General features: G+C 73.3%; 45 protein-coding genes (1 of these 45 only partly in view). 19 read left to right on the top strand and 26 right to left on the bottom strand.

Annotated features, from left to right (window positions below):
- Positions 1 to 605: 605 nt before the first annotated feature.
- Positions 606 to 794: an MbtH family protein gene (locus POF43_RS04530; protein WP_271318075.1), complete on the top strand. Its 189-nt coding sequence runs from the start codon at positions 606 to 608 to the stop codon at positions 792 to 794.
- Between the two features lie 116 nt (positions 795 to 910).
- Here POF43_RS04530 and POF43_RS04525 read toward each other — a convergent pair whose 3' ends face one another.
- Entirely contained in the window at positions 911 to 2,062 is a 1,152-nt protein-coding gene (locus tag POF43_RS04525; protein WP_271324188.1) for a DUF5954 family protein, read from the bottom strand.
- Between the two features lie 384 nt (positions 2,063 to 2,446).
- Here POF43_RS04525 and POF43_RS04520 point away from each other — a divergent pair, with 384 nt between their 5' ends.
- The 4 genes from POF43_RS04520 to POF43_RS04505 all read left to right on the top strand — a co-directional run bounded on the left by POF43_RS04520 (position 2,447) and on the right by POF43_RS04505 (position 9,499).
- Positions 2,447 to 3,946 (top strand): cryptochrome/photolyase family protein, encoded by a 1,500-nt coding sequence (locus POF43_RS04520; protein ID WP_303659151.1) that lies wholly within the window; start codon positions 2,447 to 2,449, stop codon positions 3,944 to 3,946.
- Positions 3,947 to 4,242: 296 nt separating this feature from the next.
- Positions 4,243 to 6,528 carry a YncE family protein gene (locus tag POF43_RS04515; RefSeq protein ID WP_271324186.1) on the top strand — a complete coding sequence of 762 codons (2,286 nt, stop codon included), beginning with the start codon at positions 4,243 to 4,245 and terminating at the stop codon, positions 6,526 to 6,528.
- A gap of 95 nt (positions 6,529 to 6,623) precedes the next feature.
- Positions 6,624 to 7,025 (top strand): hypothetical protein, encoded by a 402-nt coding sequence (locus POF43_RS04510; protein ID WP_271315833.1) that lies wholly within the window; start codon positions 6,624 to 6,626, stop codon positions 7,023 to 7,025.
- Complete coding sequence (locus tag POF43_RS04505; protein WP_271324185.1) at positions 7,025 to 9,499, top strand: DUF4132 domain-containing protein; 2,475 nt, start codon at positions 7,025 to 7,027, stop codon at positions 9,497 to 9,499. Before POF43_RS04510 ends, POF43_RS04505 begins: the two co-directional genes overlap by 1 nt.
- A 644-nt stretch (positions 9,500 to 10,143) precedes the next feature.
- On the opposite strand, the gene POF43_RS34765 is transcribed toward POF43_RS04505, so the two are convergent.
- A complete protein-coding gene (locus tag POF43_RS34765; RefSeq protein WP_282704413.1) occupies positions 10,144 to 10,566 on the bottom strand; it encodes a DUF6344 domain-containing protein in 423 nt (140 codons plus the stop codon).
- A gap of 262 nt (positions 10,567 to 10,828) precedes the next feature.
- Here POF43_RS34765 and POF43_RS04495 point away from each other — a divergent pair, with 262 nt between their 5' ends.
- On the top strand, positions 10,829 to 11,944 hold the full coding sequence (locus POF43_RS04495; RefSeq protein WP_282704412.1) for an XdhC family protein: 1,116 nt from the start codon (positions 10,829 to 10,831) through the stop codon (positions 11,942 to 11,944).
- Between the two features lie 94 nt (positions 11,945 to 12,038).
- Here POF43_RS04495 and POF43_RS04490 read toward each other — a convergent pair whose 3' ends face one another.
- From POF43_RS04490 to POF43_RS04480, 3 genes are all read right to left on the bottom strand, one after another.
- A complete protein-coding gene (locus POF43_RS04490) occupies positions 12,039 to 13,154 on the bottom strand; it encodes a lipid II:glycine glycyltransferase FemX (RefSeq protein ID WP_271324666.1) in 1,116 nt (371 codons plus the stop codon).
- A gap of 85 nt (positions 13,155 to 13,239) precedes the next feature.
- Positions 13,240 to 14,199: a D-2-hydroxyacid dehydrogenase family protein gene (locus POF43_RS04485; RefSeq protein WP_271324665.1), complete on the bottom strand. Its 960-nt coding sequence runs from the start codon at positions 14,197 to 14,199 to the stop codon at positions 13,240 to 13,242.
- Positions 14,200 to 14,212: 13 nt separating this feature from the next.
- Entirely contained in the window at positions 14,213 to 15,730 is a 1,518-nt protein-coding gene (locus tag POF43_RS04480) for an MFS transporter (protein ID WP_271324664.1), read from the bottom strand.
- Positions 15,731 to 15,898: 168 nt separating this feature from the next.
- On the opposite strand from POF43_RS04480, the gene POF43_RS04475 reads away from it, so the two are divergent.
- On the top strand, positions 15,899 to 16,369 hold the full coding sequence (locus tag POF43_RS04475) for a DUF7144 family membrane protein (protein WP_271316376.1): 471 nt from the start codon (positions 15,899 to 15,901) through the stop codon (positions 16,367 to 16,369).
- 90 nt (positions 16,370 to 16,459) lie between these two features.
- Positions 16,460 to 17,995 (top strand): ATP-dependent DNA ligase, encoded by a 1,536-nt coding sequence (locus POF43_RS04470; RefSeq protein WP_271316377.1) that lies wholly within the window; start codon positions 16,460 to 16,462, stop codon positions 17,993 to 17,995.
- Positions 17,996 to 18,272: 277 nt separating this feature from the next.
- On the opposite strand, the gene POF43_RS04465 is transcribed toward POF43_RS04470, so the two are convergent.
- On the bottom strand, positions 18,273 to 19,697 hold the full coding sequence (locus POF43_RS04465; RefSeq protein ID WP_271323382.1) for a hypothetical protein: 1,425 nt from the start codon (positions 19,695 to 19,697) through the stop codon (positions 18,273 to 18,275).
- A 237-nt stretch (positions 19,698 to 19,934) separates the two neighbouring features.
- Positions 19,935 to 20,213 carry a Sec-independent protein translocase subunit TatA gene (tatA, locus tag POF43_RS04460; protein WP_271314546.1) on the bottom strand — a complete coding sequence of 93 codons (279 nt, stop codon included), beginning with the start codon at positions 20,211 to 20,213 and terminating at the stop codon, positions 19,935 to 19,937.
- A gap of 289 nt (positions 20,214 to 20,502) precedes the next feature.
- Here tatA and POF43_RS04455 point away from each other — a divergent pair, with 289 nt between their 5' ends.
- The 3 genes from POF43_RS04455 to POF43_RS04445 all read left to right on the top strand — a co-directional run bounded on the left by POF43_RS04455 (position 20,503) and on the right by POF43_RS04445 (position 25,314).
- Positions 20,503 to 22,236 carry an ABC transporter ATP-binding protein gene (locus POF43_RS04455; protein ID WP_271323383.1) on the top strand — a complete coding sequence of 578 codons (1,734 nt, stop codon included), beginning with the start codon at positions 20,503 to 20,505 and terminating at the stop codon, positions 22,234 to 22,236.
- 142 nt (positions 22,237 to 22,378) lie between these two features.
- On the top strand, positions 22,379 to 24,298 hold the full coding sequence (locus tag POF43_RS04450; protein WP_308217720.1) for an ABC transporter ATP-binding protein: 1,920 nt from the start codon (positions 22,379 to 22,381) through the stop codon (positions 24,296 to 24,298).
- Positions 24,299 to 24,465: 167 nt separating this feature from the next.
- Positions 24,466 to 25,314, top strand: a complete 849-nt coding sequence (locus POF43_RS04445) for a putative RNA methyltransferase (protein ID WP_271323385.1) — start codon at positions 24,466 to 24,468, stop codon at positions 25,312 to 25,314.
- A gap of 9 nt (positions 25,315 to 25,323) precedes the next feature.
- On the opposite strand, the gene POF43_RS04440 is transcribed toward POF43_RS04445, so the two are convergent.
- Positions 25,324 to 26,157: a class I SAM-dependent methyltransferase gene (locus POF43_RS04440; RefSeq protein WP_271323386.1), complete on the bottom strand. Its 834-nt coding sequence runs from the start codon at positions 26,155 to 26,157 to the stop codon at positions 25,324 to 25,326.
- A 265-nt stretch (positions 26,158 to 26,422) separates the two neighbouring features.
- Between POF43_RS04440 and POF43_RS04435 the strand changes: the two genes are divergently transcribed.
- On the top strand, positions 26,423 to 27,187 hold the full coding sequence (locus POF43_RS04435) for a TetR/AcrR family transcriptional regulator (protein ID WP_271323387.1): 765 nt from the start codon (positions 26,423 to 26,425) through the stop codon (positions 27,185 to 27,187).
- A gap of 1 nt (position 27,188) precedes the next feature.
- On the opposite strand, the gene POF43_RS04430 is transcribed toward POF43_RS04435, so the two are convergent.
- From POF43_RS04430 to POF43_RS04400, 7 genes are all read right to left on the bottom strand, one after another.
- A complete protein-coding gene (locus tag POF43_RS04430) occupies positions 27,189 to 27,926 on the bottom strand; it encodes a hypothetical protein (RefSeq protein WP_271323388.1) in 738 nt (245 codons plus the stop codon).
- A gap of 105 nt (positions 27,927 to 28,031) precedes the next feature.
- Positions 28,032 to 28,856: a MerR family transcriptional regulator gene (locus POF43_RS04425; protein ID WP_271323389.1), complete on the bottom strand. Its 825-nt coding sequence runs from the start codon at positions 28,854 to 28,856 to the stop codon at positions 28,032 to 28,034.
- A 95-nt stretch (positions 28,857 to 28,951) separates the two neighbouring features.
- On the bottom strand, positions 28,952 to 29,743 hold the full coding sequence (locus POF43_RS04420; RefSeq protein WP_271314553.1) for an ABC transporter permease subunit: 792 nt from the start codon (positions 29,741 to 29,743) through the stop codon (positions 28,952 to 28,954).
- Between the two features lie 12 nt (positions 29,744 to 29,755).
- Entirely contained in the window at positions 29,756 to 30,673 is a 918-nt protein-coding gene (locus POF43_RS04415) for an ABC transporter ATP-binding protein (RefSeq protein ID WP_271323390.1), read from the bottom strand.
- The gene (locus POF43_RS04410; RefSeq protein ID WP_271314555.1) at positions 30,670 to 31,575 is read right to left on the bottom strand and encodes an ABC transporter permease subunit; all 906 of its coding nucleotides are present in this window, start codon (positions 31,573 to 31,575) and stop codon (positions 30,670 to 30,672) included. Before POF43_RS04410 ends, POF43_RS04415 begins: the two co-directional genes overlap by 4 nt.
- 393 nt (positions 31,576 to 31,968) lie before the next feature.
- The gene (locus POF43_RS04405; protein ID WP_271325986.1) at positions 31,969 to 33,126 is read right to left on the bottom strand and encodes a DUF4185 domain-containing protein; all 1,158 of its coding nucleotides are present in this window, start codon (positions 33,124 to 33,126) and stop codon (positions 31,969 to 31,971) included.
- Positions 33,127 to 33,399: 273 nt separating this feature from the next.
- Complete coding sequence (locus POF43_RS04400; protein WP_271318277.1) at positions 33,400 to 34,347, bottom strand: ABC transporter ATP-binding protein; 948 nt, start codon at positions 34,345 to 34,347, stop codon at positions 33,400 to 33,402.
- Positions 34,348 to 34,902: 555 nt separating this feature from the next.
- Here POF43_RS04400 and POF43_RS04395 point away from each other — a divergent pair.
- From POF43_RS04395 to POF43_RS04385, 3 genes are all read left to right on the top strand, one after another.
- Positions 34,903 to 36,945 carry an SDR family oxidoreductase gene (locus POF43_RS04395; protein ID WP_271325023.1) on the top strand — a complete coding sequence of 681 codons (2,043 nt, stop codon included), beginning with the start codon at positions 34,903 to 34,905 and terminating at the stop codon, positions 36,943 to 36,945.
- A gap of 529 nt (positions 36,946 to 37,474) precedes the next feature.
- On the top strand, positions 37,475 to 38,386 hold the full coding sequence (locus POF43_RS04390) for a metal-dependent hydrolase (RefSeq protein WP_271325022.1): 912 nt from the start codon (positions 37,475 to 37,477) through the stop codon (positions 38,384 to 38,386).
- Between the two features lie 33 nt (positions 38,387 to 38,419).
- A complete protein-coding gene (locus POF43_RS04385) occupies positions 38,420 to 39,520 on the top strand; it encodes a MerR family transcriptional regulator (RefSeq protein WP_271325021.1) in 1,101 nt (366 codons plus the stop codon).
- A 443-nt stretch (positions 39,521 to 39,963) separates the two neighbouring features.
- Here the strand turns inward: POF43_RS04385 and POF43_RS04380 are convergent, their stop codons facing one another.
- Entirely contained in the window at positions 39,964 to 40,872 is a 909-nt protein-coding gene (locus POF43_RS04380) for an LLM class flavin-dependent oxidoreductase (RefSeq protein ID WP_271318777.1), read from the bottom strand.
- 520 nt (positions 40,873 to 41,392) lie between these two features.
- On the opposite strand from POF43_RS04380, the gene POF43_RS04375 reads away from it, so the two are divergent.
- Entirely contained in the window at positions 41,393 to 42,937 is a 1,545-nt protein-coding gene (locus POF43_RS04375; RefSeq protein ID WP_271323899.1) for an SDR family oxidoreductase, read from the top strand.
- Complete coding sequence (locus tag POF43_RS04370) at positions 42,934 to 44,319, top strand: cryptochrome/photolyase family protein (protein WP_271323898.1); 1,386 nt, start codon at positions 42,934 to 42,936, stop codon at positions 44,317 to 44,319. The genes POF43_RS04375 and POF43_RS04370 overlap by 4 nt, the downstream gene beginning before the upstream one ends.
- Before the next feature lie 261 nt (positions 44,320 to 44,580).
- On the opposite strand, the gene POF43_RS04365 is transcribed toward POF43_RS04370, so the two are convergent.
- The 6 genes from POF43_RS04365 to POF43_RS04340 all read right to left on the bottom strand — a co-directional run bounded on the left by POF43_RS04365 (position 44,581) and on the right by POF43_RS04340 (position 50,857).
- Positions 44,581 to 45,321: an alpha/beta fold hydrolase gene (locus POF43_RS04365; RefSeq protein WP_271323897.1), complete on the bottom strand. Its 741-nt coding sequence runs from the start codon at positions 45,319 to 45,321 to the stop codon at positions 44,581 to 44,583.
- Positions 45,318 to 46,130, bottom strand: a complete 813-nt coding sequence (locus tag POF43_RS04360) for a DUF1295 domain-containing protein (protein WP_271316346.1) — start codon at positions 46,128 to 46,130, stop codon at positions 45,318 to 45,320. Before POF43_RS04360 ends, POF43_RS04365 begins: the two co-directional genes overlap by 4 nt.
- Positions 46,127 to 47,491 (bottom strand): class I SAM-dependent methyltransferase, encoded by a 1,365-nt coding sequence (locus POF43_RS04355; RefSeq protein ID WP_271323896.1) that lies wholly within the window; start codon positions 47,489 to 47,491, stop codon positions 46,127 to 46,129. The genes POF43_RS04360 and POF43_RS04355 overlap by 4 nt, the downstream gene beginning before the upstream one ends.
- Positions 47,488 to 48,801 carry a class I SAM-dependent methyltransferase gene (locus POF43_RS04350; RefSeq protein WP_372515821.1) on the bottom strand — a complete coding sequence of 438 codons (1,314 nt, stop codon included), beginning with the start codon at positions 48,799 to 48,801 and terminating at the stop codon, positions 47,488 to 47,490. Before POF43_RS04350 ends, POF43_RS04355 begins: the two co-directional genes overlap by 4 nt.
- The gene (locus tag POF43_RS04345; RefSeq protein ID WP_303659148.1) at positions 48,798 to 49,511 is read right to left on the bottom strand and encodes a DUF1365 domain-containing protein; all 714 of its coding nucleotides are present in this window, start codon (positions 49,509 to 49,511) and stop codon (positions 48,798 to 48,800) included. The genes POF43_RS04350 and POF43_RS04345 overlap by 4 nt, the downstream gene beginning before the upstream one ends.
- 62 nt (positions 49,512 to 49,573) lie before the next feature.
- Complete coding sequence (locus tag POF43_RS04340) at positions 49,574 to 50,857, bottom strand: NAD(P)/FAD-dependent oxidoreductase (protein WP_271318566.1); 1,284 nt, start codon at positions 50,855 to 50,857, stop codon at positions 49,574 to 49,576.
- Positions 50,858 to 51,028: 171 nt separating this feature from the next.
- Between POF43_RS04340 and POF43_RS04335 the strand changes: the two genes are divergently transcribed.
- On the top strand, positions 51,029 to 52,906 hold the full coding sequence (locus tag POF43_RS04335; RefSeq protein WP_443732096.1) for a molybdopterin-dependent oxidoreductase: 1,878 nt from the start codon (positions 51,029 to 51,031) through the stop codon (positions 52,904 to 52,906).
- A gap of 359 nt (positions 52,907 to 53,265) precedes the next feature.
- Here the strand turns inward: POF43_RS04335 and POF43_RS04330 are convergent, their stop codons facing one another.
- The 3 genes from POF43_RS04330 to POF43_RS04320 form a co-directional block, all read right to left on the bottom strand.
- Positions 53,266 to 54,009 carry an anti-sigma factor gene (locus POF43_RS04330; RefSeq protein WP_271316458.1) on the bottom strand — a complete coding sequence of 248 codons (744 nt, stop codon included), beginning with the start codon at positions 54,007 to 54,009 and terminating at the stop codon, positions 53,266 to 53,268.
- A complete protein-coding gene (locus POF43_RS04325; protein WP_271316457.1) occupies positions 54,006 to 54,593 on the bottom strand; it encodes a sigma-70 family RNA polymerase sigma factor in 588 nt (195 codons plus the stop codon). Before POF43_RS04325 ends, POF43_RS04330 begins: the two co-directional genes overlap by 4 nt.
- Positions 54,594 to 54,806: 213 nt before the next feature.
- Complete coding sequence (locus POF43_RS04320) at positions 54,807 to 55,469, bottom strand: fasciclin domain-containing protein (protein WP_271316456.1); 663 nt, start codon at positions 55,467 to 55,469, stop codon at positions 54,807 to 54,809.
- Positions 55,470 to 55,707: 238 nt separating this feature from the next.
- Between POF43_RS04320 and POF43_RS04315 the strand changes: the two genes are divergently transcribed.
- Positions 55,708 to 56,577, top strand: a complete 870-nt coding sequence (locus POF43_RS04315; RefSeq protein ID WP_303658166.1) for an HAD-IIB family hydrolase — start codon at positions 55,708 to 55,710, stop codon at positions 56,575 to 56,577.
- 546 nt (positions 56,578 to 57,123) lie between these two features.
- Here the strand turns inward: POF43_RS04315 and cydD are convergent.
- Positions 57,124 to 57,671: the end of a thiol reductant ABC exporter subunit CydD gene (cydD, locus tag POF43_RS04310; protein WP_282704411.1), read on the bottom strand. Its footprint extends 3,208 nt past the window's final position; 548 of the gene's 3,756 nt are visible here — the last part of the coding sequence; its start codon lies beyond the right edge, outside the window; its stop codon occupies positions 57,124 to 57,126.

Genomic DNA, 57,671 nt, shown 5'->3' with positions numbered 1-57,671 from the left:
TCGGTGCCGGTGCCGGTCGTGTCCGGTCGCCCCTGCGCCGGCCGCTGAGCCAGCGCCGGTGCAGGTCAGGTCCCGTTGCGCATCCTTCGGCCCCGAACACCGCGCCGGTGCGGTCAAGTCCCGTTGCGCACGCCTGGCCACGAACCCCGCACCGGTGCCGAGCAAGTCCCCTTTCCAGGCGGTCAGTTACCACCTCGCTCGCTCCGACTGCCGCTGAACCCAAGGAACTTCATCGGCCACGAGGAGCTGCCGGCCGCCGGACCGCAGGACCCCGTGGAACGACTTCCGCCGAACCACGAAAGCCCGTGGAACGTTTCCGTTCCGGCGTCAGCGGGCAGAGCGGAAGCGGTGACAGCTCCTGTGACGGCTCCAACACCCGTCTGGGGAGCGCCGGTTCGCGCACGATGACGCCGCGGGCACTGTTCGCGGGGTTCTCGGGCCCGGCCGGGTCGCCGACGACGACCTCTTCACCCTGGCGGGGACCCGCTGACCGCGTCGCGGCCGGCCGGGCGCGTGGACGGCGCCCGGACCGCGGCACGGACGCCGTCCCGTGCCACCCGACTCAGCGCGCCCGCCGCCGCGCTCGACCGAAGGAACCCGCCCTCATGACGAACCCGTTCGACGCCCCCGACGCGATCTTCATGGTCCTGGTCAACGACGAGGGCCGGCATTCGCTGTGGCCGTCGTTCACCGCGGTGCCGCCCGGCTGGGAGGTCGCGCTGCCGGTCGCCGACCGCGCGGGGTGCCTGGCGTACATCGAGGAACGCCGCACGGACCTGCGCACCCCGGCGTAGTCCGGACCCGCACCCCGGCGTAGCCCGGGCCTGCGAGCGGCCGGGGCGGCGGGGGCGCCTCGTCCGCGGCGGGCGCCGGGCCGCGGGGGCCGGGGGGCGCGGGACGTCCGGCGGGGTCAGTCCTGGCCGGGGGTGCCGCGGGTGGTTCTGCGGGCCTCCCGGGCGGCGGCGCGGCGTTCCTGCTCCTCCAGGAACAGCTTCTCGAAGCGCCGGGTCGCCTCGTCGATCTCGGTGTTGTCGCCCTCGGTGGCCCCGGCGTTCTCGTCCAGCAGGCCCTGCGCGCGCAGCTGTTCGTTCTGCACCATGACCGGCGGTGTGGGGTCGGCGTCGGACGGCCGGGAGGTCTCCGGGCCGTCCGGGCCGATGCGGATGAGGCGTTCGACGCGCACGATTCTGAAGTGCCGTCCGTCGACGGAGAGTTGGTTGCCCGGTTCGGCGTCGAGGCGGTCGGCGGCCTCGTTGTAGGCGACCCGGCCGGCGTCGTCGAGGCGCAGCCGCCACGGCGCCATGACGCGCAGGTGGGAGGCGAGGCCGTCGCGGGCGCTCTGCGGGGTGCAGGAGGTGCCGGAGTCGTTCGGCAGCCAGCGGCCGCCGACGCGTTCGACGGTCATGAACGACGCGGGCATCAGCACGCCGCCGGGGTGCGTGGCGGCGGCGTGCTTGGCGTCCCGGTGCACGTCCTCCGGCACGGTGCCGCGGGGGAAGACGGCGCCGAGCAGCTCCATCGTGAGGATGCCGTCGGACAGGCCGGTCACGGTGCCGGGGTCGATGACGAAGCCGCCGGCCGGATCGACCTCCCGGTAGGTCATGCCCACCTCACCGGTGTCGGGGTCGGTGGGGCGCGGCGGTTCGGGTCCGACGGGTCCGGTGCGCAGGAAGCGTTCGGCCCGCACGACCCGGTAGCGGGTGCCGGCCACCGTGATGTCGTCGACCGGCTCCCAGTCCATGGTCTCCGCGGCCCGCAGGCACTGCGCCCGGCCGGCCGCGTCGCCGGCCTGCTCGGCGTCCTGCGCCATCCGGCGGAAGTGCGCCCCCATCGCGTCGCGGGCGTCCTGCGGCGCCATCCCGGTGAAGTGCGGGTACAGCTCCCAGCCGCCGCTTTCGCGTTCCCTGGCCACCCCGAACACCGGCCCGCCCGCGAACCGGACGTCCGGATAGCGGTCCCGCGCCTGCCAGGCCGTCACGTCCGCGAGCGCCTGGACCGGCTCGATGGGTGGACTCATCCGGATCGTCCGGTACGCGGGGATGTTCTCAGGGTGCTGAGTCATGTACCCAGCGTTGCATCAACTCCGCGGCCGCCGAGGTGAATCCGGCAATCCGTCACCCTGGGCGGCGCTTCCCGGCCACCGGCGCCCGGCGCCCCCCGAACGCCTCCGCGACGCCTCCCACGAGCGCTTTCTCCCCCCGGTACGCGCCCGGCCCGTACGCGGCACCCCGGCAACGGTACGGATCGCGCCGGGGGCCGGTTGGCGTAATGGCGACCCGGACCGCGCACCTCACCCCGGAAGGGACCGGAGAGGGGACCGGAGGACCGGGAGACCCCGGAGAACCGGGAAACCCGACCGCCCGAGCCGCCGAACAAACCCCGTCAAGCGGTACAATACGCCCATCATCTCACCGTTCCGCCCTCGTCCCCGGAGGCTTGCGTGGCCCTGGATTCGCGTTGTCCGCACTGGCTGTTCGGGGATCAGCTGGGCCCGCACTTCCTGCCCGGGGACGGGGTGCCGCTGGTGATGGTGGAGGCGAAGTCGGTCTTCCGGCGCCGGCGGTTCCACCGGGCCAAGGCGCATCTGGTGCTCTCGGCGATGCGGCACCGGGCGGCGGAGCTGGGGGAGCGGGTGACGTACGTGCGGGCGGAGACTTACCGGGAGGGGATCGAGCGGTTCGCGCGGGGGCGGCGGCTGACGGTGCATCACCCCACCAGCCGGGCGGCGGCGGGGCTGGTGGAGCGGCTGGGAAACGTCGAGGTGCGGCCGGCCCGCGGATTCCTCGTGCCGCGGGTGGAGTTCGCGGCGTGGGCGGACCAGCACGGCGGCGCGAGGGGGACGTTGCGCCAGGAGGACTTCTACCACTGGGTGCGGCGCACCCAGGACCTGCTGATGGACGGGGACCAACCCCTGGGCGGCCGGTGGAACTTCGACCACGACAACCGCGAACCACCGCCGCGCCGGGCGGAGTCGCTCGACGTCCCGGCGCCCTACCGGCCGCGCGAGGACGCCGTCGACGAGGAGGTGCGGCGCGACCTCGACCGCTGGGAGCGCGACGGGGACGTGGCGTTCGTCGGACGGGACGGCCCGCGGGTCTTCCCGGCCACCCGCCGCGAGGCGCTGAACGCGCTGAAGCGGTTCACCACCGGCCGGCTGGCGACGTTCGGCCCGTACGAGGACGCGATGCTCGCCGGCGACCCGGTGATGAGCCACAGCCTGCTGTCGTCGTCGATGAACCTGGGCCTGCTCGACCCCGACGAGTGCGTGCGGCGGGCGGAGGCGGCCGGGCGGGCCGGCGACGCGCCGATGCGCAGCGTCGAGGGGTTCGTGCGGCAGGTCGCGGGCTGGCGCGAGTACGTATGGCAGCTGTACTGGTACTTCGGCGAGGACTACCGGCACCGCAACGCGCTGGGGGCCACGCAGCCGCTGCCGCGCTGGTTCCTGGACCTGGACGCGGACGCGGTGACCGCGCGCTGCCTGGCCACCGTGCTGCGGCAGGTGCGCGACAGCGGCTGGACGCACCACATCCCGCGGCTGATGGTGCTGGGCAGCTTCGCCCTGCAACGCGGCTGGGACCCGGCGGAGCTGACCGACTGGTTCCACCGCTGCTTCGTCGACGGCTACGACTGGGTGATGCTGGCGAACGTCGTCGGGATGTCGCAGTACGCGGACGGCGGCCGGATGACCAGCAAGCCGTACACCTCCGGCGGCGCCTACGTGAACCGGATGAGCGACCTGTGCGGCGGCTGCGCCTACCGGCCGACCGAGCGGACCGGCGAGCGGGCCTGCCCGTACACCGCCGGATACTGGGCGTTCCTCGACCGGCACCGCGACCGGCTGGAGGGCAACCCGCGGATGGCACGGGCGGTGAAGGGGCTCGACCGGCTCAAGGACCTGCGCCGGCTCCTGGACGAGCGGGCCGGCCTGGACGACGGACCGCCCTGACCGGGCCGCGGTGCCGGTGCCGGAACGCGGCGCCGGGACCGGGACCGGGAGGCGGCACCCTGATCGGAACACGGCACGCGGGCCGGAACGCGGCACCCTGACCCGAGCACGGCACCCGGACCGGGACCGGCCGTACCGCCGCGTGTGCCGCGCCGTCCGGACCGCGGCGCGGGGCCGGCGCCCGGCCGAGTACGGTAAGCGTGCTCCAACCTGCGGCGACGGACGCGGCGTCGCGGTGCGTCCAGCACGCGTCGGCCCCCTCGCCCCCCTCGTTCAGCGGAAACCGTGGGGGTTTCATGCGTTTCAGCAAGGCCCCGACCGCCGTGGCGACAGCCGTGGCGGCCGGGATGATCAGCGCCGTGCTGCCGGTATTACCGGCCTCGGCGGACGCCTCGGTATCGCTCGGCCTGCCGGGTTACGCGCACATGGTGGTGGACGCGGCGCACCACCACATCTTCTTCAGCGGCGGCTACCACGGCGACGCGATCGTGGTGACCGACCTGGACGGCGCCGGGGTCACCACGATCGCCGGCGAACCCGGCGCCGACGGAATGGCCCTGTCACCGGACGGCGGCACGCTCTACGTGGCGCTCGCGCGCGGCGGCGCGGTGGCGGCGATCGACACCGCCTCCTTGACGGAGAGCACGCGTTACCGCACCGGCGGGGGCAGTTCACCGCGGTACGTGGAACCGGCCGGCGGGCGGATCTGGTTCTCCTACGCCGGGAAGGCCAGGACGTACACCGGGAACGCGGGGACGGTCCCCGACGGCGGCCTCGGCTCGGTGGACGTCGGCCGCGGCACACCGTCGGTGACCCGGCAGGCCCCGGCCTGGCGGGACGCGCCGGTGCTGGCCGCCGACCCGGCGGACCCCGGCAAGGTGGTCGCCGCCGGAACCGGCGCCAACGCTGACGCCGGCTCCGACGCCGACGCCGCCGAGCCGACGCTGGAGGTCTACGACGTCTCCTCCGGCAGCGCGGTCGAGTCGGCGGTCACCCGGGCGGCGGTCGGCGACGGCGTCAGCGATATGACGGTCACACCGGACGGTGCCGACCTCCTGGTGGCCGCGGCGGCCGGGGACAGCGTGCTGCGGTACCGGATGCCGGACCTGGCGGCCGACGGCGCGTATCGCACCGGCTCCGGCGCCGGGTCGGTGGCGGTCGCCCCGGACGGCACCGTGGCGACCGGCGGCTCGGGCCGCGACGCGCGGGTGGCGGTCGTCGGCTCCGGCGCGTCCGCCGTACGCCGCGCCTACCGGGGGTGGAACGCGCCGGCCGGGCTGGCCTGGGACCCCGACGGGTCGAGGCTGTACGCGGTCGGCGGGGGCGGCGATCCGGCCCTGACGGTGTACGACAGCCCGGAACAGGGCGACAACACGCTGACGCTGCGGGCCCCTTCGCCGGGTGTGCCGGGGCGGCAGTACACCGTCGGCGGGCGGATGACCTCCGTGGAGCCGTTCGCCGCCGGGCAGACCGTACACGTCACGCGCACCGACGCCGCCGACCCGGACGGCACCGAACTGCCGGACGTGGCGGTGGCGTCCGACGGCACGTTCTCGTTCACCGACACGGCGACCGCCCCCGGCGACGTCTCCTACCAGGTCTCCTACGACGGCGACCCGCTGCACCTGCCCGCGCAGGCGACCGCGTCGATCGGCATGGTGCGGGCCGCCGCCACGGTGTCCGCGCACGCGCCCGGCACCGCGCCGGCCGGCCACCGGCTGACCGTGAGCGGCACGCTGTCGTCGCCGGTACCGTTCGCCGCCGGGCAGAGCGTCGAAGTCCGCGCGACCGACGCACGGCACACCGTCACCGTGGGGACCGCCGACGTCGACGCGGACGGCTCGTGGTCGCTCGCCACCACCCCGGCCACCGGCGGCCCGGTCACCTACACCGCCGTGTACCCGGGCGACGTCTCGCACGACGCGACCTCGCGCACCGCCACCGTCCACGTCACGCGCACCCCGGCCGCGGTGGCGGTGACCACCGACGCGTCCGCCTACGCCCCCGACGCGCTCGCCACGGTCACCGCGCACCTGGGCGCCCCGGACGACGGCCGGACGCTGTCCGTGTGGGCGCAACCGTCCGGCGGCACGAAGACGCTGGTCAAGACGGGTGACGTCGATGCGCACGGCGACCTCGTCGTGACGTATCACGTCACGACGGCCACGGCGTTCAGCGTCACGTACCCGGGGAACCGCCGGTACACGCCGGCGTCCGCCACGCGTATCGTGCGGACGTACGCGACGGTCTCCGACAGCCTGCGGGGCTACTACACGACGGTCCGGTCCGGCTCCACCACGTACGCCGTCTACCACCGCACCGCCGACCCGCTCCAGAGCGCGGTGGTCTCCCCCGCGAAGGACGGCGCGTGCGTGGCGTTCACCGTGCAGGAGTGGTACGACCACGCCTGGCGGACGATCGCGAGCGCCGGCTGCGTCCGGACCGGGACGGCCTCGACCGCGCTGGCCCGGCTGACCGGCCCGCACCCGATCGGCGCCCACCTGCGGTTCCGCGCCGCGTACGGGCGCACCGCCGGCCACGGCTCCCGCGGTTCCTGGGTCACGTTCGAGTTCCGCGCCTGACGACGGCCGGCGCCCGGCGCGCCGGACACGGGGGCGACGCCCCGCGGCCCATGGACCGCGGGGCGTTGTCAGTGCCCGGTTCTAGTGTTCGTCGCATGGCAACGGTCACGTTCGTCGACGAGACGACATCGGGATCGCGCGACGAGGCATGGGCCCTCGCCGTCGCGGAGGAACGGCTGAGCCTGCGGGAGCTGATCCGCCGCAGGATCTTCCAGGAGGTCGCCGAGTTCAACGCGGCCGCGCACACCGGCACCCGGATGTTCCGCGGCCTGGTGACGCCCACCCGCACGGAGACCGCGCTCAACGGCGCCCGGGCGCGCGAGCCGCGGCGGATCGACGCCGAGGAGCAGTTCGCGCGGGCGGTGACCGCCTTCGGCCGCAACGGCTTCGTGGTGCTGGTCGGCGACCGGCAGGTGGAGGACCTGGACGCGCGGATCGAGCTGGCCCTCGGCGCCGAGGTCACCTTCCTCAAGCTCGTGCCCCTGGTGGGTGGCTGATGTCCCCCGACCGGGGCGGCACCGGGCGGCGGATGGAGGCGGCGGCCGCCACGGGCGACTGGGAGGCGGCCGCCGCCGTGCTGCTGGACGCCGTCCTCGACCACGACGGGCGCCGGGGCGGCCCCGGCGACGGGGTGGGCGCCGTCCTCGACCGGATGCCCCAGGAGGCACGCGTGCGGTTCGCCGACCGGATCGTCACCGCCTACCACGCGAGCGGCACCCGCGACAGCGCCCGCCCGCCGCTGCTGACGCTGCTGAACGCGGTCGCGCCGGGGCTGGACGACCGGATGGCCGCCGCCCGCCGCGACCGGCTGGCGGAGCTGTCGGCGCGCCCCACGGTGTGGGAGAGCGAGACCGTCGTCGCGCTGGCCGAGGCCGAACTCGCCGCCACCGGTCGGCTGCCGCCGATGACGGTCGCGTTGATCCGGCGCATGGGCCTGGAGCCGTACCGCACCGGCGCGCTGCCGGCGCTGGCGAAGCGGCTGACCGAACCGGTGCTCAACCCCGGCGAGCAGTGGTCCGACCTCGCCATGGAGGCGCTGGCCGGGCTGGACGCCGGCTGGACGGCCCTGGTGGCGCACGCCGCGACGGCGAACTCCGCCCGCCCGAACGCCGCGTGGGACACCACCGCCCGCGAACTGCTGGCGGGGCTCGCGGAGTCCGAGGTGCGGGCCACCGTCACCGGCTGGCTGGCCCGGGCCGGCCGGCCCCGCTCCGCGCCCTGGCCGCCGCACGTGCCGGTCACCGGCGGCGACCTGGTCTGCGACGCGTTCAACGCCAACGCGCTGCGCGGCCTGGCCTGGACGCTGTCGCTGCTGCCCCCGCACCCGGAGGTCTCCCGCGCGCTCGGCGCCCTGCTGGAGACCTCGCTGCGCAAGGTGCCGGGTTTGGGACCGCGCAACCCGAAGGTCGCCAACGCGTGCGTGCTGGCACTGGCCCGGATCGACGACGCCTGTGCGCTGGCCGAGATCGCCCGGCTGTCGGCCCGGGTGACGTACAAGAGCACCCTGAAGCTGCTGGACGCCGCACTGGAGGCGAAGGCCGCGGCCCTGGGCATGCCCCGCGAGGAGGTCGAGGAACTCGCCGTCCCCGTCCACGGGTTGACCGGGGTCGGCCGGGCGCGGCTGACCTTCGGCGACAGCACCGCCGAGGTGCGGGTCGACGGCGGCCGGGCGGTGGTCGGCTGGCGGAACGCGGCGGGCAGGGCCGTGAAGTCGGTACCGGCCGCGGTGCGCCGCGACTTCGCCGAGGAGCTGAAGGAGCTGAAGGCGGCGGCGAAGGACATCGACAAGATGCTCGCCGCCCAGTCCGAGCGGCTGGACCGGCAGTTCCTGGCCCGGCGCGTGTGGCCGTACGCCGTCTGGCGCGAGCGGTACCTCGACCACCCGCTGACCGGCACCCTCGCCCGCCGCCTGCTGTGGACGGTCGGCGGCGTCACCTGCGGCTGGGCCGACGGCGCGCTGCGCACCCTGGACGACACCGAACCGCCGGCGCCCGCGCACGACGCGCCGGTCACCTTGTGGCATCCGGTCGGCGTGCCGCCGCAGGAGGCGCTGGCCTGGCGCGAGGCGCTGGAACGGCGCGGCGTCACGCAGCCGTTCAAGCAGGCCCACCGCGAGGTCTACCTGCTGACCGACGCCGAACGGACCACCGGCACGTACTCCAACCGGTTCGCCGGGCACGTGCTGCGCCAGCACCAGTTCCACTCGCTGGCCGCGGTGCGCGGCTGGACGGACCGGCTGCGGCTGTGCGTGGACGACTCGGTGCCGCCGCCGGTGCGCGAACTGCCGCACTGGGGGCTGCGCGCCGAGTTCTGGGTGGCCGGGGACGACAGCGGGGGACACGCCGAGCTGAGCGACTCCGGCGCGTACCTGTACCTGCGCACCGACCAGGTGCGGTTCTATCCGATCGACGCCCCCTCCAACCGGGCGCACTGCGGCACCGGCCGGTACGAGACGGCGGACCGCACCGGCGGGAGGCGGGTCGACCCGCTGCCGCTGGAGTCGGTGCCGGCGCCCGTGCTCAGCGAGGTGCTGCGCGACGTCGACCTGTTCGTCGGGGTCACCAGCGTCGGCAACGACCCGACCTGGCAGGACGGCGGCCCGGCCGGGCGGTACACCGGGTACTGGAACTCCTACGGCTTCGGCGAGCTGAACCAGACCGCGCAGACCCGCCGCGACCTGCTCACCCGTCTGCTGCCCCGGCTGGCGATCGGCGACCGCTGCGAGACGCACGGCCGCTTCCTGCACGTCCGCGGCACCCGCCACACGTACCGGATCCACCTCGGCTCCGGCAACATCCTCATCGCCCCGCACGACCGTTACCTCTGCGTCGTGCCGAAGGCGGCCGGCAGCGGCGACACCGGCTACCTGCCGTTCGAGGGCGACCGGACGCTGTCGGTGATCCTCAGCAAGGCGATGCTGCTCGCCGCGGACGACACGATCACCGACCCGACGATCCTGAGCCAGCTGTAGGGCTTCGAGGAGCGGAGTGGGGATGCGGGGGCGGGAGCACGGTCGCGGTCGCGGCGCAGGCAGCGGAGGGATCGGGGGCGCGGTCGCGGCGGGGGAGCGGGGACAGCACAGGGGCCGGTCGCGGTGAGGGAGCGCGGCATCGGCCCTGGTCCGGGGCCGGCGGCCGCGGGGCGGTGACACCCGCGGAGCGGCGGGCCCGGGGCCACGCCGCTGGGAAGTCGTGCTCGGTGGGTGACGCGTCCCCCGGCTGCGGACGGCGACGGCGTGCGCGGCGTGCCGGCCGGGAAGGGAACCGGGTCATCGGTGTGCCCACGGCGCAACGTCCCGTGAGCGCGGCCGGACCGGCGCAGCGGGGCTCCGCCCGGGCCGGGTCCGTTCCGTCGAGCGAGGCGGATCGGAGGCGTCCGGTGCGGTGCGCTGCTGTCGCGTGCGGTGCTGCTTGGTGCGGTGCTTTCCGGTGCGGCGCTGTTCGGCGCTGGCCGGTGCGGTGCCGTCCGGTGCGGTGTTTCCCGTGCGGTGTTGTCCGGTGCGGTGCATCCGGTGTACGCGGCGCCGGAGTGCCGGGTTTCGGCAGGGTGTCGCGGTGACGCCGTGCTGGGGTGCGCCGGGCGTCGGAGAGCCACCGTGGACCGGCGGGGCCGGCCCTAGCGGTCCGTCGCGTCCCGGGTCCTGCGGGGGGCGGAGACCGCGGCGGAGGCCATGCCGTCGGAGACCGCCGCGGCGATCTCGTCGCCGTCGTCGCCCTGGGCGACCCGGCGTACCGAGGGCGAGGAGCCGTGGGCCTCGGCGCGGATGCGCTGCTTGATGGTGGGCGGCAGCGACCGTTCGCGGGCCAGCGGCGAGCGCGGGGCGAACTGCCGCCCGACGGCGGAGGTCCGGGGCACGTCGGGCGCGTACGGACCGGCGGCGGCACGCCCCTGGGCGGGGATCAGACCGGCGGCGGTGCGGGGGGCGGCGGCCCGGGGGCGCGGGGCGGCGGCCGGGGTTGCGAGGCCGAAGTAGGCGAGAATCGCGCGGAAGGCGTGGAGGATGACGCTTCGGATCCTCGTGACGCTGGTGACGGCCACGGTCCCTCACTCTCGGGTCGGTATAGATCGGTTCGTCAGGTGTTCTCCCTCATCATGTGTACGCAATGTCAGATTTAATGGATCTACGCGACCTGAGCGCCGCTTTTCTGATGAACACCACCCGGACGGCCCCTCCCGGCGTGCGGACCCCCTCGGTCGCCGTGCACCGTCGGGAATTCCGCGCCGCCTGGCAGGCTTTCCCGGATGGGACGGCCGACAGGTCCGGCCGCGGTACCGCATGACCACAGGAGGGGCCAGGCCGATGCGTGAGATCCTGCCCGCGTTGCACGGGTGGCTCGAGGACGGCACCGCGTTCGCACTCGCCACCGTCGTCGGGGTGGAGGGAAGCGCGCCGCGCCATCCCGGCGCCGCGCTCGCGGTGGCCGCCGACGGCCGGGTGGTGGGCAGCGTCTCCGGCGGCTGCGTCGAGGGCGCGGTCTACGAGGCCGCCGCACAGGCGCTCCAGGACGGTGTCACCCGGTCGCACGACTACGGGGTCGATGACGACGAGGCGTACGAGGCCGGGCTGACCTGCGGGGGCACCCTGCACGTGCTGGTGGTCCCCTACGGTGCTCCGGGGCCGCGGGCCGTGCTGGCCGGCGCCGTCACCGCGATCGGCGCCGGGGAGCCGGTCGCGGTGCTGACCGTCACCGGCGGCGAGGCGGAACTGGGGGCGACGCTGACGCTGCGGGCCGGCCGGGTCGGGGGCACGCTGGGGGACGCCGGCCTGGACGCGGCCGCCACCGAGGACGCCCGGGGGCTGCTGGCCCAGGGGGCCAACGGGGTGCGCCGGTACGCGACGCGGGGCGGGCGGCGGTGCGAGGACCCGGTGACGGTGCTGGTGCAGACGTTCGCGCCGCCGCCGCGGATGCTGGTGTTCGGCGCGATCGACTACGCGTCGGCCACCGCGCGGATCGGCGCGTTCCTCGGCTACCGGGTGACGGTGTGCGACGCGCGTCCGGCGTTCGCGACCCCGGAGCGCTTCCCGGACGCCGACGAGGTGGTGCGCGCCTGGCCGCACACCTACCTGGCCGGCACCGCGGTGGACGAGCGGACGGTGATCTGCGTGCTGACCCACGACCCGAAGTTCGACATCCCGCTGCTGGTCGCCGCGTTGCGCACCCCGGCCGCGTACATCGGGGTGATGGGCAGCCGCCGCACACACGACGACCGGGTGGCGCGGCTGCGGGAGGAGGGTGTCGGGGACGCGGACCTGCGGCGGCTCGCGTCCCCGATCGGCCTGGACCTCGGCGCGCGCACCCCGGAGGAGACCGCCGTCTCCATCGCCGCCGAGATCGTCGCCGCCCGCTGGGGCGGCACCGGGCGCCCGCTGACCGGCCTGACCGGCGACATCCACCGCCCGGCCGAAGCGCGGTGACGGCCGGCGGCCCCGCCGACCGGGTTGCCGGCGGGGTCGCCGAGGCGGGAGCCCGCACCGGCGGCCGGCCGCGAGGTCCCCGGCGGGGTGCTGCTCAGCGGCGCGAGAGGTACAGGTCGAGCGCCTTGTGGAGCAGCTTGTTGAGCGGGTAGTCCCATTCGCCGACGTATTCGGCGGCGCCGCCACCGGTGCCGGACTTGAAGCGCAGCAGGCCGATGTGCGGGTCGGACTCCTCCAGGGTGTCGGTGATGCCGCGGAAGTCGTAGACCGAGGCGCCGCCCGCGTGCGCGTCCTGGATCATCCGCCACTGGAGGGCGTTGTTGGGCTGCACCTCGCGCTTGCGGCTGGTGGAGGCGCCGTAGGAGTACCAGACGTGCCGGCCGACGGTGAGCGTGGTGGCGGCGGCCAGCGTGTCGCCCTCGTGCTCGGCGAGGTAGAGCCGCATGCGGTCGGGGTCCTCGGCGGTCAGCGAGTCCCACATGCGCTGGAAGTACTCCAGCGGGCGCGGCAGGAACTTGTCCCGTTCGGCGGTCTCCGCGTACAGCTCGTAGAACGCGGGCAGTTCGCCGTAGCCGCCCAGTACGACCTTCACACCGGACTTGTCGGCCTTCTTGATGTTGCGCCGCCACTGCTGGTTGAAGCCCTGCTGGACCTCCTCCAGCGATCTGCCCTCCAGCGGCAGCTGGTAGACGTGGCGCGGCTGGCCGGCGCCGAAGCCGCCCTCCTCGTCGCCGGTGCGCCGCCAGCCGTTGCGGCGCAGCCGGTCGGTCAGCGCGGCGGCCCGCGGGTCCTCGCTGGTCGGCGGCAGGTCCCCGAGCCGGTGGACGGCCGGGTCGGCGATCGCCTCCTTGATGGCGGCGGCGTCCCAGCGGCGGCCGATCACCGGTGGTCCCATCTTCACCGAGAACGCGCCCTGCGACTTGAGGTAGGCCAGCATCGGGTAGAGCCAGCGGCCGATGTCGGGGTCGTGCCAGTCGATGACCGGGCCTTCCGGCAGGTAGGCGAGGTACCGCTTGAGCTTGGGCACCGGCCGGTAGAGCACCAGCGCGGTGCCGCGCAGCTCGCCGTCCTTGAGCCAGCCCAGGCTCTCCGAGCGCCAGTCCGGCTTGACCCCGCCCCAGGACGGCACCTGCGTGTGGCTGGCGGAGTCCAGCCCGCGGATGAAGGCCAGATGGTCGTCTCGGCTGATCGTCCGCAGTCGGAAGGTCATACGGGTCCTTTCGGGGTGTCGGAGGCGGCCGGCCCGCGGGGTCCGGCCGCCGCACCCACGGGGTCCCGCGGGGGGCGGCCGGCCGTTAGTCGGTGCCGAGGACCCGCACCGGAGCGCCCGCCAGGTAGGCGGTGACCGCGTCGACGGCGTCACCGTAGGCCAGCGTGAAGGTGTCGCCGGTGACGTAACCGATGTGCGGGGTCAGCACAGTGTTGCGAGTCTGCCGCAACACATGATCGGCGGGCAGCGGTTCGGTGTCGAACACGTCGAGTCCGGCCCCCGCGATCCAGCCCTCGCGCAACGCGGTGACCAGCGCGTCCTGTTCGACGAGCGGGCCGCGCGAGGTGTTGACGAGGTACGCCGTCGGGCGCATCGCGCGCAGCTGCTCGGCACCGATCATCGCGGTGGTGGACGCGGCGAGCTTCATGTGGACGCTTACCACGTCGGAGGTCTCGAACAGCTCCTGCTTGCCGACCGCCCGGATGCCGTCGCCGGCCGCCGTGGCGCGTTCCTGCGTCAGGTTCGGGCTCCACGCCTGCACGTCCATGCCGAACGCCGTGCCGATCCGGGCGACCCGCCGGCCGAGGCGGCCCAGGCCCACCACGCCCAGCGTCAGGCCGTCGAGCCCGGTGCCCACGCCGTCCTGCCACACGCCGGCCCGCAGCGCGCTGTCCTGCGCTCCGGCGCGGCGGGCCAGTTCCAGGATCAGCGCCCAGGCCATCTCGGCCGCCGGGAAGGACGGCATCCGGGTGCCGCAGACGGTGATGCCGAGCCGGGCGGCGGCCGGCAGGTCGATCGCGGCGTTCTTCAGACCGGTGGTCACCAGCAGCCGCAGTCCGGGCAGCGCGCCGAGCACCGCCTCGCCGAACGCGGTGCGTTCGCGCATGCACACGACCGCCTCGAAGCCCGACAGCCGCTCGACCAGGTCCTGCGGTGCGTCGAGGTGGTCGGCGAAGAACGTCACCTCGCAGCCCTGCGGCAGCCCCCGCCAGCACTCCAGCTCCGCCGCCACGCCGTTGTAGTCGTCGATCACCGCGATGCGCATCGCATGCTCCCCTTCACCGTTCCTCGTTGGTCCCCGACAGTCTCCCGCCGCGATCACGCGGTTCCAGGGGCGGGGCCTGCATGCCGCAGTTGACGGTGCACTGCGGCGCCGCGGCGGCCGGGCCGGGGTGCGGGGAACGCACCGTCAGCCACGCCACCCCGCCGCCGGCCGCCATCAGCGCGGCGCACAGGATCACCGCGGTGCCGAACGCGTGGTGCACGGCGGGACCGGAGGCGTACTCGTCGCCGGACAGGCCGACCGCCAGCGGCAGCGCGGCGACCGCGACCAGCCCGGCCGCGCGGGCGGCGGCGTTGTTGATGCCGGAGGCGATGCCCGCCCTGGCCACCGGCACGGCCGCCAGCACGGTCGACGTCAGCGGCGCGACGAACGCCGCCATGCCGAGCCCCTGCACCAGCAGCGCGGGCAGCAGCGTCGAGACGTAGGCGTGGCCGGGGCCGACCCGGTGCAGCATGAGTATGCCGATCGCCGCCACCAGCGGGCCGACGGTCAGCGGCAGGCGCGGCCCGATGCGTCCGGCCAGCGCCGCCGACCGGGAGGACAGCAGCAGCATCGTCACGGTGATCGGCAGGATCGCCAGGCCCGCCTGGAGCGCGTCGTAGCCGTTGGAGACCTGCAACTGCACCGGCAGCAGGAAGAAGACGCCCATCAGCGGCGCGTACAGGCACAAGGTGATGATGTTGATCGAGCTGAACAGCCGGGAGGAGAAGAGGTCCAACGGCATTATCGGATGAGCGGTCCGACGTTCCCGCCGGATGAAGCAGTACGCGAGCACGACCGCCGCGACCGCCGTGCCGATCACCGCGGGCGAGGCGCCACCGGTCGGCGCCGCCACCAGCGCGTACGTCAGTCCGGCCAGCGCGAGGGCGGCGAGCGCGGCACCCTGCACGTCGAACGAGCCGGTCTCGTCCTGGTCCAGGCTCTCCGGCACGTGGCGCAGCGCGAGCCCGACGGCGACCGCCGCGACCGGCAGGTTGATCAGGAAGACCCAGCGCCAGCCGGGCCCGTCGACCAGCCAGCCGCCGAGGAACGGTCCGACGGCCGCGGCGCCCCCGCCCAGGCCGGACCAGGCGCCGACCGCCCGGGAGCGGTCCTGCTCGGCGTAGGTGGCCTGGATCAGCGCCAGCGACCCGGGGGTGAGCAGCGCGCCGCCGATGCCCTGGAAGGCACGGGCCGCGATCAGCACCGTGACGTCGGGCGCCACCCCGCAGACGGCCGAGGCGAGGGCGAACCACACCGTGCCGATGACGAACAGCCGCCGCCGGCCGAACCGGTCCCCCAGCGAGCCGCCCAGCAGGATCAGCCCGGCCAGCGTCAGCATGTAGGCGTTGACCGTCCACTGGAGCGCGGCCAGCGAGGCGTGCAGGTCCTCGCCGATCCGCGGCAGCGCGACGTTGACCACCGTGCCGTCCAGTTGTGCGATGCCCGATCCCAGGACGGCGGTGATCAGTACCCACCGCCCGCGTCCGCTCTTGAGCCGGATGCCGCCGGCCGCCACCGCCTCAGCTGTCATGGGGACGATGCTCCCCCGGCGGACGCCCGGCGGCGGTCACCCGGTGAGGGCGAGTCGGCCGTCGTCCGGCTGCCGGACGCCCGGGGGACCCTATAAAACTCACATAGAGGAATTATCACCCCATTGCTACGCTGATCATGCCATTGGCCTATACAACGGGAGGCAGCTATGGCGCAGGCAACCGGGCGGTCGTCAACCATGACACCGCCGCCGTCCTCGCACACCGAGCGGCAGCGCAGTCCGTGGGCAGCCGGGCTGGTGCTCTTCGCGGGCATCATGATGGTCGCCAACGGCATCCTCAGCATCTTCGAGGGCGCGGTGGGCGTCACGAAGAACGGCGTCTACGCGGCGACGGGGAACTACACCTACAAGTTCGACGTGACCAGCTGGGGATGGATCCACATCGCGGTCGGCGCGGCCGTCGCGATCGTCGGCCTCGGGGTGATCGCCGGGCTGAACTGGGCGCGCTACCTGGGCATCTTCGTGGTCGCCCTGAGCATGTTCGCCAACTTCATGTTCCTGCCCTACTACCCGCTGTGGGCCCTGGTGGTCATCGCCATCGACGTCTTCGTGCTGTGGGCGCTGTGCGTCTACCGCCGCGGCGACCAAGGGGGCGGCGCGCGCACCTCGGCCCGGTAGCGGGCCCCGCGGGCACGGCGTTCACCGGAAACCTTCGGCGGATCCGCCGGAAGACGGGCACGAGGGGGCTCGGTGGGCGACCATGAGGGCATGCTGCTGGCAGACGTCGCCCGGATCTCCCGCGAGGTAGCGGGCACTCCGGCCCGCAACGAGAAGACCGCCGCCCTCGCCCGGCTGTTCCGTGACGCGCAACCGAGCGAGGCTCCGGTGGTCATCACGTATCTGGCCGGCCGGCTGCCCCAGCGGCGGATCGGCGTCGGCTGGAGCACGCTGCGCGAACGCTTCGAGCCCGCGGCGCAGCCCCGGCTGACGGTGCTGGGCGTGCATGCGGCGCTCAACCGGATCGCGGCGGTCTCCGGCAAGGGGGCGCAGGCGCGGCGCCGGGACCTGATCGGCGAGTTGATGGGCGCCGCCACCGAACCCGAGCAATCGTTCCTGCTGGGCCTGATCGGCGGCGAACTGCGGCAGGGCGCGCTGGACGCGCTGGCGGTGGAGGGCCTGGCCGCCGCGGTCGGGGCGCCGGCCGACGACGTGCGCCGCGCGGTCATGCTGGGCGGTTCGCTCGGCGCGGTCGCCGAGGCGCTGCTGGCCCGCGGCCCGGACGCGCTGACCGACTTCCGGCTGGAGGTCGGCCGCCCGGTGCTGCCGATGCTGGCGCACAGCGCGAAGGACGTGGACGACGCGCTCGACCGGCTCGGCCCGTGCGTGCTGGAGGAGAAGCTGGACGGCATACGGGTGCAGGTGCACCGGGACGGCGACCGGGTGCGCATCTTCACCCGCACGCTGGAGGACATCACCGACCGGCTGCCCGAAGTCGTGGCGGCCGCCCGCGAACTGGCGGTCGACCAGGCGATCCTGGACGGCGAGGTGATCGCGCTGGATCCGGCGGGCCGCCCCCGGCCGTTCCAGGAGACCGCCTCCCGGGTCGGCTCCCGGCTGGACGTCGAGGGCCAGCAGGCGACCCTGCCGGTCTCGCCGGTCTTCTTCGACCTGCTCGCGGTCGACGGCCGCGACCTGCTCCAACTGGCCACCACCGAACGCCACGCCGAACTGGCCCGCATCGCCCCGGAACCGCGCCGGGTGCGCCGCATGGTGGCCGCCGAACCCGGCTCGCCCGACGTGCGGCGCGGGGCGCGGGAGTTCGCCGTCGGCGTGCTGGACCGCGGTCACGAGGGCGTCGTCGTCAAGGCGCTGGACGCGCCGTACCGGGCCGGGCGGCGCGGTTCCGCCTGGCTGAAGGTCAAACCGGTGCACACCCTCGACCTGGTGGTGCTCGGCGCCGAATGGGGCCACGGGCGGCGCACCGGCAAGCTGTCCAACCTGCACCTGGGCGCCCGCCGTCCGGACGGCTCGTTCGCGATGCTCGGCAAGACGTTCAAGGGTCTGACGGACTCGATGCTGGCCTGGCAGACCGATCACCTGCGGTCGCTGGCCACCGACGACGACGGCTTCGTGGTGCGGGTACGGCCCGAACTCGTCGTCGAGATCGCCTTCGACGGCCTCCAGCGCTCCACCCGCTACCCGGCCGGCGTCACCCTGCGCTTCGCCCGCGTGGTCCGCTTCCGCGAGGACAAGCCCGCCACCGAGTCGGACACGGTGGAGACGGTTCTGGGGCTGCTGGGCTGAGGGGCTGGTGAACGGGCGGGGCGGGGGCCTGACGGGCCGGCGGGGCGGTGAATGGCCGGGCGGGGCGGTTGGGCCGGCGGGGCAATGGACGGGCGGGGCGGCGGACGGACGGCGGGGCGGCAGGCGGCAGGCGGCGGGGCTGATGGGCTGATGGGCTGATTGTCCGACGACTCCCCACCAGCAGCCGCCGGCACCGGCAACCGCCAGCACCGGCACCCGCCCGCACGCGTCCCGCTCCCCGCATCCGCATCCTCCGCCGCCCCCGAAAACCTCCCCCTCAGAACCCTCCCCCGCCGAAGCCGCCGTCACCGCCTCCTCCGCCGCCGAAGCCGCCGTCGCCGCCGTTGCCGAATCCGCCGCCGCCGAAGTCACCGGGGTCGAAGTCGGAGCCGGAGTAGTCGCCGCCGTCCGGGCCGCCGCCGGCGTCGTAGCCGGTGCCCTCGTCGCCGGTGGCGTACCCGTAGGAGGGGCTGGCCATGGCGCCGCCGAGCATGGTGCCGACGAGCAGGCCGGGCAGCAGGCCGCCGCCGAAGTAGCCGCCGGCCCATGGGCCGTACATCGGTCCGGCGTTCCAGTACGGCTGCCGGCCGGACGCGGTCTCCACGGTCCGCGCCATCGGCTCGTCGCCGTCCTCCAGCCGTGTCGCGTCGGCGGCGCAGGCCGGCACCTCGCGCGGGCTGCCGCCGACCGGGGTCCACACGACGTCGCGGACCGAGGGGCCGTGCCGGGGGTCGAAGAAGCACGGCGGGCGGCGCTCCGGCAGCGGTTCACCCGCGCGGCGGGCGGCCAGCGTGGCCAGTGCGAACCGGCCCTCCTCCAACGTCCCGGTGACCGGCCGCACGTCCTGCGGCGCCCGCGCGGCGGCCATCTTCGCCTTGGCGCTCTCGTAGGCGTCGAGCGCCTGCTGGTAGTCGCGCCGCATCGCGTCGTCGGCGGACGGGTCGCCGGGGGAGAAGTCGAGCCGGTCGAGTTCCTCGCCGTAGGCGGTGATGTCCTCGTCGACGACGGTACGCAACCGGTCCAGCTGGGCGTGGTCGCGGCGGGCGCGCAGGGTGCGGGAGCGGTGCCGGAAGGCGAAGCCGCCGCCGACCGCGAGCACCGCGACCACGGCGAGCACCACGAGGCCGCTGACGAAGCCCGCACCGCTGTTGCCCGCGGGCTCGTTGGAGCCGCCGGACCAGGAACGGGGGGCGGAGCCGCTGGCCTGCGGGAGCGCCCGGTCGACGAACGCGTTCAGCTCGGTGCCTGTCGAGGAGGCGTCGTTGCGCTTGACGTCCCCCACCAGGTTGGCGACCGCGTTGGGCGGCATGACCTGCGGGTCGGCGCCCGCGTTGAACCCGCCCCCGAGGTGGATCGCGTAGACGCCGGTGACACCGACGGAGGTTCGCAGGTCCTGGAGCACGGTCCGGGCCGGGAACTGGCCGTTGGCCGGCAGGACCGCGACGAAGAGCGGCTTGTCGGCCTTCTTGATCTTGTCGGCCAGAGCGGTGGCCTGCGCCTTGGGCAGTTGGCTCTGGACGCGTGGGTCCACGTAGACCGGCCCGTGCTGGAGCGCGGTGGCCGCGGTGTCGATACCGGTGACCGCGTGCGCGGAGGACGACAGCGGACCGCCGGCGAGGGCGAATCCGCCGAGGACCGCCGGCAGCGCGGCGATCAGCAGCATCAGGGGGCGTCGGCTGAGCCGCCCGGTGGCCAGGTGCATGAACGCCTCTCCTTGACCGTGACTTTTGACTTAATTGACCAATGCATTGCCTAAGTCATAAGCCCACGGTACTGGATGAAACGGACAAACACCCCTGATTGCAGAGGTTTGGCGGCGGGTGGCTCGGATGCGCGGCGACGGCCCCGCGGGTATCCGGAAACGCGACGGCGGCCCGCTGCGGGGTCGGCGTCCTACCGGCCCCGGGCGGACCGGCCGGCCGGGGAGCGTCTCAGGAGGTCAGCGCTGGGTGGTCTCCGGCTCGGGCTCGGCGACCGGGACCTGCCGGGCGGCGGACTCACCGGGAGCGGCCTTGATGGTCTTGTGCGCGACCCCGTCGTTCTCGCCGGAGTGGCCCTCCTTGAAGTCCTCCTTCAGCGCGCGCGTCTCGCTCTTGAGGATGCGCAGCGACTTGCCGAGGGCGCGGGCGGTGTCGGGCATGCGCTTGGCACCGAACAGCAAGAACACGACGACAAGGACGATGATCAGGTGCCAGGGTTCCAGACCGTTGCGAAACACCGGTGCCTCCTTCTGTATATCCCCGTACGAAATATCCCCGTACGAACCGGCGAACCGTTACCCATGGAGTATCGCTGACGGCCGCTGAATAGGGGAGCGGGCCCGGGGCAAAGATCCGGGCGGCGGCCGGAACGTGGTGCCGGTCACGCCGCGGGCCGTGCGCCGGACGCCGGTCGGCCTCCCGCCGCGGCCTGTCCCGCCCCGCCATCGCGGTGCCTGTACGGGGACCGTAACAACACTCCTCCGTATTCCCGACGCCGTCGGGCGCAGGCTCCCGTACCCTCGCGATGTGTTGGTCCGACTATTGCGGGCGTATCTGAAGCCCTACACCTCATCCATTCTCGTGATCGTGCTTCTCCAGCTGATCTCCACGCTGGCGACGCTCTACCTGCCCACCCTCAACGCCGACATCATCGACAACGGCGTGGTCAAGGGGAACACCGGCTACATCGTGTCCATCGGCGGCGTGATGCTCGTGGTGACCCTGGTACAGATCCTCTGCTCCATCGGGGCGGTGTACTTCAGTGCCCGCACCTCGATGGCGCTCGGCCGCGACCTGCGCGGGTCGGTCTTCGGCCGCGTGCAGTCCTTCTCCGCCCGCGAGGTCGGCAGCTTCGGCGCACCCTCGCTGATCACCCGTACCACCAACGACGTCCAGCAGGTGCAGATGCTGGCGCTGCTGACCTTCACCATGATGGTCTCGGCACCGATCATGTGTGTCGGCGGCGTCGTGATGGCGCTCAACCAGGACGTGCCGCTGTCGGCGCTGCTGCTGGTCATCGTCCCGGTGCTGGGCGTCGTCGTCTCGCTCATCGTGCGCCGGATGCGGCCGCTGTTCCGCGGCATGCAGGAGCGCATCGACAACGTCAACCGGGTCCTGCGCGAACAGATCACCGGCATCCGGGTGATCCGTGCGTTCGTCCGCGACACTCACGAGCGCGAGCGGTTCGAAGGCGCCAACAGCGACCTGATGGACGTCTCCCTGCGCGCCGGGCGCCTGATGTCCATGATGTTCCCGCTGGTCATGCTGGTGGTGAACCTCTCCAGCATCGCGGTGCTGTGGTTCGGCGGCCACCGCATCGACAGCGGCCACATGCAGATCGGGGCGCTCACCGCGTTCCTCAGCTATCTGATGCAGATCATGACGAGCGTCATGATGGCCACCTTCATGTTCATCATGATCCCGCGCGCCGAGGTCTGCGCCGAGCGCATCCAGGAGGTGCTGGCCACCGACAGTTCCGTCGTGCCGCCGGCCACCCCGGTCACCACCACCACGCGCCACGGCGTGCTGGAACTGCGCGACGTGGAGTTCCGCTATCCGGGTGCCGAGGAACCGGTGCTGCGCGAGATCACCCTGTCCGCGATGCCCGGTGAGACGACCGCCATCATCGGTTCGACCGGCAGCGGCAAGTCCACTCTGCTGGGCCTGGTCCCCCGGCTGTTCGACATCACCGGCGGCCAGGTGCTGGTCGACGGTGTCGACGTGCGGGAGCTGGCGCCGGACCTGATGGCCCGGATCATCGGTCTGGTGCCGCAGAAGCCGTACCTGTTCAGCGGCACCGTCGCGTCGAACCTGCGCTACGGCAGGCCGGACGCCACCGACGAGGAGCTGTGGCGGGCCCTGGAGACCGCGCAGGCCCGCGACTTCGTCGAGGCCATGGCCGACGGCCTGCAGGCGCCGATATCCCAGGGCGGCAGCAACGTCTCCGGCGGCCAGCGGCAACGCCTGGCCATCGCCCGAGCCCTGGTGCGCAGACCGGAGATCTACCTGTTCGACGACTCCTTCTCCGCCCTGGACTACGCCACCGACGCCCGGCTGCGCTCCGCGCTGTCCCGGGAGACCCGGGAGGCCACGGTGATCATCGTGGCCCAGCGGGTCAGCACCATCCGCGACGCCGACCGCATCCTGGTGCTCGACCAGGGCCGGGTGGTCGGCAACGGCACCCACGCCACGCTGATGGCGGACAACGAGACGTACCGCGAGATCGTGCTGTCGCAGCTCACCGAGCAGGAGGCGGCGTGATGACCACCCCGCGCCCGGCCGTCGTCACCCGGCCTCCCGCGGTCCTGCGGACCCGCGCGACCGGCGTCAACGACACCCACGAGGAGGGTCAGTGACCACCCCCGCACCCCGCAGGGGTCCCGAGCCCGTCGCCCGCGGGCCGATGCGCCACATGGCCGGTCCCCCGGTCCAGAAGTCCATGGACTTCAAGGGCTCCTCCCGCCGGCTGCTGCGCCTGCTGCGCCCGGAACGGATCGTCCTGCTGTTCGGCGTCGTGATGGCCGTGGTCAGCGTGGCGTGCAACGTCATCGGCCCGAAGGTCCTCGGCAGGGCGACCGACCTGATCTTCGCCGGCGTCATCGGACGGCAGCTGCCGTCCGGCATCACCCAGCAGCAGGCGGTCGTCTACCTGCGCGCCCACGGCCAGGGCAAGATCGCGGCGATCGTCGCCCCCATGCACGGGGTCCACCCCGGCCACGGCATCGACTTCGGCTCGGTCGGCATCGTGCTGCTGTGGGTGCTGCTGGTCTATGTCGGCGCCGCCGCGGCCGGCTTCATACAGGCCAGGATCGCCACCCGGGTCGTGCAGCGCGCGGTCTTCGGAATGCGCAAGGACGTCGAGGAGAAGCTGGCCCGGCTCCCGCTGAGCTACTTCGACAAGCAGGCACGCGGCGAGACCCTGTCGCGGGCCACCAACGACATCGACAACATCTCCCAGACCCTCCAGCAGACGCTCAGCCAGATCGTCTCGTCGATCCTGACCATCATCGGCGTGCTGGCCATGATGTTCTGGATCTCCTGGCTGCTGGCGGTCGTCGCGCTGCTGACGGTGCCGCTGTCCATCCTGGTCGCCGCCCGGATCGGCAAGCGGGCCCAGCCGCAGTTCATCAAGCAGTGGGCGTCCACCGGACAGCTCAACGCGCACATCGAGGAGATGTACACCGGCCACTCGCTGGTCAAGGTCTTCGGCCGGCAGCAGGAGAGCGAGGCGACCTTCGCCGAGCACAACGACGCGCTGTACCAGGCCGGTTTCCGGGCCCAGTTCATCTCCGGGGTCATGCAGCCCGCGATGATGTTCATCGGCAACATCAACTACGTGCTGGTCGCCGTCATCGGCGGTCTGCGGGTGGCCAGCGGCTCGCTGTCCATCGGCGACGTGCAGGCGTTCGTGCAGTACTCCCGGCAGTTCAGCCAGCCGCTGACCCAGGTCGCCAGCATGGCCAACATGGTGCAGTCCGGGGTGGCCTCCGCCGAACGGGTCTTCGAACTCCTCGACGCCGACGAGCAGGACCCCGACCCGGCCGAGCCCCAGCGGCCCGCGCTGGTACGGGGCAAGGTCGACTTCGAGAACGTGGCGTTCTCCTACGACCCCGACAAGCCGCTGATCGAGGACCTGTCGCTGTCGGTCGCCCCCGGTCAGACGGTCGCCATCGTCGGACCCACCGGCGCCGGCAAGACCACCCTGGTCAACCTGCTCATGCGGTTCTACGAGACCACCGGCGGGCGGATCACGCTGGACGGCGTCGACATCGCCGCGATGTCCCGCGAGGAACTGCGCGAGAACATCGGCATGGTCCTCCAGGACACCTGGCTGTTCGGCGGCACCATCGCGGAGAACATCGCGTACGGCGCCGACGAGCCGACGCACGAGAAGATCGTCGAGGCGGCGAAGGCCACCCACGTCGACCGCTTCGTGCGCACGCTGCCCGACGGCTACGAGACCGTCATCGACGACGAGGGCAACAACGTCAGCGCCGGCGAGAAGCAGCTCATCACCATCGCGCGGGCGTTCCTGGCCGAGCCGGCCATCCTCGTGCTCGACGAGGCCACCAGCTCCGTCGACACCCGCACCGAGGTGCTGATCCAGCACGCCATGGCCTCCCTGCGCACCGGCCGGACCAGCTTCGTCATCGCCCACCGCCTGTCCACCATCCGCGACGCCGACGTCATCCTCGTCATGGAGGCCGGAGACATCGTGGAACAGGGCACGCACGACGAACTCCTGGCCGCCGAAGGCGCCTACGCCAGGCTCTACGCCGCACAGTTCGCCGAACCGGTCGCCGAGACCGCCGAATCGGGCTGAGCGCACACCCCGCCCCGACGCCCCGCACCCGGCTCCGGGTGCGGGGCGTCCTCATGTCCGCGGTGGCATGTTTCACGTGAAACATCGCGGTTGGTGCGTGTTTCACGTGAAACATCGCCCGCCGGGCGGATCAGCGGCGCCGGTGGGCTGTGTACGCTGGCGACGCCATGAACGACGCCATCCCGGACGCATTCGACCTGCTGGTCTGCCCGTTGTGCGGGCAGGATCTGACGGCGCGGGAAGGCTCACTGCGCTGCGGCGCGGGCCACACTTTCGACGTCGCGCGGCAGGGGTACGTCAATCTGCTGCCGGGGGACGCCCGGCCCGGCACCGCCGACAGCGCCGAGATGGTGCGGGCCAGGACCGACTTCCTGGCCGCCGGCCACTACGCGCCGCTGGCCCGGGCGGTGGCGGCGGCGGTACCGGCGGAGTGCGGCACGGTGCTGGACGCCGGGGCCGGCACCGGGTACTACCTGGCGGCGGTGCTGGCGGAGTGCTCCGGGGCGACCGGGCTGGGGCTGGACATCTCGAAGTTCGCCCTGCGCCGCGCCGCCCGCGCGCACCCGCGGGCCCGGGCCGCCGTCTGGGACCTGTGGCGTCCGCTGCCGATCCGCACCGGAGCGGTCGGCGCACTGCTCAACGTCTTCGCGCCCCGCAACCCCGCCGAGTACCGCAGGGTGCTGGCACCGGAGGGCGTACTGGTCGTGGTCACCCCGGAACCGGACCACCTCGGCGAACTGCGCGCCCTGCGGGACGGCATGCTCGACGTCGAGGCCGGCAAGGCGGACCGGCTGGCGAGCGGGCTGACCGGCTCCGGCCTGTTCCGGCTCACCGGCAGCGACACGCTGACGTACGCGATGGACCTGCCCCCGGGCCACGCCGCCGACGCGATCGGCATGGGCCCGTCGGCCCGGCACACCGAACACGTCGCGGGCGCCGAGGCGTTCCCGCCGGTCGTCCGGGTGACCGCGGCGTTCCGTGTCTCGCGCTACCGCCCGGAGCCGGCCGGCGCCTGACGGCCGCCGTCAGCGCGCGACGCGGGCCAGGAACAGGTCGGTGATGTGGTCCATGTCGATGCCGCCGCCGTGTCCGTCCAGCACCCGGGCGACATCGGCCAGCGCACGGGCGCGCCGGGCCGCGGGCAGCGCCCGGTAGGCGGAGACCGTGGCGAGGAAGTCCAGGTAGCGCACGGTGTCGTAGCGGCGGTCGCGGTGGAAGCGGACCGAACGCAGGTCGGTGAAGCGCGCGTCGCTGCGGCACTCGCCCTCCGGCCAGCCGGAACCCGGCCCCCAACTGCGGGCGGTGTCCGCGTAGACGGAGGCCAGGTCGGCGTGCGGGGAGCCGGCGACGCCGTGCCGGGCGTCGACCTCGGCGAGGCGGGCGTGCAGTCGCGGATCGCGGACGCCCTGCGGATTCCACACCAGGGCGACCGCACCGCCGGGGGCCAGCGCCGCGTGCACCAGGTCCCAGCGGCGGTCCCGGTCGAACCAGTGCCAGCAGGTCGCGGCCAGCACCAGGCCGTAACGGCGCCCCTCCGGCCGCCAGCATTCGAAGCCGCGCACCTCGACGCTGACGTGCGGGTACGCCGCGGTGTTGCGGCGCAGCACCTCGGCCATGCGGGCGTCCGGCTCGACGGCGACCAGCGGGGTGCGGCGCCGGGCCAGCGCGGCGGCGAACGGCACCGTGGCCTTGCCGGTGCCCGCGCCGACCTCGGCCATCGGGCGGCCGCGCAGGTCGGCGTAGGCCAGCACTTCCGGGACCAGAGCCACCGCGTACCCGGGCCGTGCCGCGTCGAAGACCTCGGCGACCGCGCCGAACATCTGCCCCACGGGGACCGGTTTGCGGTGTTCGTCGGTCATGTGGCTGGGTCCCCCGGAATGATCGGCGTCGTCAGGTCACCGTAGCGACCGAATGAGCACCCGGTAGCTCTTTTGGCGCGGACATGACGGATCTTGCCGACATGCGGCCCGACCGCCCGGTCGTTGACGGCGGGCCGTTCACCGGCCGGACACCGGAAGAGGACCATCGTCACCGCAGGTGGGAGGCGGTGTTCACCGGCGTGAAAAGGACCGGTACCCATCCGGTCGAGATCAGTGTTCTCGTCCGCGTGCGACAATCTCCGTCATGCCGACCGAACCCCCCGACCCCGCCACCGGCCGCCCCGCGGGCCACCGGACGCCTTCCGAGCCCCGGCCGGGCCGGTCGGCCGGGTCGATCCGGGCCCGGGTGCGGGCCGAGATGGTCGACGAGATCAAGGCGACCGCCCGCCGCCACCTGGCCACCGACGGCGCCAACCTGTCGCTGCGCGCCGTCGCCCGCGACATGGGCATGGTCTCCTCGGCGCTCTACCGCTACTTCGCCAGCCGGGACGACCTGCTGACCGCGCTGATCATCGACGCCTACAACGACTGCGGCGCCGCCGCGGAAGCCGCAGACGCCGGTGTCGCCGACCGCGCCGACCTGGCGGGCCGCTGGCTCGCCGTCTGCCACGGCGTACGGCACTGGGCGCTGGCCCACCCGGCCGAGTACGCCCTGGTCTTCGGCAGCCCCGTCCCGGGCTACTCCGCGCCGCAGGACACCGTCGCCGCCGCCGCCCGGACCCCGGCCGCCCTCATCGGCGTCCTGGCCGACGGACACGCCCGCGGCGCGCTGGCCGACCCCGGCTGCGACGACGTCGACCCGGCGCTGCGCACCGACCTGGCCCGGATCCGCGCGCTGATCGCACCGGCGCTGCCGGAGGCCCTGCTGGCGGACGGCGCGCTGGGATGGACGCAGTTGTTCGGGGCCGTGAGCTTCGAGCTCTTCGGCCAGCTCAACAACGGCGTCGACGCCCGCGACGCCTACTTCGACCACCAGATGCGGCGGATCACCGGTCTGCTCGGCCTGTGACTCAGCCGGTCAGGTCCCGCCAGAACGCGGCGGTGACCGGCGGCGGCACGTCACCGGGGCGGGAGCGTCGGCCGCCGGCGGTACCGCTGCCCTGGTCTGTGCCGGCACCGCTGCCCCGGCCTGCACCGGCACTCCCGTCCGGCACCGCACCGGAGCCGTGCGCACCCGCACCGTCGGCCCCCGCCTGGACCCCGCCGACCGCGTCGTCCGCCGCCGGGCCGAACTCGGCGGCGGCCCAGTCGGACAGGGCTCCGCCGTAGACGATGACGTCCGTCTGGTGGACCGACAGCACCGGGTGGCCGGACGTACCGCGGCCGGCCGGCAGGTAGCGGTGGCCGTAGACCGGGACCAGTTTCGCCGCCCCCGAGGCCAGAGCGCGTCGCGCGGTCGCCTCGGCCGCCCCGGCGGACGACGGCCGCTCGCCCCAGGCCGACGTCCAGAAGCCGTGCCGCACGTCGAACAGGACGCCGTCGACCGGCTGCTCCAGGCGTCTGCGCAGGTCGGCCGGGTCGCTGTGCCGCCAGTCCGGCCACCGGGGACGGTCCGTCCCCTCGCCGTCCACCGCGAGCCCCTCGCTGAGGAACCCCCGGTGGTCGTCGGCGAAGGTGAACCCCCACCGCTCCTCGGCCGCCGTCAGCTCGGCCGCCGTCAATCCGGGCGCGAACGTCACCCGTCCGGTGGACGCCAGCCACCGCGCCACCGCCCGTCCGGCCCGCGTCCCCTCGTTCTCTTCCGCCATGCCCCGAGCGTAAGGCGGGGCACTGTGCGGCGGCGTACGGGCGGGGGCGAGGCCGTGCGGGCCGGCCGGGGCTGGCGGCGTACGGGCGGACGGTGACAGGACCGGTCACCCCTGGCGCAGGGGCTCCTGGAGTTCGGTCACCCACCGGGTCCGGTCCGGCGGGCAGTCCAGGTAGAGCTCCCGCGGGTATCCGGCGGAGCTTCGCCCGTTGACGTCCATCCAGCGGCCCAGGGTCTGCATCGTCGTCAGCACGTCGTCCATCGGCCCGTGGTGCACGACGGTGGCCGCCGCGGCGATCTCCGGCAGGTCGACGACCGCGAACGGCCAGGCGGCGCGGCCGTCCACCGCGACCGGCAGCGCGGCGTGGACGACGATCTCCTCCTCGCCGCCGGGCACGTCCTCGTAGTACGCGATCCCCGGCCCGGCCGGCGTCACCCCGGCCGCGTCCAGCTCCCGGCACAGCGCGTCGAACAGCGGCCCGGCCACCGGCCCGATGTCCTGTGGCCGGTAACCCGCCGCGCGCCCGGTCAGTTCCGCCACCCGTACCGCCGCGATCCGCTTGACCACTACGTCGTCGGTGTCCATGACACCCTCGCTCTCGATCGTGCGGAGCCTCGCCTCGACCCGGGTCAGCCGCGCGCCGGCCTCGGCCAGCGCGGTCTCCAGTTCGGCCCGGCGCAGCCGCAGCATGCCGCGCAGCTCGCCGGCGCCGACCTCCCCGTCCACGATCTCCCGGACCTGCTGGAGGCTGAAACCGAGCTCCTTCAGGGCGATCACCCGGTTCAGCCGGGCCAGCTGCGCCGCCTCGTAGCCGCGGTAGCCGGTGACCGGGTCCACCCGGGCGGGCCGCAGCAGGCCGATCGCGTCGTAGTGCCGCAGCATCCTGACCGACACGCGGCCGTATCTGGCGAAGTCTCCGATACTCAACATGACGCCTTCGACTTCACCCCCTCACACGGTGTCAGGGTCAAGCGGGCCGTGGACCGCTCCTCCCAGCGTCGCTCACCGCGGCCCGCGCCGCCGCCTCACTCGTCGGAGGCGACGGTCAGCGAACGCAGCCGGCTCACCGCGAACCAGGTCGCGCCGACGGTGACGGCGACCAGCAGGATCAGCCCGGCCGGCAGCCCGACCTGCGAGGTGACCGCTCCGGGGTCGGCCACCTTCGCCGCCAGCGCGAGCGCCCACTGCTGGACGCTGAGGTCGCCGGCGCCCGGCACCAGGCTGCCGATCAGCGCCTCCCACACCAGCGCGTAGACCAGGCCGGCGATCACCGCGTGCCGGGTGACGACGCCCAGCAGCAGGAAGATCGCGCTGTACGCCACCGAGGCGACCACCGCGGCCACCCCGAAGGAGACGGCGAGGTGCTGGCTGTTGCCGTCCAGGATCAGTCCGGAGAAGAACGTGGGGATCGCCGAGAACAGCATGGTCACGCCCATCGCCACCCACAGCTTGGTGAAGATGACCGTCGAGCGGCGCACCGGCTTCGACAGCAGGTACACGATCGATCCGTCGTCGATCTCCGGCCCGATCGCCCCGGTGCCGGCGATCACCCCGGTCAGCGGGACCATCGTGGCCAGCGCGAAGCCGGACAGCAGCGTCTTGGCGGTGCCGTCGTCGGCGCCGCCGAGCGCCCGGACCGCCGTCGCCATCACCAGCAGCAGCGCGGGCAGCGCGAACAGGAACAGCGCGCGGCGGCGGCTCAGCAGGGCCCGGTACGTCAGCCGCGCGACGGTCGGGTGGTAGAGCGAGAACGGTGCCGGGCCGGACCGCCCGGGCTGCGTGGCGGGGGCCGGCGCGGTGGCGGGCGTTGCGGACATGGTGGGTGCTCCTCAGGCCGCGACGAGGTAGGAGAAGACGCTTTCCAGCGACTCGTCGGAGGGCGACACCTCGTAGAGCCGGATGCCGTTCTCGCGGGCGACGCGGGGCAGCAGCTGGGTGAAGCGCGCGAAGTCGACCGCCTGGACGAGCAGAGCGCGTTCGCCCAGGTCGAGTTCGAGGCCGGCGGTGGACGGGTCGGCGATCAGCGCGGACGCCAGCGCCCGGTCGTCGCTGGACCGCACCAGGTAGCGGTGCGGCCGGTCGGTCATCAGGCGCCGGATCTCACGGAAGTCGCCGGACGCGGCGTGCCGGCCGGCCACGATCACCTCGATGTGGTGTGCGAGCTGCTCGACCTCCTCCAGGATGTGCGAGGAGAACAGCACCGTGCGCCCGTCGGCCCCCATCCGGCGCAGCAGCTCCATCAGCTGGAGGCGCTGGCGCGGGTCCATGCCGTTGAACGGCTCGTCCAGCAGCAGCACGGCCGGCTCGTGCACCAGCGCGGAGGCCATCTTGACCCGCTGCCGCATGCCCTTGCTGTACGTCTCGATGCGCCGGCCGGCCGCGTACTCCATCTCGACGGTGGACAGCGCGGCGCGCGCCGCGGCGGCCGGGTGCGGCAGCCCGTGCAGTTCGGCGTTGGCGAGCACGAAGTCGTAACCGGTGAGGAAGTCGTACATCGCCTCGCGCTCCGGCACGACGCCGATGTGACGGTAGACCTGCTCGTTGCGCCAGATCACCGCGCCGTCCAGGGTCACCGTGCCGGTGGACGGCGCGAGGAAGCCGCCCATCATGTTGATCAGCGTCGACTTTCCGGCGCCGTTGGGGCCCAGCAGCCCGGTGACGCCGGGGCCGACGGTCAGGCTGACGTCGTTGACGGCCACCACGTTGCCGAACCAGCGGGAGACGTTGTCGAGGGTCAAGGTGGTCATCCCAGGCCAACCTTCCGGTAGCGGCGCATGAGCAGCGCGAACGTCCCGGCGATCAGGCCGAGTACGACCAGCAGGTACACCGTGCCGGCGACCGCGTTCGGCGGCCCGTACCCGCCGACGAACGACGACGAGGCCCCCAGCCACCAGGTCTGCACGCCGTCGATCAGCGTGACCGGCGAGAACAGCCCGAGCCACCCGGTCACCGTGTCGTTGCCGCGGCTGTACGCGATGCCCTGAAGGGTGCTGACCGCGCCGTAGGAGATGACCAGCACCGCGATGACCGCGGCCACGCCGAAGCCGCGCCGCGGGGTCAGCGCCGCCAGCACCAGGCCGATGCCGCCGAACAGCAGCGACAGCAGCGCCACCGACAGCAGGCCCTTGCCGAACCCGGCCGTCTGGGTCCAGAAGTCCAGCTTCGCCAGCAGCGCGCCGGCGTACAGCACGACCAGTGGTATGCCGGTGAGCAGGAAGAGCGCCGAGGCCATCGCCGCGAACTTCGCCGCCACGTAGTCGATCCGCTCCAGCGGCCGTGAGAAGTACAGCGGCACGGTCTTGAACCGCAGGTCGCGCGAGACCGCCTGCGGCGCCTGCGCGGCGAGGAACAGCCCGATGACCGCCTGGAGGTAGATCGCGTACCGCGTGTAGTCCACCGGCGGTTTGTGCAGGTGGGCGTAGACGGTGACCGCGTCGAGGATCAGCGCGGGCAGGCACATCGCCGCGAACAGGATCATCGGGAGCACCTTGGACTTGCCCGACCGGCCCAGCCCGTAGGCGCCGCGCAGGCTCTGCGAGAACAGCGCCCGCCGGATGTACGAGCGGCCCAGCCGCTCGCCGTCGTAGTGGCGGTATCCGATGTCGTAGAGCGAGGCCCCGGCGGGCGGCTCACCCGTGGGAACGGTCATCGCCCCACCCTCCGTCCCGGGTTCCGGTCGCGCGTTTCCTGGTCATGGAAGCACTCTCGCCGATCACGGGGCGCGGGTCGTCAGCCTTGGGGCTGAACGGTGGGGCCCGGCGTCAGCCGTGAGAGGTAGGGGTTTTCCCCTCCGGGCCCCTAGGGGATGGCGGGATGGGAGCCGCTGCGCGGGGCTTGGGCGGGGCTTGGGCGGGGCTTGGGCGGGGGTGTTGCGGAGGCGTTGGGGGGCGTTGATGGGGGCGCGTTGCGAGAGGCTTGCGGGGGCCGGGGCTCGTTGCGGGCGGCCGGGGTTCGTTGCGGGGGCCGGGGTCGTTGCGGGGTGGTTCGGGTGGGGGCGCTGTCGGCGGCTCCGCCGGGGGCGTTCGCGGGGTGCCGTACGCGGTCAGGTGGTGAGGCCGGCGATCCGGTACTGCATGACGCGGTAGTCGGTGTCGTCGTACCACTGGCTGACGGCGATGTTGAAGTCGGCGAAGGTCGATCCGGGGAGGACGAACCCGCCGTACGGGCTGGCCACCGCGTTGCCGGTCTCGCTGCCCGGTGCGGTCGGCACGATGACGGTCTGCTCGGGCGTGCCGAACAGGTCGGACGTCGGCAGCGGGAAGACCTGCGCGCGGATCGACAGCACGTCCATGTTCAGCCAGGTGAACGCGTACTGGCCGTCCATGGCGCGGAAGCAGATCTCGCCCCACTGGCGCGAGGCGGTGACCGACGTCGGGTAGTTGCCCCAGGCCCAGACGCCGCCGGCGTAGCCCCAGGGCTGGTAGGCGGACGGGACGCCCAGCTGGTTCTGCGGTACCCGGTGCAGCAGCAGGTCGGAGACGACGTCACGGTTGAAGACCGACGACAGCACGTAGCAGTAGCCGTCGTCGGCGACCGCGTAACTCTTCTGCTGGAACTGGCCGCCGTACTGGTCCCCGGGGAACTGGCACAGGTACGTCCAGGTCTCGCCGTTGTCGGTGGACTGCCAGAAGTCGGTGTGGTCCGTCTGGTAGATCACCCCGCGCATCAGGTGCAGGTACATCGTGTCGCCGACGGTGAACACGTCCGACGGGATCGCGGTCGTCCCGTTCACGTGCCCCTCCGGGACCAGCCCCTCGGCGTGCGAACCGCCCACGCTGCCGTCGATGACGAGTGAACCGAGGTCGGCGCTGCTGGACCGCAGTCCGACCGGCGCCCGCCAGTCGGTGTCCCCCACGCCCGCGCCGTCGAACGTGTCGCCGCAGACGAAGAGCATCGTGCCGTCCGGGCACAGCGCCGGTATCCCCAGGTCGGTCCACGGCGCCGCGAACTGCCCGGTCTGCGCGGGCCCGGTGAGGTCCCTGACCCGGGTGCCGGTGATGAGATCGGGGTGCGCGGGGCCCGGGCCGGTCCCGGCGGTCCCCGCGGCGCGGACGGTCCCGGCGCGGTCGGCGGCGTACGCGGGCCCGGTCAGCGCGCCGGCCACCACGGTCGCGGCACCGGCCGCCCCGGCTCTGAGAACCGCGCGCCGGGAGGTCAGCCCCAGTTGGGCCGCGGTCCGGGACAGGGACGGCTCGGGCATGGCGGCTCCTCCGGGGGCAGGATCATGCGTCCGGCGGTACTCGTGGTCACTTCGGCCGCACGATACGACAACCCGACCGGGCCGACCAGGGATTCGGCTCGGAATCCGGCCAGGGGTGAGGCCGGGGCTCCGGGCCAGGGGGTCGGGCCAGGGGGTGGGCCAAGGGTCGAGCCGGAGGGCGGGCCAGGGCTCCGGACGCCGTCCGAGTGGCTCCCGCCCCGGCTTCGGCTCCCGTTCCGGCTCCGGTGCCGACGGGTTGGGGACGGCGCCGCGTCAGGCCGCTCCGGCGGTCGGCTCGGGCGCGGACTCGCGGGCCGACGGCGCGAAGATCTCCGCTATGCGGTGTCGGCGGCGCTCCATCCGGATCAGGCCCAGCCCGAGACCGGCGACGGCGTCGCGGACCGCGTCGTAGGTGTCCTCACCGGCGATGTCGACCAGCAGCAGGTGCCCGTCGGCCTTGGCGGTCAGCCCGGCCGCGGTCAGCGCGTCGAGGAGGGCGCTCGTACCGTCGGGGTGCTCGTCGGAGTCGGCCACCTCGACCGCGAGCGACGCGGTGGCCTGCGTGAAGTCCTGGGTGGCGGAGGAACGCAGCAACGTCCCGCCGTCGATGACTACGATGTGGTCGCTGGTGCGCTCCAGTTCACCGAGCAGGTGGGAGGTGACCAGCACCGAGATGCCGAAGTCGGCGTGGATCCGCCGTACCAGCCCCAGCATCTCGTCCCGGCCCTTGGGGTCCAGGCCGTTGGTCGGCTCGTCGAGCAGCACGAGTTTCGGGTCGTGGACCAGCGCCTGCGCCAGCTTGACCCGTTGCTTCATGCCGGTCGAGTAGCCGCCCATCGGCCGGTACCGCTCCTCGTAGAGCCCGACGTGCCGCAGCGTGTCGGCGGTGCGCTCGCGGGCCGCGGTCGGCGCCAGCCCGGACATCCGGGCCATGTGCACCACGAACTCCGTCGCGGACACGTCCGGCGGCAGGCAGTCGTGCTCCGGCATGTAGCCGACGAGGGCCCGGATGGCGGCGCCCTCGGTCGTCACGTCCAGCCCGAGCACCGACGCCCGGCCCTCCGTGGCGGGCGACAGGCCGAGAAGGATCTTGATCAGCGTGGACTTGCCGGCGCCGTTGGCGCCGACGAGTCCCGTCACCCCCGGCCCGATGTCCATGGACAGCCCGTTCAGGGCGGTCACCCTCGGATACCGCTTCGTCAGGCCCTCGGTCTGGATCACAGTCACCCCCCGACGGTAGGGCCCCCGGCGGCCCCGCGTCGTCCCCCCGAAGTCTCGACCGGGCGTAGTCCTGGAGGGGGAGTACCCCGTAGGGGCCGGGAGGGGCGATGTGCGGGTCGGGGTGAGGGTTGGAATGGGGGTTGGGGATTGGGGCGGCGGGTTGGGGTGGCGGGTTGGGGTGGCGGGTTGGAGCTGAGGTCGGGAGTCGGGGACGGGTGAGCTCTTCGGGGACTTCCGTCTTCTGTCTTCGGGACTTCCGTATCCGGGGTTTCCGTCTCCGGGGTTTCCGTCCTCGGGGGCTGAGGTTCATCGGGAACCTGGAGCGCCGGTGCTGCGGCTTCCGGCGAGCGGGAGCCGGAGTTATCCACAGGGACGGTGTCCACGGCGGCGTTGTCCACAGGATGGGCGAGGCTCTTGACTCAGCCATCAACCGTTGTCACATTCGTTGATGTCAGATTCATTGGGGAGTCAATGGAACCGGCTGAGTGAGTCACGGACGCCCGCGGCGGAGTCCGTACGGCCACGCCGCCGTTCCCCGGGTCAGGAGGTGACCGCATGAACGCCGACGGCGGCCGAGAGGCCCGGCAAACCGGCGAGGGCCGCGAGGGCGACGAGGGCCGCGAAGGGCGCGAGGGCCGCGAGCGGACCGTGGCCTCCGGCGAAGTCCAGCTGGCGGTGGTCGAGTTCGGCGACACCGCCCGGCCGACGCTGGTCCTGGTGCATGGCTACCCGGACAGCAAGGAGGTGTGGTCGGCGGTGGCCGAACGGCTCACCGACCGCTTCCACGTCGTCCTCTACGACGTGCGCGGCCACGGCGGATCGAGCGCACCGCTGCCCTTGCGCGGCGGCTTCCGCCTGGAAGCGCTCACCGACGACTTCCTCGCCGTCGCGGACGCGGTCAGCCCGGAGCGGCCGGTCCACCTCGTCGGCCACGACTGGGGGTCGGTCCAGGGCTGGGAGTTCGCCACCGTGCCGCGGGCGGCCGAGCGGATCGCGTCGTTCACCTCCATCTCCGGCCCCTGTCTGGACCACTTCGGCCACTGGATCGCCGACCGGCTGCGCCGCCCCACACCGCGCCGGGCCGTCCAGCTCGCCGGACAGACCGCCAAGTCCTGGTACGTCTACGCCCTGCACACCCCGGTACTGCCCGAACTGGCCTGGCGCGGCCCGCTCGGCCGCCGGTGGCCCCGGATGCTGGCACGCGCCGAACGCCTTCCCGCCGACACCGGCTACCCCACCGCCACGCTCCCCCAGGACGCCGCACACGGAGCCTGGCTCTACCGGGACAACATCGGCCCGCGACTGCGCCACCCGCGCCCCGCCCCGCACGCCCTGGTCCCGGTGCAACTCATCACCCCCACTGGCGACCCCTTCCTGTCGGAGCACCTCTACGACGACCTCGACCGCTGGGTCCCCGACCTGACCCGTCGCACCCTGGCCACCAAACACTGGGTACCGCGCACCCGCCCCGACCAACTGGCCTACTGGATCGCCGAGTTCGCCCTACGCAACGATCCCGCCGAGCACACTCCCGACAGCGCAGTGGCACCGCACCCCGGCAAGACGCTCGACGCCGGGGCAACACCCGCTGGCGCAGGCATCCCGGACGGCGTGCGGGTAGCCAGCAGCAACGGCAGAACGGACGGCACGGACGGCACGGACGGCACGGACGGCACCGGCAACAGCACCGACGGCTCGGATGGCGAGGCCGCACTCGACACACCGGCCGCCCCCAGAACCGCGCGGCGCCGGCCACCGCGCCGGGACCGGCACACCGAACGGTTCGGCGGCCGGCTCGTCCTGGTCACCGGCGCGGGCAGCGGCATCGGACGGGCCACGGCACTGGCCTTCGCGCGCTCCGGTGCCCGGGTGGTGGCCGTGGACCGCGACGCACGGTCGGTGGCCGACACCGCCCGGCTCACGACGGAACGCGGCGCGGCTGGCGCCTGGGCGGAGACGGTGGACGTCTCCGACGAGCACGCGATGGACAAGCTCGCCGAACGCGTCACGGCCGAACACGGCGTGGTCGACATCCTGGTGAACAACGCCGGCATCGGCATGGCCGGCGCCTTCCTCGACACCACCCCCGACGACTGGCGTGACGTACTGGACGTCAACCTGTGGGGCGTCATCCACGGCTGCCGCCTGTTCGGGCAGCGGATGGCCGAACGCGGTCAGGGCGGCCACATCGTCAACACCGCCTCCGCCGCCGCCTATCTGCCGTCCCGGAGCATGCCGGCGTACTGCACCTCCAAGGCGGCCGTCCTCATGCTCAGCGAATGCCTGCGCGCCGAACTCGCTCCGCGGGGCATCGGCGTCACCGCCATCTGCCCCGGCATCGTCACCACCGGCATCACGCGCACCGCCCGGTTCACCGGCACGTCCGGCGAGGAACAGGACCGTCTGCGCGCCAGGACCACCCGGCTCTACCGCCGCCGCGCCTACCCACCGGAGAAGGTCGCCGACGCCATCCTGCGCGCCGTGGCTCGCAACGCTGCCGTCGTACCGGTCACCCCGGAGGCGGTCGGCTCCCGCCTGCTGTCCCGCCTGGCGCCGAAGGCCCTGCGCGCCACCGCCCGCATCGACCCTCCGCTGTGACCCCGCCCGCCACCGCGGCGCCCGGTCACGCCACACCGCGCCACCACCGGCCACCCGCCCCGCCGGCACCACCGCCCGAGCCCACCACTCCGGTCACCGAACTCCGTTTGTCATTGCTGCGGTTGCTGCGGTTGCTGTCCAGACGGTTACCACCGAGCCGGTTGCCGCTCCGGCGCTTGCCGGTCCGGTTGCCTCTCAGCCGGTTACCGCTGATCCGGTTCCGGCTCAGCTGGTTACCCCGAGGCACTTGAGCCCCCGCTCCGGTTGCCACTGAGGCACTCGCCGGTGATCCGGTTGCCGCTGAGGCGCTTGCCGCTGATCCGGTTGCCGCTGAGGCGCTTGCTCCCGATGCAGTCGTCACTGATCCGGTGGCTGCTGACCCGGTTCCGGCTCAGCTGGTCACCGCCGCGACGGTCGCCGCTCAGCCGGTTGCCGTCGGTCCGCGACCTGTCGGCGTCCAGCCCCCTCTCCCGCACATCCGACGGCGTCCCGGGACACCGTCATCGCACGGTCGACGGAGGACCGCACCATGGCCACCCCTTCATCGCATCACCCCATAACGCCACGCCGCGTGGCCTTCGACTTCAGTGACACGCCGCTGCACTGGATCACGGATGAGCCCACCGCCACCCATGTCATCAACGTGCTGCATCTGCTGCTGCCGGCCGGGGAACGCTGGTTCGTCAAGGTCATCAAGGAGGCCGCTCCCCTGGTGACGGACGCACGGCTGCGGTCCGAGGTCCACGGATTCATGGGCCAGGAATCGACCCACAGCGTCCAGCATTCCCATGTCCTCGACCACCTGGCCGCGCAGGGGCTGGACACCCGCCCGTACACCCGGCACGTCGACTGGATCTTCAACGTCCTGCTGGGTGACCGTCCGCCCGCCGGCCTGCCGCTGTCCCGGCGCGAATGGCTCAAGGTACGGCTGGCGGTGGTGGCGGCCGTCGAGCAGTTCACCGCGGTGCTGGGCGACTGGGTGCTGCACGCCGGTGCGCTGGACGACGCGGGGAGCGATCCGGCGATGCTGGACCTGCTGCGCTGGCACGGCGCCGAGGAGGTCGAACACCGCTCCGTCGCGTTCGACCTCTACCAGCACGCCGGTGGGCGCCCCCTGCCGCGCTACGTGCGCCGTGTGGAAGGCATGGCCCTGACAGCGCCGGTGCTTCTGTGGCTGTGTGTCTACGGCACCGCCTACCTGATACGCAACGACCCCCAACTGCGCGGCACCCTGCGGTATTCGCTGCGCGAGCACAACCGGGCGATCGCCAAGGGACTGCTGCCGAGCTGGCGCGCGCTGGGTTCGGCGATCCCCCGCTACCTGCGGCGGTCGTACCATCCCTCCCAGGAAGGTTCGCTCGACCTGGCCGTGCAGTACCTGGCCAAGTCCCCCGCCGCCCGCCGCGCGGCCACCCGGGCCGGACGGCCCGCGACCTTCTAGCCGGCCACGCGGACAGGAGAACGGAACACGGTCATGGAGGCCTACCGCATCGAGGACCTGGCCCGCGAGAGCGGCACCACGGTCCGCACCATCCGGGGGTACCAGGACCGCGGCCTGCTCCCCAAACCCGGACGGCGCGGGCGGGCCAACGTCTACGGCCCGGTGCACCTCGCCCGGCTGCGGCAGATAGCCGACCTGCTGGAACGCGGCTACACCCTGGCCAGCATCAAGGAACTCCTGGAGGCACGGGACTCCGGCACCGGGCTGGACGGCGTACTCGGTCTGGCGGACGAGATGAACCAGCCCTGGTCCAGCGAACGCCCGGTCCGCGTCAGCCGGGCCCAGCTGACCGCGATCTTCGGCGGCCGGGACGACAACGCCGTCAACGAGGCCGTCGCCTTCGGCGTGCTGGAGGCGATCCCCGGAGCCGCTGAGGACGACGCCGAGGAGTTCCTGGTCCCCAGCCCCCAGGAGCTGACCGTCGCCGCGGAACTCCACGCCGCCGGTGTGCCGTTGCCAGCGATCGCCACGCATCTGTGGGAACTGCGGGGGCACGTCGAGCACATCGCAGAGCGGTTCATGGAGTTCACCGTCGAGTACGTCTTCCAGCGCTTCCTCGACCACACTCCCACCGATGCGGAGGCGACGGAGGCCGCCTCCCTCGTCCGGCGGCTGCGCCCGCTCGCGCAGCAGACCATCGACGCCGAACTCGCCCGCGCCATGCACACGTTGACCACCCGCATGATGCAGCGGCACCTCGGCGACGGCGACGACGCCCCCGCCGCGCTCCCCACTTCCGCGCCTGCCCCGGCCGGCCCTCCGGCTCCAGCGCCGACCGAGGGCTCTCACTCTGCGGACAGCGTCCGCCAGGTCGACGTGCGGCGGTTCGACGGCCGGCCGGCGTCCGTTCAATCCTCCGGTGCTACCGGTGAGGGGGACGGTGACCAGGTCGGCGTCCTGCTGCCGGCCTCGACGGTGCGGGCGGTGCGGGCGCTGGTCGGCGGGCGTCGTGCCTCCACGTTCATCGCCGCCGCGGCCGAACGGGAGGTCCGGGCCCGCGTCATGGACTCGCTGGCCGCGGAGGGCCTTGAGGATGCGACGGATCAAGGCGCTGCGCCCCCGGGCGGAGTCTGACGGCAGCCGGCGGGCCGCCGCGTCGTCGCCGCGCGTAGCACCGGCACTGACCGTGTTCTTCGGGGCTGTCCCCGTTTCCGTATTCATGGCGCAAGACTAGAAAGCGGACTCCGAGGACAGATCCACCCCAGGGTGGACATCTGGGTGGATTCACCTCGGAGTTGCGGACACGGTCTCCACCCAAGGGTGGAGACCGGCCTGCGGCGCACCAGCCACCGACCGACTCCGGCCCCGACTCCGGCTCATTGCCCCGACCTCAACCTCGGCTCGGCCGCCGCCCCCGGCCTCCCGGCCCCGGCCCCGGCTCCTGGCCCCAGCCTCGACCCCGACCCCGACCCCGGCCGCCCCCGATCCCGATTAAGAAGACCGGCCTCGGCCCGCCGAGGAAGATCGGCTCAAGCCCCACGCCACCTCACCCCATGCCACGCCGCCCACCCCCCACCTCACCCAAGGCGGCCGAGGGTCTCCGTGGCGATGCGGTCGAAGACCTGCTGGTCGACGGCGAAGTCGGAGTCGGGGATGGGGGCGTGCAGGACGATCTCATCGATGCCAAGCGCGGCGTGGTGGCCGGCGAAGTCGGCGAACGCCTCCACCGAGTCGAGGATGCGGGCGCGTTCCGGGGTGAAGCCGGTGAGGAGGATCCGGCCGACGGTGCCGGGGTCCCGGTCGACGGCGGCGCAGGCGTCACCGAGGCGGTCGAGCTGGTCGCGGATGGCGGCGCGGGACTGCTCGGGCGTGCCGGTGTCGGCGAGACGGGGGTCTCCGGTGGTCACCCACGCCTGGCCGTGGCGGGCGGTGAGCTTCAGTCCGCGCGGGCCCGTCGCGGCGATGGCGAAGGGGAGGCGGGGGCGCTGGACGCAACCGGGGATGTTGCGGGCCTCGTCGGCGGAGTAGTAAGCGCCGGTGTGGGTCACGGCCGGTTCGGTCAGCAGCCGGTCGAGCAGCGGCACGAACTCGGCGAAGCGGTCGGCGCGTTCGCGGGGGCTCCACGCCTCCTGGCCGAGGACCGTGGCGTCGAAGCCGTTGCCGCCCGCACCGATCCCGAGCGTGATCCGGCCGTCGGACAGGTCGTCGAGGGTGAGCAGTTCCTTCGCGAGGGTCACCGGGTGACGGAAGTTCGGTGAGGTGACGAGGGTGCCGAGGCGCAGCCGTTCGGTCACACCGGCCGCGGCGGTCAGGGTCGGCAGGGCGCCGAACCACGTCCGGTCGCGGAAGCTGCGCCACGACAGGTGGTCGTAGGTGTACGCGGCGTGGAAGCCCAGGTCCTCGGCGTGACGCCACTGGTCACGGCCACCCGCCCCCCAGCGTCGGACGGGCAGGATGAGAGCGCTCAGACGCAGCGAAGTGGTCATGGCAGGAGCCTAGACGGCACCCCACCGCCGCTGCCCCGGCCGCCCGGCCACCCATGCGCCCGGCGGCTCCCCCCGGTTCCGGACGCTCCCCCCACACCGCCCGACGGCTCCACGGCACCGCTCGGGCTCGCCGCGAACGCCCCGGCGCCCAGCGAACGCCTCTCGGTACCCGACCGCACCGCTCGGCCCCGGCACCAGCACCGGCGCCGCGACACCGCCGGTCGCCCCTCCGCCCCGCACAGCCCCCGACCGCACCGCTGATCCCCACACCGGTAACCCCAGCGCCGCCGACGCACCGCCGCGCCGCCCGTCGCCCCTTTCCGCCCCCAGCCGCCCAACCTCGCAGCCCTGATCGCCCCACCCCCTTCCGACGTCATGCCGAAGGACGCGGATTTCCCGTACGCCGATTCCCCCATCCGGGCGGAATCGTGACGTACACGGCGGCTTGCCCAGCCGGGAGGGCGGTGGCTACGAATGACTGGTCATGGCCGAAACCGCGGCGAGGAGAGGGTGGAAACCGATGGTGTCACGTCAGCCGTCCGCAGAGTCGGCGCCGTTGTGCCTGGTCACCGGGGCCACGGGGTACATCGGGGGGCGGTTGGTGCCGGAGTTGCTGGCGGCCGGGTACCGGGTGCGGTGCCTGGCGCGGGATCCGGGGCGGTTGCGGGACCAGCCGTGGGCGGAGCACGTCGAGGTGGTGCGCGGTGACGTGACGCGGCCGGAGACGCTGACCGCCGCCTTCGAGGGGTCGGCGGTGGCGTACTTCCTGGTGCACGCGCTCGGGGCCGGTGCCGGGTTCGAGGAGACCGACCGGCGGGCGGCGGAGGGGTTCGCCGGGGCGGCGAAGGACGCGGGCACCGGGCGCATCGTCTACCTGGGCGGGCTGACGCCCGGCGGGGTGCCCGAGCGGGAGCTGTCGCCACACCTGCGGTCCCGGGCGGAGGTGGGACGCATCCTGCTGGAGAGCGGCGTGCCGACAGCGCAGCTGCGGGCGGCGGTGATCCTCGGGTCGGGTTCGGCGTCGTTCGAGATGCTGCGGTACCTGACCGAGCGGTTGCCGGCCATGGTGACGCCGCGCTGGGTCAACACCCGCATCCAGCCGATCGCGGTACGCGACGTCCTGCGGTACCTCGTGGGTGCCGCCAAGCTGCCGCCGGAGGTCAACCGCACGTTCGACGTGGGTGGTCCTGACGTGTTGACGTACCGCCAGATGATGGCCGGCTACGCGGCGGTGGCGGGGCTGCCGAGGCGGGCCATCCTGCCGGTGCCGGTGCTCACCCCGAGTCTGTCCAGTCACTGGGTGGGGCTGGTCACCCCGGTACCGCGGTCGATCGCCCGGCCGCTGGTGGAGTCGCTGCGGCACGAAGTGGTGTGCGGCGAGCACGACATCGCGCATTATGTGCCCGATCCGCCGGAGGGGCTGCTGGGGTTCCGGGACGCGGTGGAGCTGGCGCTGAAGCGGGTGCGGGACGCGGACGTGGCGACCCGGTGGTCGTCGGCGGCGCTGCCGGGGGCGCCGAGCGATCCGCTGCCGACCGATCCTGACTGGTCGGGCGGCAGCCTGTACGAGGACCGGCGGGCCCGGCGGGTGGCGGTGAACGCTGGGGCGGTGTGGCAGGTCATCGAGGGCATCGGCGGGGAGAACGGCTGGTATTCGTTCCCGCTGGCCTGGGCGGTGCGCGGCTGGATGGACCGGGCGGCGGGCGGTGTGGGGCTGCGGCGCGGGCGGCGCGACCCGCGGCGGCTGCGGGTCGGCGACTCGCTGGACTTCTGGCGGGTCGAGGAGGTGCGGTCGGGCCGGCTGCTGCGGCTGCGCGCCGAGATGAGGCTGCCGGGCCTGGCGTGGCTGGAGCTGTCGGTGGCGGACGACGGGCCGGGCCGTTGCGTATACCGGCAGCGGGCCCTGTTCCGCCCGCGCGGGCTGGCGGGGCACGCCTACTGGTGGAGCATCGTGCCGTTCCACGCGTGGGTCTTCGGCGGTATGGCACGCAACATCGCGCGGCAGGCCAGGTCGGGCCGGATCGGCGGGTATACCGGCGGCGGCAGCGGGGGTGGTGCCCGATGAGGACCTCCGTCGTGCTGTTCACCGGCGATCTGCGGGTGCACGACCAGCCGGTACTGCGCGGCGCGCTGGACGAGGCCGAGAACATCGTGCCGTTGTTCGTGCTCGACTCCGGGGTGGCCCGCAGCGGCTTCATGGTGCCCAACCGGGCGGCGTTCCTGGCCGATTGTCTGCACGATCTGGACGCCGCACTGCGCAAGCGTGGCGGTCGTCTGATCATCCGCTCGGGCGCGGTGGTCGACGAGGTCTGCCGGGTGGCCGACGAGGTGGACGCCGGGTCGGTCCACGTGGCGGCCGGCGTCAGCGGGTACGCGATGCGGCGTGAGCAGCGGCTGCGCGACGCGCTGGAGGCGTCCCGGCGCACCCTCACCGTGCACGACGCGGTGGTCACCGTCGTGCCTCCCGGCGGCGTGCTGCCGTCCGGCTCGGGGGCTACGGCCAAGGACCACTTCGCCGTCTTCACGCCGTACTTCCGCCGTTGGCGCGACCGCGTCCACCGTGCTCCGCTCGGCGCCCCGCGCAGGGTCGAGGTGCCGGACTCGGTGGTGTCGGACCCGTTGCCGAGCGCGAAGTCACTGGTCGCGGGCGACGTGTCGCCGGGGCTGTGCGCGGGCGGTGAGAGCGTGGCGCGGGAGCGGATGCGGCACTGGGCGGCCGGCGCGATGGCGCAGTACGACGACCGCCATGACGACCTGGCGGGCGACGCGACGTCGCGCCTGTCGCCGTACCTGCACTTCGGCTGCCTGTCACCGGTGGAGCTGGTACGGGTCGCGGACGACCGGGGCGGTAGCGGCGCGCAGGCGTTCGTACGGCAGCTGGCCTGGCGGGACTTCAACTACCAGGTGCTGGCGGCGCGGCCGAAGGCGTCGCACGAGGACTACCGCTCGCGCGGCGACCACTGGCGCGGTGACGAGCGGGAGCTGGCCGCCTGGCGGGACGGGCTGACCGGTTATCCGATCATCGACGCCGCGATGCGCCAGCTGCGGCACGAGGGCTGGATGCACAACCGGGGCCGCCTGCTGGTCGGCAGCTTCCTGACCAAGACGCTCTACGTGGACTGGCGGGCCGGCGCCGCGCACTTCCTGGAGCTGCTGGTCGACGGGGACGTGGCCAACAACCAGCTCAACTGGCAGTGGGTGGCCGGGACCGGCACCGACACCCGGCCCAACCGGGTGCTCAATCCGCTGACCCAGGCGGGCCGCTTCGACGCGGACGGCACCTACGTACGCCGCTGGGTACCGGAACTTGCCGAGATCGGCGGTCCGGCCGTGCACCGCCCGTGGAAGCTGCCGAAGGACACCCGCTCCCGCCTGGACTACCCCGACCCACTGGTGGACCTCGGCGAGGGCCTCGACCGCTTCCACCGCGCCCGCGACAAGGGCTGAACCGGACCGGTGAGGCCGAGCGCCGGCCACCGACGACGGTTTCAGCCGCCGCCCGGCGCAGGGCACCGAGGAGGACGCGACGCCTGCCCCCACGCGACGAAGACGTCAGCCACCCGACCGGCGTCAACCACCGAAGACCTCGGCGGCCCACCCAACGTCAACCACCGAGGACGTCGGCCACCCAACAGCAGCCTCACCCCCGCCAATGCCCCCGACAGCGTCACCCGCACCGACACAGGTGCGGCGCCCCCACCGACCACCTCACCCCCCGCCGATCACCCGCGCGTACGTCATGCGTGCCGACGACACCGGCGCGGCGGGGGCGAGTGCGGCCTCGACCTCGGACGGGAGCGGGGCGAGGCCGAGCAGGCCGGTGACGAGCGCGGTGGTGAGCCGGTGCCAGTCGGTGGCGCCGCGCAGCATGGTGTGGCCGCCGCGCGGCATGACGATTCCGCAGGCGGCCGCGGACCGGGCACGGGCGCGGTGGACGAGTTCCCACGAGCCGCGTGCGTCGGTGACGCGGTCGGTCGGGCAGTGCAGCAGCACCGAGCGCCGGCCGTCGAGCTGCTCCACGGGGTCCTCCAGGGGGCACCAGGGCGCCAGCGCGACCACTCCGGTCACCGAGGGGTGTCCAGCCGCCCACAGGGCCGCACGGCCGCCCATGGAGTGCCCCACGAGCACCACGGGGACGCCGCCGGTCCGCTCGGCCAGCGCGTCCAGCGCCCAGCGGGTGTCCCGGGCGGTGTCGGCGCGGTCGCCGTTCCAGCCCCGGAAGCGGTAGCGGGCGGTGGCGAGCGCGACGCCGCGGCCTTCGGTGGCCCGCAGCACCGAGCGGCCGAACGGGATCATGCGTGCGGCCGGCGGGCTCCAGGGGGACGGCGGTTCCAGGCTCTCCGACCGCCCGCCGTGCAGCAGCAGGACGGCCGCCTTCACCGCGGTCGGCAGGACGTTGACGGTCAGCGCGGGCCGCGCCGGGGCGTGCTCGGGGGAGACGGCGGTCAACGCACGGAACCCTTCTTCGGCGGCAGGGGGATGAAACCACTGGTGCGGGCGACGTATTCCGCGTACCCGGGGCGGCCGGCCATGTGCGCCTCCAGCAGCCGCTGGCCGCTGCCGCGGGTCAGCAGGTACGTCATCACCAGGGGGGACACCAGGCAGACCACGGCCGCCTGCCAGGCGCCGCAGGCCGTCAGGAACAGCCCCCACCAGACGAGGAAGTCGCCGAAGTAGTTGGGGTGCCGGGTCCAGCTCCACAGGCCGCGGTCCATGATCGTGCCCTTGTGGGCCGGGTCGGACGTGTAGCGGTGCAGCTGCCAGTCGCCGACCGCCTCGAAGAACAGCCCGCCGGCCCACACCACGCCGCCGGCGATCGCGACCGTCCCGATCGGTGCGCGTACGTAGTCGGCGGCCTGTACCGGCAGCGACACCAGCCACACCAGGGCGCCCTGCAACAGGTAGATCAGGCGGAAGGCGTACGCGTTACGACTGCCCGGCGCCTTCTTGAGCATCTTGTCGTACCGCGGATCCTCCCCCTTGCCGCGCCCGCGCCAGCCGATGTGGCCGGCCAGCCGCAGGCCCCACACGACGGTGGCGGCGGTGACCAGCAGACGCCGTCCGTCGTCGCCGTGACCGGCCGACATGCCGTACGACGCCAGCGCCACGGCGGCGAAGCCGACCCCCCAGGCGATGTCGACCACCCGGTGCACGCCCTTGGCGACGGCCACCGCGAAGGTGGCCAGCATGACGGCGAGCGCCGCGCCGGCCGCCACCGCGAGGTTGACGCCGAAGGCCGCCCACGGGAAGCCGGTCATCGCGGCCCTTCCGCGCGGCCGGCTCCGCCGCCGGTGCCGTCCGGGGCGCCGAGGTCGCGCCGGTCGCGGTCGTCCAGGTCGTACCAGTCGCGCAGGGTGGCGGGCATGGCCGCCTCGCCCTGACGGGTCGGGCGTACGGCGACGATCTGGTCGACGCCCATCCGCCGCTCGGCGAACGCCAGCCCGCCGCCCACCAGGTACAGCCGCCACACCCGTGCGGTCGGTTCGCCGACCATGCCGACGAAGGTGTCCCAGTCGTCTTCCAGCGTGCGGTGCCAGGCCGCGACGGTGCGTACGTAGTGCTCGCGCAGCGACTCGGCGGCCCGCACCTCGAACCCGGCGCCCTCCAGCAGGTTGAGCGTGTCGCCGACGGGACGCATGTGCATGTCCGGCGCAATGTAGGACTCGATGAACGCGCCGCCGCCGGGGGCGTTGGCACCGCGCGACATCTGCTGCACGAACAGCCGGCCGCGCGGCTTGAGCATGCGGAACAGCAGCGCGGCGAACGCGGGGTACTCGTCGTCGCCGACGTGCTCGCCCATCTCGACGGTGGAGACCGCGTCGAACGAGCCGGGGTCCGCGTCGATGTCGCGGTAGTGCCGCAGTTCGACCTCGACGAGCTCCTCCAGGCCCTGCTCGCGCACCCGGGCGGCCACGAAGTCGCGCTGCTGCCGCGACAGGGTCACGGCCGTGACGCGGGCCTTGAACTCCCGGGCCGCGTACAGCGTCAGCGAGCCCCAGCCGCAGCCGACGTCCAGCAACCTCGCGCCGGGCGTCAGGCCGAGCTTGCGGCAGATCAGCTCCAGCTTGTCGTGCTGGGAGTCCACCGGGCCGTAGGACGGGTCGTCGGGCCGTGTCCAGTAGCCGCACGAGTACGCCATCGTCTCGTCCAGCAGTGCCGCGTAGAAGTCGTTGGACAGGTCGTAGTGGTGGCTGATGGCGGACCGGTCGCGGGCGGTGCTGTGCAGGGTGCCGCGCAGCTTGGCGCGCCGCGCGCCCGGCTCCGGGGGACGCGGGCCGACGGCGCCCAGCCGCACCGCCGCCGCGGCGGCCCTGGCCCGGTCGGCCAGGCCGGCCGTGGCACCGCTCAGGCTGCGCTCGCGCACCGCCCGCCACACCGCGCTCAGCCCCTCGCCGAGGTCGCCCTCGATGTCGAGGTCACCGCTGATGTAGGCCTGCGCGAGGCCGAGTTCGTCCGGCTGCCACACCAGGCGGCGCAGCGCGCGGCGGGAGCGCAGCACCACGACCGGCGCGTCGTGCGGTCCCGCCTCGCTGCCGTCCCAGGCCCGCAGCCGGATGGGGAGTTCGCCGCCGAAGAAGTCCCGCAGCAGGAGGGTGAGTCGCTCGGCGACGGGGATCAACGGGTGCCTCCGGCGGTGGCGTCGGTCTTGGTGAACAGGATCTGGCGCACGTCGAGGTACCCGGCGGCGAAACCCGCCTCGGAGTAGGCCAGGTAGAACTCCCACATGCGGCGGAACGTGCCGTCGAACCCGAGCGCCGCGACCTCGGCGGCCCGGGAGGTGAACCGTTCCCGCCACAGGGCCAGCGTCCGCGCGTAGTGCGTGCCGAATCCCTGGTCGCCGCTGATCCGCAGCCGGGTGTGCGCGGTGAGCCGGCCGATCGCCTCCACGGAGGGCAGGATGCCGCCGGGGAAAATGTACTTGTGGATCCAGGTGTACGTGTTGCGGGTGGCGACCATCCGATCGTGCGGCATGGTGATCGCCTGGATCGCGACGCGGCCGCCCGGTGCGGTCAGCCGGTCGAGGGCATCGAAGTAGACCGGCCAGTACTCCTCGCCGACCGCCTCGATCATCTCGACGCTGACGACGGCGTCGAAGGTGCCGCGCACCTCGCGGTAGTCGCGCAGCTCGACGGTGACCCGGTCGGCGTAACCGGCGCGCTCGATCCGGCGCATGGCCAGCAGGCGCTGCTCCCGCGACAGCGTCACGGTCAGCACGGTCGCGCCGCGTTCGGCGGCCCGCAGCGCCAGTTCGCCCCAGCCGGTGCCGATCTCCAGCAGCCTGGTGCCCGCGGTGACCCCCGCCAGGTCCAGCAGCCGGTCGATCTTGCGGTGCTGCGCGTCGGCCAGCGTGGTCCAGTCGTGCCGCGGGCGGTCGAATATCGCCGACGAATACGTCATGGTCTCGTCGAGGAACAGGGCGAACAGGTCGTTGGACAGGTCGTAGTGGCGGTGGATGTTGTCCTTGGCGCCGTCCAAGGTGTTGCGGTCCGCCGCCGGGTGTCTGCGGGCCCACGCCCCGCGCAGCCGCTGGAGCGAACGCGGCACCAGGTCGGCCACGTTGGCGGCCAGCACCGTCAGTACGCCCACCAGGTCGTCGGTGTGCCATTCCCCGGCCATGTACGACTCGCCGAAGCCGATCAGCCCGTCCGCGCCGATGCGCCGGAAGAACGCCTCCGGGTCGCGCAGGGTCAGCAGCGGCCCCGAGCCGCCGGCCGGCGCACCCGAGCCGTAGGCGACGCGCAACGGCAGCGCGGCCAGCGCCCGGCGCACCACCAGCCGGGCGATCGTGGCGCGTGCCGCCGAGGTGTCGGGCACCCGGGCGACGTCCGGCCAGCGGGCGGGGTCGACGTGGGCGGTGGCGGGGGCGATGGTGACCGCCCGTGCCGGTGCGGTGTCGAGGCGGTCGGAATCAGGGGCTTGGGTACTCACTTCATTCCCTCCTGGGCGGGGTGGGGCGGGCGGCGCATGACCGGCAGACGGCGCAGATACAGCACGATTCCGTGCCGCCTGATACCGAGGGAGACCGCCGCGGTGGACCACGGACGGCGCACCGCCCGGCCCAGCAGTGCCGCCGGGCCGGCCGGCCGCCGGGTACCGCTGACGGTGGCGGTGAACGGCACCGAGCCCTCGCGCCGCAGCTGCACGGTGACGTTCAGCCGTTCGCCGGGTTCGGGAAGCCGCATCCGGTAGTCGCCGTCCACCGGGAAGAACGGCGAGACGTAGAACTCCTTCGGTACCTCGGCCAGTCCTTCGCCGTCGGGGCGCATCAGGTAGCAGTGGCGTTCGCCGTACGTGTTGTGCACTTCGGCGACCACGCACACCGGTGTGTCCGCCCGGTCGTGGCACCAGTAGAGGGTCAGCGGGTTGAAGACGTGCCCCAGGACGCGGGCGTGCGCCAGCATCAGCACTCTGCCGCCGTCCAGGTCGATCCCGCGGGACGCCAGGAAACGGTCGAGGCCGGCGCGGATGGACGGCGCGGTGCCGCCGAAGTGGTCGCGCGCGTCGAACCGGGCCAGCGCACGCAACGGCAGCGGCTGCCGCGGCAGCCGGTCGACGTCCACCAGCCACATGTACGTGCGGTGTTCGAAGCCGTGGTGCACCGGCGCGGTCCGGGCGTGACGTATCACGCAGTCGTACAGCGCCGGTACGACCGCGTCGGCCGCCCGCGGTGCCGCGGGCCGGGCGGGGCCGGGGCGGGCGGTCACCAGTCCACCCCCAGCGCGGCGGCCGCCCGGACACCGGAGCGGCAGCCGTCCTCGTGGAATCCCCAGCCGTGGTAGGCGCCGGCGTAGACCGTCACACCGGTGTTCAGCGCGGGCAGCGCGCGCTGCGCGGTGACCGACTCCGGCGTGTACACGGGGTGTTCGAAGTCGACGCGCGACAGCACCTTCTGCGGTGCGATCCGGTCGGTGGCGTTGAGCGAGACCACGTACCGGTCGGCTGACCGCAGGCGTTGGAGCCGGTTCATGTCGTAGCTGACCCGCACCTCGGCGGCGGGCGCGTCGCAGGAGGGCATCAGGTAGTTCCAGGACGCGGCGGCACCCCGGCTGTGCGGCAGTACCGAGGTGTCGGTGTGCAGCACGGTCGGGTTGAGCGAGTAGCGGAACGCGCCCAGGGTGCGGCTCTCGGCCGGCGTCGGGTCGTCCAGCATCCGCAGCGCCTGGTCGGGGTGGACGGCCAGCACGACCGCGTCGTAGCGGTCCGCGGTGCCGTCCTCGGTGACCACCCGGGCGCTGGTGGCGAACCGCTGCACCGACCGCACCGGTGAGGAGGTCCGTACGTCCGGCAGCTGCTTGGCGACCCGGTCGACGTACTCCACCGATCCGCCGGTCACCGTCCGCCACCGCGGCGCCCCGGTGACCGAGAGCATGCCGTGGTGGTCGAGAAAACGGAACAAGTACCGCGCGGGATAACGCATGGCGGTCTCCGGCGCGCACGACCAGACGGACGACACCAGTGGCGTCATGAAGTGCGTGACGAAGTACGGCGGGAAACCGCCCTCCTTGAGGAACTCCCCGAGGGTCAGGGCGTCGTCCTCACCGGCCGCCGGCGACGCCGACTCGCGGCGCAGCAGCGCGCGGGCCCGGCGGTGGAAACGCGGTACCTCGGCCAGCAGGGACAGGTACCGGCCGCGCAGCGCGTTGCGGGGGCGCGGGAAGAGCCCGGCGAGCCCCTTGGCGCCGGCGTACTCCAGGCCGCAGCCGTCGCAGCGCACCGACATGCTCATCTCGGATTCCTGGGTGGCGACGCCGAGTTCGCGAAAGAGCCGCAGCAGATGGGGATAGGTGCGCTCGTTGTGCACGATGAAGCCGACGTCCACTCCCAGCGGGCGGCCGTCGGGCGTGGTGACCTCCCGGGTCAGCGCGTGGCCGCCCAGCCGCTCCCCCGCCTCGTAGAGCGTCACCTCGCACTCGTCACGCATGACGTAGGCCGCGGTCAGCCCCGCCACGCCACTGCCCACCACGGCTATCCGACGCCGGTCCACGGCCGTCCTCCCTCGCAGCGCGCACGCCACCACCGGGACCCGCGCTCCGTGCGAACCCCCTGTCCCGGGTCATTCGGAACCGTCGGCTCACCGGATTGGTGGCTTCACGAGCGAAAAGTTTCAGCCATTCGTCCCACCAAGCCGCCGCCTTCCGTGCGCCGAATCACGGCCGTGGACGACGACGAGAACGACACGACGGCATCCGGCGGCATCGCGGGCTCCTCCGGCAGGGCAGTGGCGGCGCAGCGCATCCTGTTCGGACTGATCAGCGGTGTACTGGCCGGCTTCGCGGCGCTCGCGGTGGCCGAACTGGCCTCGGCCGCGATACGCCCGGAGTCCTCCCCGCTGGCGGTGGTCGGCGGCTCGGTCATCGACGCGACGCCCCCCGCGCTGAAGGACTACGCGGTGCGGCACTTCGGCACCAACGACAAGTTCGTGCTCGAACTCGGCATCCTGGTGATCCTCGCGCTGTTCGCCCTCGGCCTGGGCGTCCTGTCGGTACGGCTGCGGCGCACGGCGTCGGCCGGGGTGCTGCTCTTCGGCGTGATCGGTGTGGCGGCCGCCGCCACCCGCCCCGACTCCCGCCCCACCGACGTCGTGCCCTCCCTGGTCGGGGCGCTGGCGGGCACGGCACTGCTGTACGTACTGGCGGGAAGGCTGCGGACGGCACCCGGGCGGGGACGGGGCGCCGGGGCGGGGGCCGGGGCCGACGCGGGGACCGGCGACGGAGCCGGGACCGACGCGGAAGCCGACGCGGGCACCGGTGTTGCCGCGCGTACCGGCGCCGATGCCGCCGTCGGTGCCGAGGCCGAAGCCGACGCGCGTACCGGTGCCGAAGCCGACACCAGCGCGCGTACCGACACCGACGCGAATACCGCTGCCGGGGCGAAGCCCGGCGTACCTGCCGGCATCGGTTCGGACGGCGCCGGGGAGGGCCGGCGACCTGCCGGGCGGCCGGCGTTCGACCGCAGGGGGTTCCTGGTGGCCGCTGGAGCGGCCGCGGCGGCCTCGGCGGGTGCCGAGGTGCTGGGACGGGCGCTGAACGACAGGACGGCCGGCCAGGCGGCCGCGTCGCGGTCCCGGGTGCGGATCCCGGCGCCCACCTCACGGGCCGCGGCCGTACCGCGCGGCGCCGACCTGAAGGTGCCGGGACTGTCGCCGTTCACCACGCCCAACTCGGCCTTCTACCGCGTCGACACCGCCCTGGTCGTCCCGCGCGTCGACGCGTCGAGCTGGCGGCTGCGGCTGCACGGCACCGGCGTCCACCACCCGCTGGAGCTGGGCTACCAGGACCTGCTGGACCGGGAGCTGATCGAACGGGACATCACGCTGACCTGCGTCTCCAACCAGGTCGGCGGCCCGTACGTGGGCAACGCCCGGTGGATCGGCGTGCCGCTGGCCGGCCTGCTGAAGGAGGCGGGTGTACGGCCCCCGTCGCGCGGCGGACCGGCCGACCAGTTGGTGGCGCGGTCGGTGGACGGTATGACCATCGGCAGCCCGGTCGACACCGTGATGGACGGCCGGGACGCGATGCTGGCGGTCGGCATGAACGGCGAACCGCTGCCATTCGAACACGGCTTCCCGGTCCGCATGGTGGTCCCCGGGCTGTACGGCTTCGTGTCCGCCTGCAAGTGGCTGACCGACCTGGAGCTGACCACGTTCGACGCCTACGACCCGTACTGGGTCAAGCGCGGCTGGTCGAAGCAGGCGCCGATCAAGACGGAGTCGCGGATCGACACGCCCAAGCCGTTCGGCTCCCCGAAGGCGGGCCGCGTCCCGGTGGCCGGCGTCGCCTGGGCCCAGCACCGGGGCGTCGACCACGTGGAGGTGCGGGTGGACGGCGGTGCGTGGCAGCGCGCCCGGCTGGCCGCGGAGGACAGCACCGACACCTGGCGGCAGTGGCTGTGGGAGTGGGACGCCACCTCCGGTGAGCACACCCTGGAGGTCCGGGCCGCCGACCGCACCGGCGAGACCCAGCCGGAGCACCGCGTCGGCACGATCCCGAACGGCGCCACCGGCTGGCACTCGGTCGTGGTGAACGTCGCCTGACGCCGCACGCCTGACGCGGCGGCCGATCGGCCCGGTGCGGTCTCCCCCGTGCCGGGCCGATCGTTACCGGCGGCCCTTCACACCCGGGTGTACCGAAGGATCGCACCCGGGTGTACCGGTGGCCGCCACACCAAGGCGTACCGCACGATCACACCCAAGGCGTACCGCACGATCACGGACATGGCATACCGGTGGCCGCCGTCGCGAGGTGTACCGCACGATCACACCAGGACGTACCGGATGCCGCTGTTCATACCAGAGGTCAGCAATACCGCAGAACCTGCATAACAGGGATACAAAGGACAAAAAGAAGGATGACCATCAACCCCCGAGCGCTGATGGTCATCCTTCGCTTTGGGTCAGCCGGCGATCGAAACCAGCATCAGGGGTGATGTCGTCGGCTGCTTCGACCCGCCGTGCGGCTCGACCGTGAGGCCGACGCCGTCGGCACCGGACGCGGCACCGGCCAGCACGGCCGTGCCGGACGGGCGGCCGGAGTCGACCAGGCCGGCCGGCACCATCGACCCCTTACGGCTGTACCAGAGCTCGTAGACGTGCGACCCGGCCAGCTTCGGCAGGTCGCGGTAGACGAACGCGGTACGGGCCTGCGAGACCGAGCTGACGACGGTGGCGTTACCGCCGCCGTGAACCGCTGTCGTGTGGTAGGCGGCGTCCGGGGCGGCCATCAGCGAGGCGAGGTCGGAGGCCTGCTGCTCGGCCTGCGTACGCTGCCGGTCGACGTCGTGTTCGGCGTTGACGGCGACACCGCCGGCCACCGCGGCGCCCACCAGGCAGGCGGCGAGGGCCAGGTACGGCAGGCGCTGACGCCAGGCGCGGCCGCGCAGCGGGACGACGTCGGCGACGCGGCCCGGCGGCGGAAGCTGTCTGACCTCGGGGATCGCCGCCATGACCCGGGCGCGCAGCGCGGCGGGCGGCACCTCGGCGACGGCGAGGGCCAGCCGGGCGGCGGTCTCCCGGAGTTCGGCGACCTCGTGTGTGCACACGTCGCACTCGGTGAGGTGGCGGGCGAACTCCCGCGCCTCCTCCGGTGACAGCGCGTCCAAAGCGTAGGCGCCGGTCAGTGTGTGCAGGTCGGCGGTCATACGGACACCCCCAGGCAGTCACGGAGCCGGATCAGACCGTCCCGCAGCCGGGTCTTGACCGTGCCGAGGGCGGCGCCGAGCAGGTCGGCGGTCTCGCGATAGGTGAACCCGCGGTAATACGCGAGAGTCACCGACTCGCGTTGGAGTTCGGTGAGCTGGCCGAGGCAACGGCGTACCTGTTCGCGTTCCAGCCGGCGCTCGACCTGTTCGGAGACCTCGTCGAAGGCGGGGCTGTGGTCGCGTACCGCGGCCTTGTGCTCGCGGTCTGCGGACGCCTGCGCGGAACGCACCCGGTCCACCGCTCGGCGGTGGGCGAGCATCATGATCCACGCCATGGCGCTGCCCTGCCCCGGATCGAACCTGGCGGCGGACCGCCAGACCTCGATCAGTACCTCCTGGGTGACCTCTTCGGACTGGGCCGGGTCGCGCAGCACCCTGCGCACCAGACCGAGCACGGAGCCGGCCACCGCCGTGTACACGCTCTCGAAAGCGTCCCGGTCCCCCCTGGAGACCCGGTCCAGCAGGGTCTCCAGGGCACCGGGGCGCGGCGCACCGGGTTGTTCCTCGCGGGCGGCCGCGCGCATGGGCACCTCCGGGTTAGACGTCGGTCGCCGATGATTCGGCGCCACGACCCGGAAGGATTGGTGCGGATCGAAAAAATTTTGATCCGCCCGGTGGAACGCCGGGTCCACGAGGGACCGGAGGCGATCCGTGGGGATTCGTCCGGCTCGGCCGCGACCGGGCCGTTCCCGTGGGGACTTGTCCGACCCGGTCGGATCGGCCCGCCCCCGTCCGGATCAGGAGGACGGCGGCATCAGGACGGTGTCGATGATCTCGACGTTGGCGTTGGCGGTCTTGACATTGCCACACACCACGTTGGCGGTGTTGTTCACCTTGTACGACATGCCGGAGCCGGAGGTCATCAGGTTCTGCTTCTCCAGCGTCGGGTAGGTGCCGCTCGCCAGGTCGGAGACGGCGAGCTGCTTGCCGACGACGTGGTAGGTGAGGATCTTGGTCAGCATCGCCTTATTGGCGAGGACCTTGGCAAGGGTGGCCTTCGGCAGCTTGGCGAAGGCGGCGTTGTCGGGCGCGAAGACGGTGATGTTCTGCGCCGAGTTCAGGGTGTCGACCAGGCCGGCCTTCTTCACGGCGGTCACCAGGGTCGACAGCGCCGGGTTGTTCGACGCGGCGGTAGCGACCGGGTCCGTCGCCATCCCGTTGAAGCTGCCCTTGCCGGTCTTCGGGATCGTCGAACACGCCGGGCCGAACGGCTTGTCGGCCGACGGCATCGCCGCGGTGCTGCCCGCCGGGGTGGACGGCGCGGACGAGGCGGTCGTACTGCTGGAGGAGCCCTTGGAGCCGCTGCTGCCACCGGAGCAGGCGGCGGCCGTCATGGCGAGGGTGGCGGCGGCGGCGGTCGCGATGGCGATCCGGCCGGCCCGGCGGGAGGTGGCGTTCATCGAACTCTCCTTGTGTCGTGCGACGTGGTGTCGTGCGACGTTGTGATGTCGTCTCGGATGTCATTCGGCGCCGGTCGGGGCGCGTATGGGTGCGATCACTCGAACGAGTGATCTTGATGGGTAAAACCGCAGGTCAGGGCGGCGAAAAAACTTTCGCGCGAACGGTCGCGCCGAGCCGGCGGCGTGTCGGGTGCCGGGTTGCGACCCATCCGTGGGCGATCGCGGCCGATGGGCCAGGATGGGGGGCGTGACACCGTTTCCCCCGAGCCCCCTCCCCAGCGTGCCGCCTCCCTTGCCGCCGGCCCTGCCGCGGCTGATCGCCACCGACCTCGACGGCACCCTGCTGCGCGACGACCGGACCGTCTCGGACCGCACCGTCGCCGCGCTGGCCGCCGCCGAGAAGGCGGGCATCGACGTCTTCTTCGTCACCGGCCGGCCGAGCCGCTGGATGGACGTCGTCGCCGAACACACCGCCGGCCACGGCATCGTCATCTGCGCGAACGGCGCCGGCGTCTACGACCTGCGCCACGACCGCCTGCTGTCCTGCGACCCGCTCGACGCGCCGGACGCCGCCCGCATCGCGCACGCGCTGCGCGCCGCCGTCCCGGGCACCAGCTTCGCCGTGGAACGGTCGTACTCCTTCCACCGTGAGGCGGGCTACGCCACGCCGTGGGGCGGCGTACCGGACTCGCTGATCGCGCCGATCGACGCGCTGCTGACGCACGACGCCGACCAGCCGCTGCTGAAGCTGCTGGCCAGGCACGAGAACGCGGACCCCGACGAGTTCCTGGCCACCGCCCTGGAACTCCTCGGCGGACAGGCGGAGGTCACCCGTTCCAGCAGTGCGGCGCTGCTGGAGATCAGCCGGGCCGGCGTCACCAAGGCCACCACCCTCGCGCGCTGCTGCGCGGAACGCGGCATCACCGCGGCCGAGGTCGTCGCGTTCGGCGACATGCCCAACGACCTGGCCATGCTCGCCTGGGCCGGCACCTCCTACGCCGTCGCCAACGCCCACCCCGCCGTACTCGCCGCCACCGCCCGCCACACCGCCACCAACCAGGACGACGGCGTCGCCCGGGTCATCGAGGCGCTGCTGGAACGCGGTTAGGCGCGGCGCGCGCGGGCGCCGCACGTGCAACCGCGTTCGGTGGGCGCCGCCCGGTGTCCGGACCGGGTGACACCGCCGCCGTCGTACGGTCACCGTTCGCGCGGTCCCGGCCGTACGGGTCAGCCGGCCCCGTACGGGTCAGCCGGCCGCACGGGTCGGGCGGCCGTACGCGTCAGCCAGCCGCACAGGTCGGGCGGCCGTACACGTCAGCCAGCCGCACAGGTCGGGCGGCCGTACACGTCAGCCAGCCGCACGGGTCAACCGGCCGTACACGTCAGCCGGCCGCACGGGTCGGGCGGCCGTACACGTCAGCCAGCCGCACAGGTCGGGCGGCCGTACACGTCAGCCAGCCTCACAGGTCAACCGGCCGTACACGTCAGCCAGCCGCACGGGTCGGGCGGCCGTACACGTCAGCCAGCCGCACAGGTCAACCGGCCGTACACGTCAGCCAGCCTCACAGGTCAACCGGCCGTACACGTCAGCCAGCCGCACGGGTCAACCGGCCGTACACGTCAGCCAGCCGCACAGGTCAACCGGCCGTACACGTCAGCCAGCCACCGGGACGGCAGCCGCGGCGCGTTCGCGGTCCAGCAGGTCGCGGAACGGGCCGGCGGCGGCGGAGAGCCCGGACCAGTCGCCGCGCTGGACGATCCGGCCGGCCTCCAGCACCAGGATCTCGTCGACCGCGCCGGGCTCGGCCAGGCAGGCCAACCGGTGGGTGATGAGGACCGTGGTCCGGCCGCGGGTGGCCCGCAGCAGGTCGGCGGTGAGGGCGTCGGCGGTCGGCAGGTCGAGGTGCTCGGCGGGCTCGTCGAGTACGAGCACCGGGAAGTCCGCCAGCAGCGCGCGGGCCAGCGCGAGGCGTTGCCGCTGGCCGCCGGAGATCCGCGCGCCGTGCTCGCCGACCAGCGTGTCCAGGCCGTCGGGCAGCGCGTCGACCCAGGTCAGCAGCCGGGCCCTGGCCAGCGCGGAACGCAGTTCGCCGTCGGGGGCGCCGGGCCGGGCCAGCCGCAGGTTCTCCCGCAGGGAGCTGTCGAAGACGTGGGCGTCCTGCGCGCACAGCCCCACCAGGCGCCGCACCGCGTCGCCGTCCA

The sequence above is a fragment of the Streptantibioticus silvisoli genome (assembly GCF_027947535.2).
GTDB classification, from domain to species: domain Bacteria; phylum Actinomycetota; class Actinomycetes; order Streptomycetales; family Streptomycetaceae; genus Streptantibioticus_C; species Streptantibioticus_C silvisoli.
The sequence above is the reverse complement of the archived record's forward strand: the minus strand, read 5'-3'. Positions and strand labels throughout refer to the sequence as shown.

Bases quoted from the DNA above. Each gene is read 5' to 3' on its own strand.
- POF43_RS04475 (WP_271316376.1), top strand. From the start codon at position 15,899: ATGGCGCAGGCAACCGGGCGGTCGTCAACCATGACACCGCCGCCGTCC.
- POF43_RS04395 (WP_271325023.1), top strand. From the start codon at position 34,903: ATGAACGCCGACGGCGGCCGAGAGGCCCGGCAAACCGGCGAGGGCCGC.
- POF43_RS04525 (WP_271324188.1), bottom strand. From the start codon at position 2,062: ATGACTCAGCACCCTGAGAACATCCCCGCGTACCGGACGATCCGGATG.
- POF43_RS04445 (WP_271323385.1), top strand. From the start codon at position 24,466: ATGAACGACGCCATCCCGGACGCATTCGACCTGCTGGTCTGCCCGTTG.
- POF43_RS04425 (WP_271323389.1), bottom strand. From the start codon at position 28,856: ATGTTGAGTATCGGAGACTTCGCCAGATACGGCCGCGTGTCGGTCAGG.
- POF43_RS04330 (WP_271316458.1), bottom strand. From the start codon at position 54,009: ATGACCGCCGACCTGCACACACTGACCGGCGCCTACGCTTTGGACGCG.
- POF43_RS04360 (WP_271316346.1), bottom strand. From the start codon at position 46,130: ATGACCGGCTTCCCGTGGGCGGCCTTCGGCGTCAACCTCGCGGTGGCG.
- POF43_RS04420 (WP_271314553.1), bottom strand. From the start codon at position 29,743: ATGTCCGCAACGCCCGCCACCGCGCCGGCCCCCGCCACGCAGCCCGGG.
- POF43_RS04320 (WP_271316456.1), bottom strand. From the start codon at position 55,469: ATGAACGCCACCTCCCGCCGGGCCGGCCGGATCGCCATCGCGACCGCC.
- POF43_RS04450 (WP_308217720.1), top strand. From the start codon at position 22,379: ATGCGCCACATGGCCGGTCCCCCGGTCCAGAAGTCCATGGACTTCAAG.
- POF43_RS04470 (WP_271316377.1), top strand. From the start codon at position 16,460: ATGCTGCTGGCAGACGTCGCCCGGATCTCCCGCGAGGTAGCGGGCACT.
- POF43_RS04440 (WP_271323386.1), bottom strand. From the start codon at position 26,157: ATGACCGACGAACACCGCAAACCGGTCCCCGTGGGGCAGATGTTCGGC.
- POF43_RS04485 (WP_271324665.1), bottom strand. From the start codon at position 14,199: ATGCGCATCGCGGTGATCGACGACTACAACGGCGTGGCGGCGGAGCTG.
- POF43_RS04410 (WP_271314555.1), bottom strand. From the start codon at position 31,575: ATGACCGTTCCCACGGGTGAGCCGCCCGCCGGGGCCTCGCTCTACGAC.
- POF43_RS04505 (WP_271324185.1), top strand. From the start codon at position 7,025: ATGTCCCCCGACCGGGGCGGCACCGGGCGGCGGATGGAGGCGGCGGCC.
- POF43_RS04390 (WP_271325022.1), top strand. From the start codon at position 37,475: ATGGCCACCCCTTCATCGCATCACCCCATAACGCCACGCCGCGTGGCC.
- POF43_RS04315 (WP_303658166.1), top strand. From the start codon at position 55,708: ATGGGGGGCGTGACACCGTTTCCCCCGAGCCCCCTCCCCAGCGTGCCG.
- POF43_RS04430 (WP_271323388.1), bottom strand. From the start codon at position 27,926: ATGGCGGAAGAGAACGAGGGGACGCGGGCCGGACGGGCGGTGGCGCGG.
- POF43_RS04530 (WP_271318075.1), top strand. From the start codon at position 606: ATGACGAACCCGTTCGACGCCCCCGACGCGATCTTCATGGTCCTGGTC.
- POF43_RS04415 (WP_271323390.1), bottom strand. From the start codon at position 30,673: ATGACCACCTTGACCCTCGACAACGTCTCCCGCTGGTTCGGCAACGTG.
- POF43_RS04490 (WP_271324666.1), bottom strand. From the start codon at position 13,154: ATGACCTTCCGACTGCGGACGATCAGCCGAGACGACCATCTGGCCTTC.
- POF43_RS04510 (WP_271315833.1), top strand. From the start codon at position 6,624: ATGGCAACGGTCACGTTCGTCGACGAGACGACATCGGGATCGCGCGAC.
- POF43_RS04385 (WP_271325021.1), top strand. From the start codon at position 38,420: ATGGAGGCCTACCGCATCGAGGACCTGGCCCGCGAGAGCGGCACCACG.
- POF43_RS04325 (WP_271316457.1), bottom strand. From the start codon at position 54,593: ATGCGCGCGGCCGCCCGCGAGGAACAACCCGGTGCGCCGCGCCCCGGT.
- POF43_RS04515 (WP_271324186.1), top strand. From the start codon at position 4,243: ATGCGTTTCAGCAAGGCCCCGACCGCCGTGGCGACAGCCGTGGCGGCC.
- POF43_RS04375 (WP_271323899.1), top strand. From the start codon at position 41,393: ATGGTGTCACGTCAGCCGTCCGCAGAGTCGGCGCCGTTGTGCCTGGTC.
- POF43_RS04435 (WP_271323387.1), top strand. From the start codon at position 26,423: ATGCCGACCGAACCCCCCGACCCCGCCACCGGCCGCCCCGCGGGCCAC.
- POF43_RS04480 (WP_271324664.1), bottom strand. From the start codon at position 15,730: ATGACAGCTGAGGCGGTGGCGGCCGGCGGCATCCGGCTCAAGAGCGGA.
- POF43_RS04380 (WP_271318777.1), bottom strand. From the start codon at position 40,872: ATGACCACTTCGCTGCGTCTGAGCGCTCTCATCCTGCCCGTCCGACGC.
- POF43_RS04495 (WP_282704412.1), top strand. From the start codon at position 10,829: ATGCGTGAGATCCTGCCCGCGTTGCACGGGTGGCTCGAGGACGGCACC.
- POF43_RS04370 (WP_271323898.1), top strand. From the start codon at position 42,934: ATGAGGACCTCCGTCGTGCTGTTCACCGGCGATCTGCGGGTGCACGAC.
- POF43_RS04465 (WP_271323382.1), bottom strand. From the start codon at position 19,697: ATGCACCTGGCCACCGGGCGGCTCAGCCGACGCCCCCTGATGCTGCTG.
- POF43_RS04405 (WP_271325986.1), bottom strand. From the start codon at position 33,126: ATGCCCGAGCCGTCCCTGTCCCGGACCGCGGCCCAACTGGGGCTGACC.